At 31.5% G+C, this 57,671-nt stretch carries 53 protein-coding genes and 1 pseudogene (1 of these 54 only partly in view); 40 read left to right on the top strand and 14 right to left on the bottom strand.

The genetic code is table 11. From position 1 onward, the window contains the following. The first annotated feature begins 141 nt into the window (after window positions 1-141). Window positions 142-1,191, top strand: coding sequence for an adenylate/guanylate cyclase domain-containing protein (locus tag U0D62_RS07830; protein WP_322195214.1), 1,050 nt, complete (start codon window positions 142-144; stop codon window positions 1,189-1,191). Window positions 1,192-1,576: 385 nt separating this feature from the next. Here the strand turns inward: U0D62_RS07830 and U0D62_RS07825 are convergent, their stop codons facing one another. From U0D62_RS07825 to holA, 3 genes and pseudogenes are all read right to left on the bottom strand, one after another. After that, window positions 1,577-3,979: an ABC transporter permease gene (locus U0D62_RS07825; protein ID WP_322195212.1), complete on the bottom strand. Its 2,403-nt coding sequence runs from the start codon at window positions 3,977-3,979 to the stop codon at window positions 1,577-1,579. 31 nt (window positions 3,980-4,010) lie between these two features. Then, a pseudogene (locus tag U0D62_RS25530) lies at window positions 4,011-4,233 on the bottom strand (ABC transporter ATP-binding protein); the annotation flags it as partial. Between the two features lie 413 nt (window positions 4,234-4,646). Further along, entirely contained in the window at window positions 4,647-5,651 is a 1,005-nt protein-coding gene (gene holA, locus U0D62_RS07820) for a DNA polymerase III subunit delta (protein WP_322195210.1), read from the bottom strand. 54 nt (window positions 5,652-5,705) lie between these two features. Here holA and U0D62_RS07815 point away from each other — a divergent pair, with 54 nt between their 5' ends. The 4 genes from U0D62_RS07815 to U0D62_RS07800 all read left to right on the top strand — a co-directional run bounded on the left by U0D62_RS07815 (window position 5,706) and on the right by U0D62_RS07800 (window position 8,701). Then, the gene (locus U0D62_RS07815) at window positions 5,706-6,149 is read left to right on the top strand and encodes a type I restriction enzyme HsdR N-terminal domain-containing protein (RefSeq protein WP_322195208.1); all 444 of its coding nucleotides are present in this window, start codon (window positions 5,706-5,708) and stop codon (window positions 6,147-6,149) included. Window positions 6,150-6,212: 63 nt separating this feature from the next. Continuing rightward, on the top strand, window positions 6,213-7,205 hold the full coding sequence (locus U0D62_RS07810) for a glycosyltransferase family 2 protein (RefSeq protein WP_322195206.1): 993 nt from the start codon (window positions 6,213-6,215) through the stop codon (window positions 7,203-7,205). Between the two features lie 101 nt (window positions 7,206-7,306). Further along, entirely contained in the window at window positions 7,307-8,173 is an 867-nt protein-coding gene (locus U0D62_RS07805; protein ID WP_322195204.1) for an OmpA/MotB family protein, read from the top strand. A 141-nt stretch (window positions 8,174-8,314) separates the two neighbouring features. Then, a complete protein-coding gene (locus U0D62_RS07800) occupies window positions 8,315-8,701 on the top strand; it encodes a hypothetical protein (RefSeq protein ID WP_322195202.1) in 387 nt (128 codons plus the stop codon). Window positions 8,702-8,718: 17 nt separating this feature from the next. Here U0D62_RS07800 and U0D62_RS07795 read toward each other — a convergent pair whose 3' ends face one another. Then, window positions 8,719-9,420, bottom strand: a complete 702-nt coding sequence (locus tag U0D62_RS07795) for a LytR/AlgR family response regulator transcription factor (protein ID WP_322195200.1) — start codon at window positions 9,418-9,420, stop codon at window positions 8,719-8,721. Beyond that, window positions 9,417-10,538, bottom strand: coding sequence for a sensor histidine kinase (locus U0D62_RS07790; protein WP_322195197.1), 1,122 nt, complete (start codon window positions 10,536-10,538; stop codon window positions 9,417-9,419). Before U0D62_RS07790 ends, U0D62_RS07795 begins: the two co-directional genes overlap by 4 nt. Window positions 10,539-10,756: 218 nt before the next feature. Here U0D62_RS07790 and U0D62_RS07785 point away from each other — a divergent pair, with 218 nt between their 5' ends. Further along, window positions 10,757-11,758, top strand: a complete 1,002-nt coding sequence (locus tag U0D62_RS07785) for an alpha/beta fold hydrolase (RefSeq protein ID WP_322195195.1) — start codon at window positions 10,757-10,759, stop codon at window positions 11,756-11,758. A gap of 143 nt (window positions 11,759-11,901) precedes the next feature. On the opposite strand, the gene U0D62_RS07780 is transcribed toward U0D62_RS07785, so the two are convergent. Continuing rightward, window positions 11,902-12,483: a hypothetical protein gene (locus tag U0D62_RS07780; RefSeq protein ID WP_322195193.1), complete on the bottom strand. Its 582-nt coding sequence runs from the start codon at window positions 12,481-12,483 to the stop codon at window positions 11,902-11,904. A gap of 222 nt (window positions 12,484-12,705) precedes the next feature. Here U0D62_RS07780 and U0D62_RS07775 point away from each other — a divergent pair, with 222 nt between their 5' ends. Then, window positions 12,706-13,578, top strand: a complete 873-nt coding sequence (locus tag U0D62_RS07775) for an AraC family transcriptional regulator (RefSeq protein ID WP_322195191.1) — start codon at window positions 12,706-12,708, stop codon at window positions 13,576-13,578. Window positions 13,579-13,611: 33 nt separating this feature from the next. On the opposite strand, the gene U0D62_RS07770 is transcribed toward U0D62_RS07775, so the two are convergent. From U0D62_RS07770 to U0D62_RS07755, 4 genes are all read right to left on the bottom strand, one after another. Continuing rightward, on the bottom strand, window positions 13,612-14,232 hold the full coding sequence (locus U0D62_RS07770; protein WP_322195189.1) for an L-threonylcarbamoyladenylate synthase: 621 nt from the start codon (window positions 14,230-14,232) through the stop codon (window positions 13,612-13,614). A 167-nt stretch (window positions 14,233-14,399) separates the two neighbouring features. Next, a complete protein-coding gene (locus tag U0D62_RS07765) occupies window positions 14,400-15,293 on the bottom strand; it encodes a Cif family virulence factor (RefSeq protein ID WP_322195187.1) in 894 nt (297 codons plus the stop codon). Window positions 15,294-15,377: 84 nt separating this feature from the next. Then, window positions 15,378-16,001 carry a Crp/Fnr family transcriptional regulator gene (locus tag U0D62_RS07760; RefSeq protein WP_322195185.1) on the bottom strand — a complete coding sequence of 208 codons (624 nt, stop codon included), beginning with the start codon at window positions 15,999-16,001 and terminating at the stop codon, window positions 15,378-15,380. A gap of 66 nt (window positions 16,002-16,067) precedes the next feature. Continuing rightward, a complete protein-coding gene (locus U0D62_RS07755) occupies window positions 16,068-18,401 on the bottom strand; it encodes an ATP-dependent helicase (protein ID WP_322195184.1) in 2,334 nt (777 codons plus the stop codon). A 190-nt stretch (window positions 18,402-18,591) separates the two neighbouring features. Between U0D62_RS07755 and U0D62_RS07750 the strand changes: the two genes are divergently transcribed. From U0D62_RS07750 to U0D62_RS07715, 8 genes are all read left to right on the top strand, one after another. Then, complete coding sequence (locus U0D62_RS07750; RefSeq protein ID WP_322195182.1) at window positions 18,592-22,356, top strand: DUF3857 domain-containing protein; 3,765 nt, start codon at window positions 18,592-18,594, stop codon at window positions 22,354-22,356. A gap of 174 nt (window positions 22,357-22,530) precedes the next feature. Further along, window positions 22,531-22,818 carry a hypothetical protein gene (locus U0D62_RS07745; protein WP_322195179.1) on the top strand — a complete coding sequence of 96 codons (288 nt, stop codon included), beginning with the start codon at window positions 22,531-22,533 and terminating at the stop codon, window positions 22,816-22,818. 135 nt (window positions 22,819-22,953) lie between these two features. Further along, entirely contained in the window at window positions 22,954-25,335 is a 2,382-nt protein-coding gene (locus U0D62_RS07740) for an Ig-like domain-containing protein (protein ID WP_322195177.1), read from the top strand. A 143-nt stretch (window positions 25,336-25,478) separates the two neighbouring features. Then, window positions 25,479-26,018, top strand: a complete 540-nt coding sequence (locus tag U0D62_RS07735) for a DsrE family protein (RefSeq protein ID WP_322195175.1) — start codon at window positions 25,479-25,481, stop codon at window positions 26,016-26,018. Window positions 26,019-26,022: 4 nt separating this feature from the next. Further along, window positions 26,023-27,315 carry an amidohydrolase gene (locus U0D62_RS07730; RefSeq protein ID WP_322195173.1) on the top strand — a complete coding sequence of 431 codons (1,293 nt, stop codon included), beginning with the start codon at window positions 26,023-26,025 and terminating at the stop codon, window positions 27,313-27,315. 5 nt (window positions 27,316-27,320) lie between these two features. Then, window positions 27,321-28,880 (top strand): FMN-binding glutamate synthase family protein, encoded by a 1,560-nt coding sequence (locus U0D62_RS07725; RefSeq protein WP_322195171.1) that lies wholly within the window; start codon window positions 27,321-27,323, stop codon window positions 28,878-28,880. Window positions 28,881-28,947: 67 nt separating this feature from the next. Next, window positions 28,948-29,466: a DUF7935 family protein gene (locus U0D62_RS07720; RefSeq protein ID WP_322195169.1), complete on the top strand. Its 519-nt coding sequence runs from the start codon at window positions 28,948-28,950 to the stop codon at window positions 29,464-29,466. A 392-nt stretch (window positions 29,467-29,858) separates the two neighbouring features. Continuing rightward, complete coding sequence (locus tag U0D62_RS07715; protein ID WP_322195167.1) at window positions 29,859-32,720, top strand: PKD domain-containing protein; 2,862 nt, start codon at window positions 29,859-29,861, stop codon at window positions 32,718-32,720. Window positions 32,721-32,802: 82 nt separating this feature from the next. On the opposite strand, the gene U0D62_RS07710 is transcribed toward U0D62_RS07715, so the two are convergent. The 3 genes from U0D62_RS07710 to U0D62_RS07700 are packed head-to-tail and all read right to left on the bottom strand — an operon-like array spanning window position 32,803 to window position 36,715. Then, window positions 32,803-33,726 (bottom strand): patatin-like phospholipase family protein, encoded by a 924-nt coding sequence (locus U0D62_RS07710; RefSeq protein ID WP_322195165.1) that lies wholly within the window; start codon window positions 33,724-33,726, stop codon window positions 32,803-32,805. A 1-nt stretch (window position 33,727) separates the two neighbouring features. Beyond that, window positions 33,728-34,621 carry a patatin-like phospholipase family protein gene (locus tag U0D62_RS07705; RefSeq protein ID WP_322195163.1) on the bottom strand — a complete coding sequence of 298 codons (894 nt, stop codon included), beginning with the start codon at window positions 34,619-34,621 and terminating at the stop codon, window positions 33,728-33,730. Between the two features lie 9 nt (window positions 34,622-34,630). Then, on the bottom strand, window positions 34,631-36,715 hold the full coding sequence (locus U0D62_RS07700; RefSeq protein WP_322195161.1) for a M1 family metallopeptidase: 2,085 nt from the start codon (window positions 36,713-36,715) through the stop codon (window positions 34,631-34,633). Between the two features lie 154 nt (window positions 36,716-36,869). Here U0D62_RS07700 and recG point away from each other — a divergent pair, with 154 nt between their 5' ends. From recG to U0D62_RS07675, 5 genes are all read left to right on the top strand, one after another. Beyond that, entirely contained in the window at window positions 36,870-38,972 is a 2,103-nt protein-coding gene (gene recG / locus U0D62_RS07695; protein ID WP_322195159.1) for an ATP-dependent DNA helicase RecG, read from the top strand. A 204-nt stretch (window positions 38,973-39,176) separates the two neighbouring features. Further along, window positions 39,177-39,716, top strand: a complete 540-nt coding sequence (locus tag U0D62_RS07690) for an RNA polymerase sigma factor (RefSeq protein WP_322195158.1) — start codon at window positions 39,177-39,179, stop codon at window positions 39,714-39,716. Window positions 39,717-39,722: 6 nt separating this feature from the next. Then, window positions 39,723-40,148, top strand: a complete 426-nt coding sequence (locus U0D62_RS07685; RefSeq protein WP_322195156.1) for a hypothetical protein — start codon at window positions 39,723-39,725, stop codon at window positions 40,146-40,148. A 25-nt stretch (window positions 40,149-40,173) separates the two neighbouring features. After that, entirely contained in the window at window positions 40,174-40,392 is a 219-nt protein-coding gene (locus tag U0D62_RS07680) for a hypothetical protein (protein WP_322195154.1), read from the top strand. 58 nt (window positions 40,393-40,450) lie between these two features. Continuing rightward, window positions 40,451-41,155 (top strand): FAD-binding oxidoreductase, encoded by a 705-nt coding sequence (locus tag U0D62_RS07675; RefSeq protein ID WP_322195152.1) that lies wholly within the window; start codon window positions 40,451-40,453, stop codon window positions 41,153-41,155. Between the two features lie 27 nt (window positions 41,156-41,182). On the opposite strand, the gene U0D62_RS07670 is transcribed toward U0D62_RS07675, so the two are convergent. Beyond that, a complete protein-coding gene (locus tag U0D62_RS07670) occupies window positions 41,183-41,554 on the bottom strand; it encodes a hypothetical protein (protein WP_322195150.1) in 372 nt (123 codons plus the stop codon). A 124-nt stretch (window positions 41,555-41,678) separates the two neighbouring features. On the opposite strand from U0D62_RS07670, the gene xerA reads away from it, so the two are divergent. The 20 genes from xerA to U0D62_RS07570 form a co-directional block, all read left to right on the top strand. Beyond that, a complete protein-coding gene (gene xerA, locus U0D62_RS07665) occupies window positions 41,679-42,812 on the top strand; it encodes a site-specific tyrosine recombinase/integron integrase (protein WP_322195148.1) in 1,134 nt (377 codons plus the stop codon). Between the two features lie 216 nt (window positions 42,813-43,028). Beyond that, on the top strand, window positions 43,029-43,454 hold the full coding sequence (locus U0D62_RS07660; RefSeq protein ID WP_322195146.1) for a hypothetical protein: 426 nt from the start codon (window positions 43,029-43,031) through the stop codon (window positions 43,452-43,454). 216 nt (window positions 43,455-43,670) lie between these two features. Next, window positions 43,671-44,162 (top strand): hypothetical protein, encoded by a 492-nt coding sequence (locus U0D62_RS07655; protein ID WP_322195144.1) that lies wholly within the window; start codon window positions 43,671-43,673, stop codon window positions 44,160-44,162. 6 nt (window positions 44,163-44,168) lie between these two features. After that, window positions 44,169-44,585 carry a hypothetical protein gene (locus U0D62_RS07650; protein ID WP_322195142.1) on the top strand — a complete coding sequence of 139 codons (417 nt, stop codon included), beginning with the start codon at window positions 44,169-44,171 and terminating at the stop codon, window positions 44,583-44,585. A 755-nt stretch (window positions 44,586-45,340) separates the two neighbouring features. After that, complete coding sequence (locus tag U0D62_RS07645; RefSeq protein ID WP_322195140.1) at window positions 45,341-45,787, top strand: hypothetical protein; 447 nt, start codon at window positions 45,341-45,343, stop codon at window positions 45,785-45,787. Window positions 45,788-45,940: 153 nt separating this feature from the next. After that, complete coding sequence (locus U0D62_RS07640; protein ID WP_322195138.1) at window positions 45,941-46,432, top strand: hypothetical protein; 492 nt, start codon at window positions 45,941-45,943, stop codon at window positions 46,430-46,432. Between the two features lie 236 nt (window positions 46,433-46,668). Next, window positions 46,669-47,481, top strand: a complete 813-nt coding sequence (locus U0D62_RS07635) for a DUF6896 domain-containing protein (protein ID WP_322195136.1) — start codon at window positions 46,669-46,671, stop codon at window positions 47,479-47,481. Window positions 47,482-47,531: 50 nt separating this feature from the next. Continuing rightward, entirely contained in the window at window positions 47,532-47,876 is a 345-nt protein-coding gene (locus tag U0D62_RS07630) for a hypothetical protein (RefSeq protein ID WP_322195134.1), read from the top strand. Window positions 47,877-48,066: 190 nt separating this feature from the next. Further along, window positions 48,067-48,609: a hypothetical protein gene (locus U0D62_RS07625; protein WP_322195132.1), complete on the top strand. Its 543-nt coding sequence runs from the start codon at window positions 48,067-48,069 to the stop codon at window positions 48,607-48,609. Between the two features lie 256 nt (window positions 48,610-48,865). Further along, window positions 48,866-49,597, top strand: a complete 732-nt coding sequence (locus U0D62_RS07620) for a hypothetical protein (protein WP_322195130.1) — start codon at window positions 48,866-48,868, stop codon at window positions 49,595-49,597. A 74-nt stretch (window positions 49,598-49,671) separates the two neighbouring features. Next, complete coding sequence (locus U0D62_RS07615; protein ID WP_322195128.1) at window positions 49,672-50,070, top strand: hypothetical protein; 399 nt, start codon at window positions 49,672-49,674, stop codon at window positions 50,068-50,070. 203 nt (window positions 50,071-50,273) lie between these two features. Then, window positions 50,274-50,750 (top strand): hypothetical protein, encoded by a 477-nt coding sequence (locus tag U0D62_RS07610; protein ID WP_322195127.1) that lies wholly within the window; start codon window positions 50,274-50,276, stop codon window positions 50,748-50,750. Window positions 50,751-51,061: 311 nt separating this feature from the next. Continuing rightward, window positions 51,062-51,559 (top strand): hypothetical protein, encoded by a 498-nt coding sequence (locus U0D62_RS07605; RefSeq protein ID WP_322195125.1) that lies wholly within the window; start codon window positions 51,062-51,064, stop codon window positions 51,557-51,559. Between the two features lie 196 nt (window positions 51,560-51,755). Continuing rightward, the gene (locus U0D62_RS07600; protein WP_322195123.1) at window positions 51,756-52,400 is read left to right on the top strand and encodes a hypothetical protein; all 645 of its coding nucleotides are present in this window, start codon (window positions 51,756-51,758) and stop codon (window positions 52,398-52,400) included. Window positions 52,401-52,591: 191 nt separating this feature from the next. Further along, entirely contained in the window at window positions 52,592-53,056 is a 465-nt protein-coding gene (locus U0D62_RS07595) for a hypothetical protein (protein ID WP_322195121.1), read from the top strand. A 22-nt stretch (window positions 53,057-53,078) separates the two neighbouring features. Then, a complete protein-coding gene (locus U0D62_RS07590) occupies window positions 53,079-53,636 on the top strand; it encodes an RDD family protein (protein ID WP_322287599.1) in 558 nt (185 codons plus the stop codon). A 182-nt stretch (window positions 53,637-53,818) separates the two neighbouring features. Beyond that, window positions 53,819-54,322, top strand: a complete 504-nt coding sequence (locus tag U0D62_RS07585; protein ID WP_322195119.1) for a hypothetical protein — start codon at window positions 53,819-53,821, stop codon at window positions 54,320-54,322. Between the two features lie 264 nt (window positions 54,323-54,586). After that, window positions 54,587-56,218 (top strand): glycosyl hydrolase family 28-related protein, encoded by a 1,632-nt coding sequence (locus U0D62_RS07580; protein WP_322195117.1) that lies wholly within the window; start codon window positions 54,587-54,589, stop codon window positions 56,216-56,218. A 91-nt stretch (window positions 56,219-56,309) separates the two neighbouring features. Then, entirely contained in the window at window positions 56,310-56,900 is a 591-nt protein-coding gene (locus tag U0D62_RS07575; protein ID WP_322195115.1) for a Crp/Fnr family transcriptional regulator, read from the top strand. Window positions 56,901-56,975: 75 nt separating this feature from the next. Then, a protein-coding gene (locus tag U0D62_RS07570) for a M20 metallopeptidase family protein (protein ID WP_322195113.1) crosses the window boundary here: on the top strand, window positions 56,976-57,671 show its 5' portion. 609 nt of this gene lie beyond the right edge of the window; 696 of the gene's 1,305 nt are visible here — the first part of the coding sequence; its start codon is at window positions 56,976-56,978; the stop codon falls past the right edge of the window.

The following is a 57,671-nucleotide window of genomic DNA, read 5'->3' as shown; positions in this document are numbered from 1 at the left end:
GCTGCAAATAATTTTAAGTTCCTTAAAAATCCTCTAGATTTGTGTAATTCAATTAAGGATAAACATATTACAATATTACATATCTTGTACATTAGCTGTTATGGGATATAAACAATTGCTCACCAGAAAATTAGTAATTCAATGAATTTTAAACACAAGCAAAGGTGGAAAATCATACTAAATTACATTGTTGGTTGGGCCATGGCAATTGTATTTTTGAGTATTGTTCGTGGAGAAGGCACAAAAGAACTAGGGTCTGTTGAAATTGAATTTTGGAATTGGAATACAATTCTTTCAATATTCATTTTCGCACCGGTATTTGGGTTTATCTCTGGTTTTATACAAATATTCATTGAAGAACATGGATACAAACGGACTTCGTTTCGGAATCTCTTAATACTAAGAGCTATTTTTCTAATCCTTTTCTTGCTTACCATCATTGGATTAACGTATCCTATGTTCGGATCCAATACCGGGTTTATTGAATATGCTTTTGAGCCTGGAAGTTTTGCCCTTTATTTTTATATTGTTTGGGTTGATATTACTATGTTCATAATAAGGCAAATAAACCTTTTTCTTGGTAGTAACAATTTTTGGAATATTTTGAATGGAAAGTTTTATACCCCAAGGGAGGAAGAACGAATATTTATGTTTTTAGATCTTCAAGCTTCCACAAAGCATGCCGAACAATTAGGTCATGTTACCTACAGTAAAATGATTCAAGACTGTTTTAATGATTTAGGTATTGTAAGTAAAAATGAATCAGAAATATACCAATATGTTGGAGATGAAATTGTTTTATCATGGGATTTTGCGAAAGGAGTAAAAAATCAAAATTGCCTTATGGCTTATTTTAATTTTCAAATGCAACTGGACAAAAAGCAAGAATATTATATGAAAAATTATAATTGTAAACCCTTTTTTAAAGCTGGGTTAAATGCTGGTAAAGTTACAGTTACAGAAATAGGAAAGTATAAAAAAGAAATCGCTTATCATGGGGATGTCATTAATACCGCTGCAAGGATTCAAGGAAAATGTAACGAGTATAAGCAACAACTTTTAATATCAAAAAACTTAAAGGACATATTAGGAGAAAACCACAGTTTTCTGTTTAATAAAATTGGAAATGTTGAAATAAGAGGCAAGAAGAAAACAGTATCGATTTATTCTGTGAACCAAAAAAACAGCTAACACTGTATAATATACTTAGTCGTAGCTCCACTAGTCAGGAAACCAGCAATAACTAGGGATTTATTAATCTTTATGTTCTTACTCTTCCCACAACAAAATCAGAGACATTCTCAGAATATCACTCTTTTAAATACCTATAATACTAAAATAGTGTACCTAGGTATAACAAAAAAACCAGTTACATTGTTGTAACTGGCTTTTGTTATTTATTTGTGACAAACCTACGAGTCATCCAACCGAAACACAAACTTAACATTTGGAGACTCGTCTCAGAGAATTAAACCCCACAATATGATTAAAATGGATTATTTTATGTAAAAAAACTAAAAATGTATAATTTTATGTTTACCGATATTTAATCATAACTATTCCTTTTTTTATAGACCTATTCTGATCGCAATGAATTTACGGGGTTTATTATTGCTGCCTTTATAGCCTGAAAGCTTACAGTAATTAAGGCAATCACTAATGCACTAAAACAAGCTATTGCAAATACTTCAAAAGTAACTGAGGTACGATAACTAAATTTTTGAAGCCATTGATTCATAATAAAATAAGCTATTGGTAATGCTGCTACTAATGCGATGATAACAAGTGTTAAAAAATCTTTTGATAACAATAGCCACAATTGACTAATTGAAGCTCCTAATACTTTTCTAACTCCTATTTCTTTATTACGCTGTTCTGCTACAAAAGCTGCTAACCCAAACAAGCCTAAACAACTAATAAAAATGGCTAATACTGTAAATACTTTGGCTAGATTAGCAATACGTTCTTCCGTTTTGAATTTTGCTCCATATTCTTGATCTACAAACTGAAAATCAAAAGGGGTATTGGGGAAATTCTTTTTAAAAACATCTTTTATAATCTTTAAATTTGCACTGATACTTCGTTCTGGGTTTAATCTCAAATTATAAAAACTAAGACTTTGGTTTTTATCAAAAACATATAACGCTTGTTTTACTGGATCATAAGGTGATTGAACTATTATGTCTTCTACAACTCCAATAATTCTGAGCGGCGGTTCGGGCTTTGGATCATTAATATCCGAATCATTGATGTATTTTCCTATAGGATTTTGAATTCCCATATATTTTACTGCAGTTTTATTAAGAATAACAGCATTAGAATCTGTTGCAAATTCACGAGAAAACCCTCTTCCTTCGATGAGTTTTAAACCAAAAGTTTTTACAAAATCATAATTAACTGATGTATACGCAAAATCTTCTTGAAAATTTTCTGGTTTTCCATCCCAGGTATAACCACTTCGATTCGACCATACTTCAGTAGTAGGGCTGCTCATTGTTGTCATACTTAATACAGCTCCCGAAGCAATGAATTGATTTCGCATAGTTTCGTGCTTTCCAATAAATTGATTACCTATTACTGGTAATTGAATTAAGCCTTCTTTATCATAACCTGTTGGTCTGTTCTTGCTGAACTGTATTTGATTCATTACTATTAACGTACCAATAATCAAAGTCACAGATATTGTAAACTGTGTCACTACTAATATTTTTCGTGGTAAAGACGCATATCTTCCTGCTTTAAAAGTTCCTTTTAAAACTTTTACAGGTTTAAACGATGACAAATATAAAGCTGGGTAGCTACCAGCAAAAAATGCTGTAATGACAATAAAAATTATTGATAAAACCCAAAATATAATATTTGACCAAGGAAAGACAACAGTTTTATTTGCTATCGTATTAAAACTATTTATAGATAAAAGTACAATACTTATTGCCAAAATAAACGATAGCAAAACAATCAAAAAAGATTCTGTCAAAAATTGAAATACTAATTGCTGTCGTCGCGATCCAATAGATTTTCTAATTCCTACTTCCACTGTACGTTTTTCTGAACGTGCAGTGCTTAAGTTTACAAAATTGATACAAGCCAATATCAGCACAAAGAGGCCTATAATTCCAAATAACCATATATTTTCAATACGTCCTCCCTCTGGAATTCCATTTTCAAAATCACTTTTTAAATACCAATCCTTCATTGGAAACAAAAACAATTCTGGATTAAATTGAGCTTCATTAGGGTCTCTAATTTTCTTAACATCAATTATTTTTGATGTTACGGCTTTCATAGTAGTATTTTCATTGATCTGCACAAACAATTGAAATGAACTATTTCCCCATTGAGTTGCCGCCGCTTTAGTCCATTTTCTGTCAACGTATTGTTCCCAAGATATCAAATAACCCATTGAACTGAATGAATTATTTGCAGGAATATCTTGATATATGGCAGTGACAATTAAGTTATCTTTATTATTGACTTTTATAATTTTTCCTATCGCAGAATTGTCTCCAAACAATGCTTTTGCTGTAGATGAAGACAACATAATTGAGTTTTTCTCTTTTAACCCATCTCTAATGCCTCTAACAATTTGAAGGTTTAACATTTCTGGTGCTCCTTGTTGCATGGCATACCCCAATCTATTGATACTTTTATCTTCATAGCTTAAGTATCTTGGGTCCTCCCACGATGACATGATGATATGTTTAAAATAATCATTAAACTCCTGCCTTAACACAAATTCTAGAGGTCTTGGAATTGCTGGACTAGTACCTATATCGTCATTGCTTGTTTCATTCTGATATACTTGAGCTATAGTAGATTTGTTTTCAAAATAAGCATTGTAATTCAGTTCATCACTAATCCAAAGTCCAATAAGTAATGTGGCTGCCATACCAATTGCTAAACCAAAAATGTTTATAAATGAATATATTCTATTCTTAAGTAGGTTTCTCCAAGCTATTTTTATATAATTTTTTAACATAACTATTCGTTTTTTGATAAAGTAGGTAGTATTAAATCAATATATTTTCGGATACTTTTTGTTCGTCTAACATTCTAATAATACCAGAACTGTACTTAGCATCGTACTCATTATGCGTATCATAATAATAGTAGTATTGACTTCATTTAAATAAATCTATAACTTCATTACCATATGATACTATTTAGATTTCCTATTTGGTCATCGGCCAAGATCAATTTAGGGTTGTTTCCCAAGATTCCAGCTACAGCGACACTTAACTATATTTGTTATGAGTACTATTTTTTGAATTGATTTTCTTTTGAGTCGGTATATTCATGAGTTCTTTTTTATTATACTTAATATATGATAAAAATGATGCCAAAATCCTAATACTGCGTAAATCAAAAGTTTACAGTTTTAACTATAATAAAAAGTGTTCGGTTTTGATACAGCTTATGTTCAAAAATGTACACTTTATAGACTCTTATATTTTTAGTTTTGTTTTTTTATACTGAATTAATATTGAAAGTAGTATTAAAACACAAACATTTTAATTATAGAGAATGATGTTGACGTGCTCGCGACATTATAATTATCGTTAAAACCGTCGGTAAGGGGAATTGTTACAGAAAAGAATCTCAATAATAGTGCTTTCTAAATTGAAATGATTTTAAAATACAGAAAATCATCCCATAATTTTTACTAAAAGCTCTTTTAAAATATCGCCTTGAGGTAGGTTGGCTGCTCCTACTCCTTTACTCTTAACATCTGCATCTCTTAATAAAGCTATAATACGAGATACTTTTTTCATAGGGTAATTATGAGCAGCTTCTGTATAATCTTTTACAAAATAAGGATTGATTTTTAACGCGCTAGCAACATTGCGTTGCGATTTATCTGATAACCCATGATATTGTAATACTTGTGAGAAAAAGCTATATAGTAAAGAGATTGTAACGACTAGTGGATTATCTTTAGGATTTTGAGCAAAATAATTGATAATTCGATGAGCTTTAATCACATTTCTGGTACCAATAGCTTTACGTAGTTCAAAATTATTAAATTCTTTACTGATTCCTATATTTTGTTCTATCTCATCTGCGGTGATTTGAGATCCTTTAGGAATAATAAGTTTAAGTTTTTCAAGCTCATTATTGATTTTACCAAGATCCGTTCCTAAAAACTCTACCAGCATCTGTGCTGCTTTGGGTTCTATATTATATTTTGCTCCTGCGAGGACTCTTCTGATCCAATCTGCAACCTGATTCTCGTATAACTTTTTTCCTTCAAAAATAACTCCATTCTTAGCTACTACCTTATAGAGTTTTTTTCGTTTATCGATCTTTTTGTATTTATAACAAACAACCAAAACAGTAGACGGTTGTGGATTTTCTGCATAATCTACCAGTTTCTCAATAGTTCTAGAAAGATCTTGAGCTTCTTTAACTATAACTACTTGTCGCTCTGCCATCATAGGATATCGCTTAGCATTAGAGACAATGTCATCTATGCTCACGTCTCTTCCGTAAAGTGTCATTTGATTAAATCCCTTCTCCTCTTCTGCCAGAACGTTTTTATCAATATATTCAGAAATACGGTCAATATAATAAGGTTCCTCTCCCATCAAAAAGTAGATAGGCTTAATATTTCCGTTCTTTATATCACTTACAATTTGTTTTACTTCGTCCATTCAGAAAAAATCATCAAATTTGCTGGAATCCTTATTGGTTGTTACATGAGTTTTATGCAAAAGCTTCACTTTCCCTCATATCAATTCAGGTTCAAAAGTAGCGAAAATAAAGTTTCTATTTTTGACAGAATTCGTAAAAAATTTATCATTCTCACTCCCGAGGAATGGGTAAGGCAACATACTTTACATTATCTAATAGAAGAAAAAAAATATCCCGAAAGCCTTATCAATGTAGAAAAACTCATTAAAGTTAACGACCTTAACAAGCGTTATGACATTATTATATTCAATCCTGATGGTAGTATACGCTTGATTGTAGAATGTAAATCTCATACAGTAAAGATTACTCAGGATGTTTTTGATCAAATCGCTAGATATAACCTGGCACTTAATGCAGAATATCTAATGATTACCAATGGATTAGATCATTACTATTGTCAGATGGATTATGCTGAGCAACAGTATTCTTTTCTAAAAGATATTCCCGATTATAAATAACTCTTTCTATCATTCAACAATAGAGGTTTTGAATCTCTAAATTAAACTCATTACTTTGCACCCGTGAAAACAGCAATTGTCATACTTAACTGGAACGGACGTTCATTATTAGAGCAATTTTTACCTTCTGTTATAGCTCATTCTAAAGAAGCCGATATTTATCTGGCTGATAATGCTTCTACAGATGAGTCTATTCAATATGTAAAAGCTACATTTCCCGAAATTCAAATTGTAAAAAATGAAGTTAATGGAGGATATGCTAAAGGTTATAATGATGCATTGACAAAAATTGATGCAGATCTTTATTGTTTACTCAATAGTGATGTAGAAGTAACCAAAGATTGGCTGGTTCCAGTAATTGAAGCATTTGAAAATTTTAGTGATGTTGCGGCAATACAACCTAAAATTCTGGATTATAAAAAGAAAACTCACTTTGAATATGCAGGAGCTGGTGGTGGTTTTATTGATGGTTTTGGATATCCGTATTGTAGAGGAAGGATCTTCGATACATTAGAAGAAGATCATGGACAGTATAACGATACCATCCCAATATTTTGGGCTAGTGGTGCTTGCTTGTTTGTAAGGAAATCTGTTTTTGAAGAAGTAGGTAAGCTCGATGAAGATTTCTTTGCTCATCAGGAAGAAATTGATCTATGTTGGCGTATTCTTAATCGTGGTTATAAAATTATATATGTAGGAGCTTCTACTGTATATCATCTTGGAGGAGCTACTCTTACTAATATGAACCCCAAAAAGACATTTTACAATTTCAGGAATAGTCTATACCTTACTGTTAAAAATGTCAAAGGTTCTCGAATATGGTGGATCATATTTACGCGTTTAATCCTTGACGGAATCGCAGGTGTCAAATTTTTGCTAGAAGGCAAATTATCACATACAATAGCTATTATCAAAGCACATTTTAGTTTTTATCGTAATTTACCAAAAATTGTTAAAAAGCGTAAAAAACATGCCAGTCAAAAGAAATATTATTCGGTTTCTTTCGTTGTATGGCAGTATTATATTTTAAAGAGAAAGCTATTTAATCAATTATAAGGTTATATTCATTAAATTATTGTTAACACCGCAACATTGCGTCACATTTTTAATAATTTTGAGTTTATATAACCAGAACAAGACTAAAAACACATTTTCTAATGAAAAAAGCAATGATTATTGGAGCCTCTATGGCGGTATTATTATCTTCTTGTGTACCACAAAAGAAATTTGCCGAACTAGAAGCCAAACAAAAAGAAACTCAAGATCTGCTAAATACGGCTACTGTTAAATTAAATAGCTGCCTTGAAGAGAAAGCAAGTGCTTCTTCAGAATTAAAAATACTTCAAGATCAAGTTAGCAATCTTAAAAATACGAATGCTGCCCTATTAAATAACGTTGGTAACTTAGCTACACTTTCAACCAAAGAAGCTGAAAACCTGGAAAGATCACTAGAAAGCATTAAAGAAAAAGATCTTCAGATCAAAACAATGAACGATGCTCTTAACAAAAAAGATTCTGTAACTCTTGCCCTTGTAACTAGCTTAAAAGGTGCTTTAGGAAATCTTGCTGATGAAGACATCGAAGTGAATGTAGAAAAAGGAGTGGTATACGTTTCTATCTCAGATAAATTATTATTTAAGAGCGGTAGTTACAATGTATCTTCTAGAGCTCGCGAAGTATTAGGTAAAGTTGCTAAAGTAGTAAACGATAAGCCAGATATCGAGTTTCTTGTAGAAGGTCACACCGATAATGTACCTATTAAAAACAAAGTTTTATTAGATAACTGGGATCTTAGTGTAAAAAGAGCTACTTCTGTAGTACGTGTTTTACAAAACGATTTTAAAGTAGATCCAAAACGTATGACAGCTGCAGGACGTAGTTACTATATTCCTGTTGCAGATAATAGTAATGCTGGTAATCGTGCAAAAAACAGACGTACTCGTATTGTAGTATTACCTAAACTTGATCAATTCTATAATATGATCGAAGACGGAATGAAAAAAGCTTCTCAAGGAGGCAATTAAAAAAAATAATATATATTTAAAAAGGGCTAATTTAATTATTAGCCCTTTTTTATTTATTACTGTTCTATATCCATCTCATTGTTCTACAAAGTTAGAAGCAACCAAAATGAAATTTGAGCATCTTACATGTAAAGTAGAATTATGAAGGAATTAAAATTTTTTGGGATCTTATTCTTGATTGGAATATGTTTTTCTTGTGATGATGATGATGCATTAATTCAAGAACAGGAAGCTCAGAATTTAAATCAATTGTTTTTCGAAATTGAAAGCTTAGCAACTAGTGAAAACTGTAATGATTCTGCAGAATGGACTTTTACCAGTTATGGAAGTAAAGCTTGCGGAGGACCAGTCGGTTTTATAGCCTATTCAACAAATATTGATACAGAACTTTTTATTAAAAAAATACAAGAACATAGAACTGCTCAGCAAAAGTTTAATCAAAAATGGGGAGTAATCAGTGATTGCTCTCTTCCTTTACAGCCCAGTGGAGTATTATGTGAAAATGGAATTCCTGTTTTTGAATATTAAACAAAAAATACAATTTATTACTTTCCACTTATTAGGTTGCTAATTTTACTTCTATAGGTCTGACCAATAGGTATTTTATGATCCTGAATATAAATTTGATTCCCCTGAATGGTATCGATTCTGTCAATTGCTACGATAAAAGATTTATGAACTCGCAAAAATTTTTCTTTCATAAGCGATGTCTCTAAAGCAGAAATTTTTTCATGAGTAAGAATCATTTTTTCAGTAAAATAGACTTTAGAGTAATTGCCAAAAGCTTCTACAAAAAGAACATCTTGCATTTGAATTTGGTGGTACATTTTATCTCCTTTAAGAAAGAAACGATCATTTTTTATTTCATCAATCTTATTAGACTCAAAGGTTTTTACCTCCTCTCCTACTTTAATTTTATGTATTGCTTTCAAGAAGCGTTGAAGTGAGAAAGGTTTGAGTAAATAATCAACAATATCCAATTCATAACCCTCCAAAGCATATTCTTTATAAGCAGTTGTCACGATAATTTTAGGAGGTTTGGATAATGTTTTTAGTAATTCAAACCCCATAATCTTGGGCATATTGAGGTCTAGAAAAATTAAATCTACGTTTTGCTTGGATATTATTGCGGAAGCCTCCAGTGCATTGTATGCATTGCCAACTTTTTTTAATAATGGTAGTTCTGCACAATAACCCTCTATGATACGATGTGCTATCGGCTCGTCATCTACAATTAGATAATTCATGTTGTTTCTATTGATAAGCTTAGTTCGTAAATACCTTCAGGTTTGGTAATCTCTAATTTATGTTTATTAGGATAAATCATCATAAGTCTCTTCTGCAAATTATCTAATCCGATCCCGTTATTTTTTAGTCCTGTGAATTCATAATTGTTTCTAATTTTAAAAAATATACTAGAATTGGTTGTAGAAATTTCGATTCTGATAAAAGCATTTTCCATCAAACTTTCTACTCCATGCTTAAAAGCATTTTCCAAAGGAACTACCAATAATACCGGTGCTATTTTATGAGAATGAGAAATATCTTTTTTGAAGGTTATTTCTACTTTTTTCTGATATCGTATTTTGTGTAGTTCAATATAATCTTCTATATAAGAGATCTCATCTTTTAGATGAACATAATCAGCCTTACCGTCATATATGGTATAGCGCATTATATCTGAGAGTTTAAGAATCATAGCAGGGGCTTCTTCGGATTTTTCTACCACTAGTCCATATAAGTTATTCAAAGTATTAAAGAAAAAATGAGGATTGATCTGATTCTTTAGTAACATCAGTTCTGCTTTAGCTTTATCTGCTCTTAAGGTAGTTAACCATTTCCATCGATCATAAGCCCACAAAATAATCATCATTGATATTGAAATGATAAGAAAGTTTGTAACAACCGGACGGTAATCTTCAGCATAATTTGGTCTTCCTCTAAAAATAAAAAAATAGGTGATCACAGTTCCATAAGTAAAGAGAATAGCAATCTGATGTCTTTTAAAAAACCTAGGGATTACAAAATAACTGATTCCCATCCAAAATAAAATTAACAACGGTATGGTAATCGGGTTATCAGGAATATTCATATAATACTCTACAACTGCTCCCAAAAAAAGCAATCCAAATACTCCTAAAATTTTATAAATCGGAAATTTGGAAATTATAAGAGTAAGAGTTAGCCAGCAAAACAAAAAACTGAAAACATTTATAACTATATAGAGAGGCAGAATAACAGCATCAGGGCGAACTACAAAACCACCAGAAAGACTTCCTACTATGAAAATTGAGCTGGTAAGAATTCCTCCTATAATTAACTTCTTATAGCTACTCTTAATCAAGCTGGCCATATGGGTTTTCATAATTACATTGATTTATCTTATATAAAAATAATCATTCATATAAGGATGACAAATAAACGTGACAAACACGATCATTTTTAAGTCAAATCACGCCATTTTCTTATTAAACAATTATTCAATTCGCAATAGCAATGGTGTAAACGTATTTCTAGTCTGTTGGTAATAATAAATAGGTACTCAAAAAAAGGTCGTATAAGTTTGATTAAAATTTTAGTATTATGAAAATCATTAAGAAAATCTTTAAAAGAATCTTTTTATCTATTGGAGTATTAATAGCTCTTGTAATTTTAGCAGGTCTGGTTTTTCGTTTATTTGCTCCTGAACCTCATAAACCAATGGGAAGTCTTATTAATGTTGACGATGTTAAATTTCATATAAATACTACAGGTAAAAAAAGTAACAAACCTACTGTAGTTGTTGAAGCTGGTTCGGGTTTATCAACTGAGTACTATCATTGGTTAAGTGAAGGACTTAAAGATAGTGTACGAGTAGTTCGTTATGATCGTGCTGGTCTTGGTTATAGTGAACCAAGTAATACCATTCGAGATGCTGAAACAATTGCTAAAGAATTACATAATTTACTTAAAAACGCTGGAGAATCGCCACCTTACATTTTGACTGGTCATTCATTAGGCGGTCCTTATTTACGGGTATTCACACAACTTTATCCCGATGAAGTTGCTGCTTTAGTATTAATTGATGCTACTCATCCAGAACAGGTAGAGAAGTTTAATGCTGCACCTAAATCTTCCTTTAGATATAAATCTGTATTGTGGGGATTAAATTTAGCAATCATTTCTGCGGATTTAGGTATCATAGGCTTATTTGAAAATTTCTCAGGACCTATATTTGCTGGTGAAGGACTACCCGATGAAATTAACAAGCGAACTAAAGACCTTTTATTAGACGGAAAGTGTTTAAGAACTTATAAATCAGAGATAGAAAGCTACCATTCTGTATTACAACGGGCTAAAGAAACCAAAAAATTTGGTTCATTACCTGTTCGGGTTTTTACAGCTGTAGAGATAGATAAAAATCTACTTAAAGAAAAAGGAATAACCGTTGAGGACTATAAAAAAGAACACAGCAAGGGTCAAAAAGAATATTTGAAACTATCCAGAAATGCTCAACAATTTATTATAAATGGAAACCACCAAACTATATTTACAAAAAAAGAAAATGCAGATATTATTTGTAAAGAAATCCTCCAGCTATTGTAGAAGTTAAAAAGTCAACTCTTAAAAACTAACATCATACAATAATGGATATAAGTAATTACTACTTATCTTAAGTAGAATTCTTTTTATAAAAAAAAGCATCATTATAATGATGCTTTTGATTTGTGGTTGGTCAATAAAACAATTTAAATACTAACCTCTTTTATAAAGGTTCTCTCCTTTTGCTTAAAGAGAATTCTATACGTTTCTGATGGCATTGTAGAAAAATCGAATACTCGTTTTAAAACTTCATCTGTACTACTTTCTTCAATCAACAGGATATCTTCTTTATCGTATATTTGAATGGTTACTGATGATTTTTCTGGATTACTAAGCATAATTTTAACCAGCTTGTTTTTACTTTTTACCACTGGCTTAAATACTGTTACTGCAGAGTTTTTAATTAATGAAATCCCTTTTTTATTTTTTAATACCGGTGTTACCTTTATTTCATAAACGGTTTCTGTCTCTACAAAATAGACTCCATCAGGCACATTGCTTAAGTTAAAATATTTTTGATACGCTGGCATCGCATCCAAAGTAGCATTAAACAATATTTCTCCATTATAATCTTTTAGATACAACTTTTCTCCTTTGGTTATATTAGATAAAGAAACGTTGATCATAGAAGAATTTAGTATCTCTACAGAAAGTACTTCAGAAGCTTTAGCCAGATTACTAAATACAATCGCAACAATCAGTAGGCTTAGGTTAATAACTCTTCTCATAATTTTAAGTTTTAGTTGTTAAAGTTTTACAATGCAAATGTAAATTGAGTTTAAAAGATGAAATACATATATATTTGCATAAATATGTTCAATTTTAACCTTGTATAATATCCTAAAATCACTTCAGAGTTAATTTAACATATCATTTAAAATGATTTTACATCTTATTAACAATCAAATTGAGTAATTCATTTTAAAATTGAACCATCAAAATTGGTGATCATGAAAAATGTAAAACCCTCTTTAGAGAAAATTGTACCAGAGTTCGGAAGTTCTTTCTATTATGAGAATTTTTCTAAAGAGAAAATGAATCGAGCTCCTATATGGCACTATCATCCCGAAATAGAGATTGTTTATGTAAATGGAGGTACTGGAAAAAGACAAATAGGAAGTCACATGTCATATTATAGAAATGGTACTTTGATTTTAATTGGTTCTAATTTGCCACATTGTGGTTTTACAGATAGCCTTACAGGTAATAGCAGCGAGACTATTATACAAATGTTGCCAGATTTTTTAGGGCATTCATTTTTTGCTATACCAGAAATGAATAGCATTGGTCATCTTCTGGAAAGAGCAAGGAAAGGAATTGTTTTTCATGGCGATACCAAAAGAAATATCGGATCCCAAATAGAAAATCTTAAAAACCTGGATGCTTTTGATAAATTATTGGGAATTCTTCATATTCTCAAAGAAATGGAACAAACTAATGAATATACTATCCTTAATGCAGAAGGGTTTGTGATAGAAACGGCTTTACAGGATAACAATCGAATTAATAAAGTGTTCAATTTTGTGAGAGAAGAGTTTATGCGTCCAATTCCTTTAGAAGAAATTGCAGATAAAGTAAGTATGAGTATTCCTGGTTTCTGTAGGTACTTTAAAAAAATAACCGGAAAAACTTTTATTCAGTTTGTGAATGAGTATCGATTGGTACATGCGGCCAAATTACTTCATGAAAAACAAACAAGTATTACCGATATCTGTTATGAAAGTGGTTTTAGTAATTTTTCTCATTTTAATAAGTTATTCAAGAAATTTACTGGAAAAACACCTAGCGAATATAGAAATGAACTAAAATATGCAGTGTCTTAATTTTTTTACTCTGTATTTTATATCAGAAAACAATTAAATAATATCAACACTTCCTTTTCCTTCTCTAACCAAAATAGGCTCTCTGGTCGTTAAATCGATTACAGTAGAAGGAATATTATCACCATAACCTCCGTCAATTACTATGTCTACGAGATTATCCCATTTTTCTAGTATTAACTCTGGATCAGTAGTATACTCTATTACTTCATCCTCATCATAAATAGAGGTAGAAACGATTGGATTACCTAACTCTTCAACAATAGCCAGGCATATATTATTCTCAGGAACCCGGATTCCTACAGTTTTCTTCTTCTTAAAAACGGTTGGTAAATTATTACTCCCAGGAAGAATAAAAGTATACGGCCCTGGCAGCGATCTTTTTAATAGTTTAAAAGTCGAATTATCTATTTGCTTGACATAATCAGACAAATTACTAAGATCTTTACAAATAAATGAGAAGTTGGCCTTTGCTAATTTCACTCCTTTTATATGTGCTATCTTTTCTAATGCACGTGTATTGGTAATATCGCATCCTAATCCATAAACGGTATCTGTAGGATAAATAATTAACCCTCCATTTCGCAAACAATCTACTACCTGCTTAATTTCTTTTGGGTTTGGATTTTCTTCATACAATTTTATGAAATCTGCCATATCTATTTTCTTAGGATAAAGATACTTCTTATTACTAATATTTCAATTTAAAAATACTTGTATTTCATCTGATTCGATCTGTTTCATGATATTTTTAATAATAAAAACATGTAATAAATATGTTCGGGTTTAAATATAATTATCTAAACCCAAACACATCATCTAGTTTAGTGATTATATTGTTTTAAAACCTCAAATTCATCGTAATCCAATAACCAGGTGTCATTTTCCTTAACCCATTTTTCCTGATATATTTTCCCTTCGCCAATATTCATAGACCAATCAGAACTCAATTTGATTACAGTAGTATTAATAACTTCAAATTTAGGGTTGTTATATATCAAATTAGAAGCTCCATCATTCATGAGTGTATTCCAAAAACTTTGTATATCTGTTTTGCTATGTAGATTAGTAAAAGGAATTGCATTCATGGTAGCATTTTTTGTATAACCTTCTCCACAAATATCGCCATTACCTGCATTAAAACCTTCTATCCATTTGATAGAGCTGTTAATTACATCTTCAAGTAATAGGTGACTTCCTATTGGGTTTGTAGGATTTTCTTTTGGTGTCTCATATTGTTCTTTTACCTCAAAATCATCATATACCAAAACCCATTTATTATTTTCTTTGATCCATTTTTCCTGATATATTACTCCTCTACCAATATTCATACTCCAATTAGCCGATAACAATGCTGTTGTTTTATTGATTACCTCTATTGCTACATTGGTATAAATTAAATTAGATGCTCCGGATTCTATAAACGGTTTCCAAAATGCCTCAATCTCTGTTTCTCCTTGTTTCAGTCCAAAAGGAGTAGCACGCATAACTGCATCTTTTTTATATCCAGCTATACAAGTACTGACATTACCTTGGTTAAAAGCATTAATCCAATCTTTACTGGCTTGCAAAACCTCTAAAGCTATAGAATGATGCGCTGTAGATTCTTGATTCGTATAGGATTGCTTTTCTATTTCTGTTTTTTCTTTGGGAGTTGTTGTGCACGAAAACAAGATACACACCAATACAAAACTTATTAACTTACTAATTACTTTCATTTTAATACTATTTTAATTTTATACAGACAAAATAAATAGTATTACGAGTAGTAAACCTGTGCCTTTTGGCACAAGTCTGAAAATTTATTTTAAAATTTCTACAGATTTTTGACCAAGACGTATTAACTCTTCTTTTTCTAATTTCTTTAATAACCTTGAAACTACTTCTCTTGTAGTACCCAGTTCATTGGCTATTTGTTGGTGAGATCTTTGTAATATTTTTTGATTTAGATTCTGGCTTTCTTCTAATAAGTATTCTAAAAGTCTTTCTCTTAAAGGTTTAAAAGCTAATCTCGCATAACTTTCCATCAAAACTTGATAACTTTCTCTAAAAGTATTGATGTTAAAGTTATTCCAGGATTTGTACTTAAAACACCAATCTTTAACAAACCGAACCGGTATATTTAATACGATAGAAGGTTCTTCGACAATTGCTTTTACATTACTTTTACAATCATCAAAACAGGCAGATAATGAGAGCGTACAGGTTTCCATATCTCCTAAATAGTAGATAAGCACTTCTCTATCTTCGCTTTCCTGAAAAACCCGAACTTTACCTTTAAGTACAATTTTTAGTACCTGAATATATTCATTAGTCTTTATCAGTAAATCTCCTTTTGCATGTTCGGTAATATAGGATTGTTGCTTAATTTCCTTTTTAAGCTCTTCTTCATGAATATGCAATTGTTTGAAAAACAGGTCCAACATAATAAACAAGTTGTCTTTTATATTAGTTATTACACCAAGATAACGGGTTAATTAATACTTAAAAAATTATCCTATCACTTTTAATTTAGCAAAACGGAGTAATAATTTTTTTATTCCTCCTTTATCAAATTGAATTTCTGCTTTTTTATCCTGGCCAACTCCTTCTATTTTTAATATTTTCCCAATACCAAATCTCATGTGTTCAACTGCGGTCCCTGGAGCGAGATCTCCATCAAAAAGGTCAGTTTTAGATTCAGAAGCACTAGTATTATCAGATATAGGTCTAAGTTTTCTCAATTTCTGAAGTTGTTCTTCAGAAGGTTTATGTGCTAAAGGAGGAGAACTCGATACAGGTTTTTTAAGCCTTAGTTTGCTTTTATCTACTTCTCCAAAAATATCAGAATCCACTAATGGCTTATAACGATAGCCTTCTATTGGTGTAATATATTCTAAGAATTTCTCATCTATTTCTTCTATAAATCGACTAGGTTCTGCATCTACTAATTTACCCCAACGATAACGAGATTGTGTATAAGTAAGATATGCCTGTATTTCTGCTCTGGTTAATGCTACATAAAACAATCGTCGTTCTTCTTCCAACTCACTTCTGGTATTCATACTCATTCCCGAAGGAAACAGATCTTCTTCCATTCCTACGATATATACATACGGAAATTCAAGTCCTTTTGCCAGGTGAATTGTCATAAGTGCTACTCTATCATCATCTCCAGTATCCTGATCCAAGTCTGTTGCCAAAGCTACATCTTCAAGAAATTCTGCCAGTGATCCCGTTGCATCTGCTAATTCTCTTTGACCCTCTACAAAATCACGAATACCATTTAACAATTCTTCAATATTCTCAATACGGGCAATACCTTCTGGAGTGCCATCCTTTTTAAGTTCTTGTATTAACCCTGTTTTTTTGGCTATGGTTTCTGCAAGAACAAACGCATCAGAAGTCTGGTTGGTGATCTGAAAATTTTTGATCATATTCATAAAATTCTCCAACCTAGTTTTTGTACCACTATTAATCTTTAAATTAATGCGATCTAAATTTTCAATTACCTCAAAAATTGAGCGATCATAATGATTGGCAGCTACCACCAGTTTATCAACAGTAGTAGATCCAATACCTCTTGCAGGGTAATTAATAACTCGTTTTAGAGCTTCTTCATCTTTGGGATTGATCACCAATCTTAAATATGCAAGTACATCTTTAATTTCCTTACGTTGATAAAATGATAAACCTCCATATATTCTATACTTAATATCTCGTTTTCGCAATGCATCTTCTATAGCTCTTGATTGTGCATTGGTTCGATATAAAACTGCAAATTGACCGTTATTAAGTTGATGCTGCATTTGATTCTCAAAAATAGAACTTGCAACATATCTTCCTTCATCTCCATCAGTAATTAAACGATTAACAATGATTTTAGGACCTGGATCATTTGCTGTCCAAACTACTTTATCAAGTTTGGTTTTGTTTTTATCTATGATTGAGTTTGCAGCTTCAACAATATTCTTTGTAGATCTGTAATTTTGCTCTAAACGATATTGTTGAACATTGTCATAATCACGCTGAAAATTGAGAATATTATTAATATTCGCTCCTCTAAATGCATAAATACTCTGCGCATCATCTCCTACCACACAGATATTTTGAAATTTATCTGATAATGCTCTAACTATAAGGTACTGTGAATGATTCGTATCTTGATACTCATCTACCAGTATATATCTAAATCGATTTTGATACTTTGCTAAAACTTCTGGAAAACGATTTAAGAGTTCATTTGTTTTTAACAATAGATCATCAAAATCCATAGCTCCCGCTTTAAAACATCGTTCTACGTATTGCTCATAAATCTCTCCTAAACGAGGTCTTTTGGCCATTGCATCAGCTTCGACTAATTCAGAGTTTTGAAAATAAGCTTTAACCGTTATCAAACTATTTTTATAAGAAGAGATACGAGAATACACTTGTTTATACTTGTATATATCTTTATCTAATCCCATCTCCTTGATAATAGAGGCAACTAATCGTTGAGAATCCTGAGTATCGTAAATAGTAAAATTAGATGGATATCCCAGTTTATCTGCTTCAAACCTAAGTATTTTTGCAAAAATTGAATGAAAAGTACCCATCCATAAGTTTTTTGCTTCGGTTGATCCTACAATCTGTGCAATACGCTTTTTCATTTCACGCGCTGCCTTATTAGTAAATGTCAAAGACAATATATTAAAAGAATCAACTCCTTGATGCATTAAATATGCAATACGATAAGTCAAAACCCTTGTTTTTCCAGAACCTGCTCCAGCAATTACTATCATAGGACCATCTTTCTGAAGTACAGGAGCCCGTTGCGCGTCATTTAATTCTGCTAAATATTCTTCCAAATCTGCAATTGTTTTTTAAAACTCGAAATTTAAGTAAAGAATGACGGTTATGGAAGTTAATATGACTTTACTTTTACACAAAAAATTAACTAATTTGATTCTTGACAATCATCTGATCCTAAAGATTTACTATATTGCATCTTCAAGATACCCCCACTTTTCTAGTAATCGGAATATAACCTACAGAATCATGAAGAAATATTACTTCTTTACAGTGCTTTCTGCACTTATTTTTTGCAATACGTTTGCTCAATCTTTTGATAATTATTGGAACGAAGTTTTACTCAATAACAGAAAAAAAGCTATTGAATTATTTCAAGAAAAACCTTCAAAAGAGAATAATCTTGAACACTTACTTACAGAACAAATCTTAAGAGCTGAGGATGGTATTTTTAATCCTCCTAAAGATTTTATAGGCAATTTAACCTCTTTCAAAGATTATCAATATTATGTATATGCTCTATGGAACAAAGAGTTTTTATTCAATGATTACTTAAAATCAGGATTCAACCTTAGTAATATTAATGCAGTTGAGCAATTATCTTCTAAAAAAGTAGAAAATCAAACAATACAAGAAGCGCTTATCTATCTAAATTCTGTAGTTGCACGATTTCAAAATGATTGGGATAAATATTATGAAAACCAACAAAAATTAACTGCCATAAGAGAATGGCAATTCTGTGGTGTTTTTGAAAATTTAAATAATAGCGGATTAGATATTATTTATGCTCCAGAAAAGAATGCGATAAGTACAGAAGATTTTAATGCCAATAGCAATGGTTTTGTTAACTGGTATACACCTACTGAGCTTAAAAAAGAAGCATATCAATTCTTTACTAATCATTCTGAATATGGGTATGGTGTAAATTATGCTCAGACTTTTATTAAGTCTTCAAATGACCAAAGAGTTTTTTTAAGATTAGGAAATTCTGGAAACTTCAAAGTTTGGCTAAATGATATTGTTATTTATGAAAACACTAAAGATGTAATAACAGATTTAGACGCCTATAATGTTGAAATTAATATTCCTAAAGGCAATAACAGATTACTTATCAAAAATGCTGAAGGTAATAGTGCTAGTTATTTTATTGCCAGAATTACAGATAAAAAAGGGTATCCTATTCAAGACTTAAACTATAGCGATACTTATAGCGAGTATAACAAGAGTACTATCAAGGATATCAATCCTGTAAAAATAACCCATACTGTTGAGGAGTTTTTTTTAAACAAAGTAAAAGAATCACCTGACAATTTCTTTTATACCTATTGTTTGATTCATACATACATCCGAAACGCGAGGTACGAAGAAGCCAAAAAGTATCTAACTCCAATATTAAAGAACTACCCAAAAAGTTCGATCATAAGAAAACTAATGATTATCAATTATGAGTTTGAAGAAGATCGAACCTCGCTACAAGAGTTGGTAAAAAATCTAGAACTGGACGATGAAGAATACTATTTATCATTGCTTTACCAGTTTAGAGATCGATCTAAACTTTCTAGAATGGATATTGAAAGTCTTGAGAAGTTCTTTAATAAGTTATCCAATGCGACCGATTATAAAATAATGTCTCATTCTACCAATATCATTCTGGCAGTTAGAAAATCAGATAAAACACAAATTAAAAAGGAGCTTGACGATCTAATCAAAATAGCCAAAAAAGAAAAATGGATAAAAATATTGAATGCATACACAGCTTTATATTCTAAAGTTTTGGGAGATAATGACAAAGAATTAGAAGTTTTGGAATACATAACGAATAATTACTTTGATTACTCTTCTAAAAAGAAATTAGCTCGAATTTACAATAAACAAAATAAGCAGGATAAGGCATTATCAATACTCAAAAAAATGTATCAACCTCTGATAAACGATAACTATTTAGCAGAAGACCTTATCAGACAACTCCATAAATATGAAAAATATAAAGAGTCTTTACCTTATATAGAAAAAGCTTTAAAGAACTATCCATACTCCTATAAAATGTATAAATATAAAGGAGATGCATTGTTACAATTAAAAAGAAAAGATGAAGCTTTAGCTGCATATCAAAAATCATTATCGCATAACAGTAACAATTCTTCTCTAAGAAAAAAGATTCAGGATCTACTTAACAAAAAAGATATTATTGAATCCTATACTACAAAAGATGGATATCAATATATTAATACAACAAGAGGAAAAGAATTAAATAACAGCTATGGCTTTAATATCCTGTTAGACGAAATTGTTATGCTACTATATCCCGAAAGTGGAGGTAAATCTAATAGTTCTTTTATTTACGAAATCACATCAACAACAGGAGTAGAACGTTTTAAAGAATATGATCTTGGGCTTTCAGGAAGTTATTCTATCATAAAATCCGAAATTATAAAGTCTGATGGATCTATTATCCCAGCAGAAAAAAGTGGTTCCAAATTTGTTTTTAACGGCCTGGAAATTGGTGACGTAATTTATATTAATTATGAAACTCGATTTAGAGGTAGCGGTAGGTTTTATAGAGATTTTATAGACTATTACCAATTTGATTCTTACCATCCTTGTGTAGAGACCAAGTATATTTTGCTTGCTCCTAAAGGAAGAAAAATACAATACCAGGTAATGAATGGAGATGTAGTATATACCAAAGAGACCAAAGATGATTATGACATCTACAACTGGAGTCTTAAAAACAATACCCCTTTAAGTCAAAGTGAGTATTATATGCCCAGTGATGTAGATGTAGCCAGGTATTTACACCTTAGTACAATCTCCAGTTGGAATGATATTGCCTTTTGGTATTCGGATTTGGTAAGATCACAAATGATTTTTAACCCACAAGTAGAAAAAACATTTAATACTATTTTCCCTAAAGGAACTGCATCTTTAACTCAAGAAGAAATTGCCAAAAGGATTTATGAATATATCATGAAAACTATGAATTATAGTCACGTGAGTTTTAGACAAAGTGGATACATCCCACAAAAACCTTCTAAAACTATCCTAACAAAACTAGGTGATTGTAAAGATTTCTCTACCCTATTTGTTACACTTGCAGAAAAAGCCGGGCTGGCTTCTAATCTGGTTCTTATACTTACTTCTGACTATGGACAAAATGCAATGGTGCTTCCTAATCAAAATTTTAATCATTGTATTGTAAAAGTTATGATAGACGGTAAAGAACAATTTCTTGAACTAACCGATAAACATCTTCCTTTTAAATCTTTACCTATCTCATTACAAAATGCTACGGCTCTAGAAATTCCTTTTATCACCACAGGTAACACAAAAAAATATGATCTATTTAAATTAAAGAATGTATCCAGAACCTCATCTGTATTCACAAACAGAATTGATGTGAACATAAAAGAGAATTTACAAAGTTTCAAAATTCAATCATCCCTTAAAGGTTCAGTTTCTTCTTATTACAAAGGTTTATTTAAAGAACCAAGCTATGAAACACTCAAGAAAAGTGTGCAAGAAACTTTTGGGTCTACATTAGGTACTAATATTAAGATTGATACTGTTTATCAAGTACAATCTAATTCTAAAAAAGATGATCTCAATTTTGATTTATTAGTAACTTCTAAAGAAAAGATTAATAAAATAGGAGAAACCAAAATTATTCAACTTCCTAAAATAACCAATGCATATAGTAGTGATATCATAAATACTGAAAATAGAAAATATCCGATTGAATATATCCAATATGAAACTATTGATCATTATATTACTCATTATAATGTGCATATTGAACCCAATCAAAAATTTACAGAAATACCCAAAAATCAATCTTATACATATAAGAACCATTCATTTAAAATAGATTATACCTTAATAAAGTCAAATCATTTAAAAGTCAGTATTGAATCCAAAACAGATTTAAAAAACATACCAATTAAAGAATATGATGAATTTAAAAAGTATGTAACAGCTGTTTTAGAAGCAAAAGATACATTTATTGGCTATAAATAAATTAGAATAATTTATTCTTTATCAGAAGAAGCTTTTTCTTACTTTGTTGATAAGTTTTATCAAAAAATATCGTTGAAATACATAATTATAAGTTAAAATACACTATATTTGATAAAATCAAAATCCTAAAAACATATCAACTCAGGAGAAAAACACTAACATAATTCTGATACTATGGCCCCAAACACAAACGTACAACCAATTGAAAAAGAACAAATTAGATTTTTAAACTTCCCAAAAGAAGATGTTTTGAATAAAAGAAAAGATCAGATTGATCGTTTTTTTGAATTACAACGAGCTCTTTCTCTTGGTAATCTTGAACATCAAAAAGTAAGAATCATCTTTGTAGATGATCAAGGTTTCAAAAGAGTAGAAACTACCATTTGGGGAATTACTGATAAAGAGGTAATTCTTAAAAAATCTACAATAATCCCCTTAGAAAGAATCCTAAGTATTTCATAATAAAATCAAAAATTCCTTTGCCGAAAACTCTCAGTGTTATCTTAAAAAGATAGCGTCTGAGAGTTTTTACGTTAAAAAAATACTTAACTTTACCTCCTCCCAATTTTTGAACCACAAAACTTAACCTTATATCAAATGAATAATATTAAATTATTAAAGCATTTGCTATTGGTCATTGTCATGATTAATAGCACCTTTGTTTGTAGTCAATCAAACACTTCTCAATTAATTTCAGAAAATCAAGACACATTTGTTAATAGTTTGTTGGCTTCAAAAAAATCAGAAGCCCTCACTCTTACATTTCAGGATCAAATTTCTTTAAACTTAAAACTTAACATACATGTTCAGAAAAATGAGAGCCAAACATTTATAGGAACTGTTAATCAACAAAAATTATCAAGCTTCACTATTACTAAAGACAAAAACACATTAGAAGGAACCATTATTTTAAAAGGTTTAAAACAAGCTTTTAAAATTTTTACCGATGTAGATAACAAAGTATATCTCAAGGAAACTGATATTCATGATGTTTTATGTATAGATTTTGAAGACGTTACAAATACAGAAGAAGAAAAGTCTGGAGCTACATTTTCAAAAATGCCCCCACAGTTAGAAAGTCTTCCCGGAGCACCAGGTATTATCTATTTGGATTTTGATGGAGAAGTTGTATCTGGAACCAGTTGGCTTGGAGGAGCTACAATTAATGCACAATCACCTAACTTCTCTGATCAAAAGATCACAGAGATATGGAAAATAATGGCCGAGGATTTTCGACCTTTTAATCTCAATATAACAACCAGAAGAGATCTTTTTGATGCTGCTCCAAAAAACCGTAGAATGATGTGTATCTTCACACCTACCACAGATGCTGCTCCTGGTTCTGGTGGAGTTGCTTATTTATGGTCTTTTAGAGCAAATAACGATAATCCTTGCTGGGTATATAACCTATCAACGAGAGCAGCTGGTGAAACTGGATCTCATGAAGTAGGTCATACATTAGGATTATCTCACGATGGTGTACCAGGAACCACTTATTATGCAGGACACGGACAATGGAGTCCTATAATGGGTTGGAGTGCCAGTAAACCTATTGGTCATTGGAGTAAAGGAGAATACACAAATGCAAATCAAACTCAGGATGACATTGCAATTATTGCAGGAACATCAAATAACGTCGGTTTTCAAGATGATGATCACGGAGATGTTATTACAGAAGCAACCCCAATAGTGGTAGAAACAAATGGAAACGTTTCTTCAACTCAAAACTCTGGACTTATTAGTATGAGTAGTGATAAAGATATTTTCTCTTTTGTGGCCGAAACAGGAAATGTATCTTTCTCCTTTAATCCGGATCCTGATTATCCTAATCTAAACATACAAGCAAGACTATTAAATGCTCTTGGAGAAGAAGTAGAAATCTCTGATCCAGCTGGATTAAATGCTTCTTTTGATCTTAATCTTACAGGAGGTACTTATTTTATAGAAATTGATGGTGTTGGAGAAGGAACACTTGCTAATGGATATTCAGATTATTCATCTTTAGGTAATTATTTCATTTCCGGAAATTATACTCCCGGAAATAATAATCAACCACCAGTTTCTAATTTTGAAGCTCAAACAGATTGCTCTACAGTAGCTTTTACCAGTACAACAATAAACAATGTAGATACGTATCTATGGAATTTTGGTGATGGGGTCACTTCTAATGAACAAAATCCTACACATCAATACAATGCAAGTGGTGTTTTTACAGTATCACTTACCACTTCTAATACTGCCGGACAAAACACCAATGAAAAAGTAGACTTTATCACTATCAACCTTCCTGGACAACCGATTGCTGAAGATCAAAATATTTGTACAGGAGAATCCGCTTCTATTACTATGTCAGGAAGTAATGAATATCAATGGTATGATTCACCTACAGGTGGTAATCTATTGGCTACAGGAGCCACTTATCAAACTCCGGAGTTAAATCAAACACAAACGTACTATGTTACTGGAGCTATTGGTAACTGTTTAACAACTTCAAGAACTGCTGTACAAGCCATAGTTTCTGAAAATCCTGCGCAACCAGTAGTTTCTATTAACTCTGATCAAAACTTATCTATTGACACTCAACACGCCTCATATCAATGGTATCTAGATGGCATCGCTATTACAGATGCTAATCAATCAGAATATCTACCAGAAGATGTTGGTGATTATACCATTGAAGTTTTTAACGAAGTAGGTTGCAACAGTGTTTCTGAGGTTTTTAATATTGACCTTTCTCAATTAAACTTAAGTCAGGGAACAAGTGTCTTCAGATACTATCCTAACCCGAACAATGATGATAATATTTTACATATCGATGGACTTACAGTAAATCAACATACTTTGAGAATTGTAAATTCTTATGGACAAATTATATTAGAAACTACTCCAAATTCAGAAATGGATGTTTCTGCTTTATCACAAGGATTGTATATGGTTCTTATTAATAATAAACCTATAGGAAAATATATAAAAAGGTAATTTTTAAATTATTTATTTTAAAATACTTAAAGCATATTTCCCTCTTTGGAAATATGCTTTAAGTATTTTAAACCGGATTCAAAATCTAATTTAACTTTCCTTTAATAGATTTTTGAATATCTTTAGGAGCCAAAAATTAAAACTTGAAACACACAAACTCTTTTTTAGTTGTAATTTTATTACCACTATTTGCACTTGGTCAATCAAAACCTATACCTGGTAAAATAATATCAGAATATGGAAAAACCTACCAGGTACAAGCCCCTGATTTTAAAACGGATATTCATAGTGATCTAAAAGCTGTATTTGATATTGGTCGTTCTTTTAACGATAGTACAAAAGTAAATCCATTGATAAATACTGCTGCCAGATATCTTAATATGCATACAGAATCGGGAGTGCCTTTTAAAAATTTAAAAGTGGCTTTAGTTATACATGGTTCAGCAGCATTTGATATTTTAAATAATCAAATGTATAAGAAGAAGTACGGTATTGATAACCCCAACGCTCCTTTGATAAAAGCTCTATCAGAAAAAGGTGTTCAAATTATTTTATGTGGCCAAACTGCGGCTTACCGTAAGATTATAAAAAAAGATGTTTTACCCGAAATACAATTTGCGTTATCGGCAATGACAGCTTTAGTGCAACTACAAAACAATAACTATAGACTCATTAATTTTTAACCCAATGAAAAGACGTACGCAATTTACCCTATTCATAATCTCCCTTATTTTCTGTGGTGTACAAGCTCAGAAAATTGACCCTAAAGTCAAAACAATCGCAGAAGGATTAGAAAATAAAGTAATCGAATGGAGAAGAGATTTTCATCAAAATCCTGAACTCTCTAATCGCGAATTTGAAACTGCAAAAAAAATAGCAAAACATCTTAAAGATCTTGGGATGGAGGTTACAGAAAATGTTGCTAAAACTGGAGTTGTTGGAATCTTAAAAGGTGAACAAGAAGGAAAAACAGTAGCTTTAAGAGCAGATATTGATGCCTTACCGGTAACAGAACGTACTGATGTTCCTTTCAAATCCGTAGTAAAAACGACATTTCTTGATACCGAAGTAGGAGTTAGTCACGCTTGTGGGCATGATACTCATACGGCTATATTAATGGGGGTTGCAGAAGTTCTCAGTAAGAATAAAGATAAAATCAAAGGTACAGTTAAGTTCATTTTTCAACCTGCAGAAGAAGGTCCACCACCAGGAGAAGAAGGTGGTGCAAAATTAATGATTAAAGAAGGGGTGCTTAAAAATCCTGATGTAGATGCAATTTTTGGTTTACATATTAACTCAGGAACTCCTGTAGGAATGATTCGTTATAAACCAGGAGGAACGATGGCAGCGGTAGAGCGTTTTGTTATCAATGTTAAAGGAAAACAAACACACGGTTCTGCTCCTTGGACAGGAGTAGATCCTATATTAATATCTGCTAAAATTATTGATGGCCTTCAAACAATTATCAGTAGAGAATCTCCTTTAGTAGATGAAGCAGCTGTAATTACCGTAGGTAAAATAACTAGTGGCGTACGGTTTAATATTATTCCTGAAAGTGCAGAGATGATAGGAACCGTAAGGACTTTAGATCCTAAAATGAGAGAATTAATTATTCGAAGAATGAATGAGATGGTTCCTGCAATTGCAAAAGCTTATGGCGGTGAAGCCAAAATAGAGTTTCAGAATAACACCTCTATTACTTATAATGATCCCGATCTGGTTCAAAAAATGTTACCTACCATAAAAGGTGTCGCCGGAAAAGAAAATGTACTATTATCAAAGGCAACTACAGGTGGTGAAGATTTTTCATATTTTCAAGAAGTAGTGCCTGGTTTTTATTTCTTCCTTGGAGGTAAATCTCAAGGTACCAAAAAAGCAGCTGCTCATCATACCCCAGATTTTTATATTGATGAAAGTGGTCTGTTATTAGGAGTAAAAGTAATGTCTCAAATAGCTATTGATTATCTTAATGCACAATAAATAAAATGGAAAGTATTCTTGATTTTTTAGGCTCTGTTTCATGGTGGATATGGATTCTTATAGTCCTTGTTTTGATTGCTTTAAGAGATATCTTTTTTAATCGTAAACATACTATAAGTCATAATTTTCCTATTATTGGTCACCTAAGATATATGTTAGAAAGTATAGGGCCAGAAATACGTCAATATTTTGTAGCAAATAATAGAGAAGAACTTCCATTTAATAGAATTGAAAGAAGTTGGGTATATGCCTCTTCTAAAAACGAAAATAACTATGAAGGTTTTGGAACCGATAGAGATATTTACCTTCATCAACATATTTTTGTAAAAAACTGTATGATTCCGTTTAAAATGGATAAGAAACATCCTAATAAAACGGATAAAACGTTTTTACCCTGCGCAAAGGTTATGGGATTACACAATCAACGTAAAAAACCTTATCGACCTGGTTCTATAATTAATGTTTCTGCTATGAGTTTTGGGTCACTATCAGCAAAGGCTATAGAATCTCTTAATATTGGTGTTCAAAAAGCTAATGCTTATCATAACACGGGAGAAGGTGGTCTCTCTCCTTATCATAGCAATGGCGGTGATGTCGTTTTTCATTTCGGAACAGGGTATTTTGGAGTTCGTGATGAAAATGGAAATTTCTCTATGAAAAAGATAAAGGAACTGGTACAGAACAACCCATTTATCAGAGCAATAGAAATAAAACTTTCACAAGGAGCTAAACCTGGAAAAGGAGGCGTACTTCCGGGAGCTAAGATAACTCCCGAAATTGCAAAAATTAGAGGTGTACAAGTTGGAAAAGATGTACTTTCTCCATCAGCGCACACCGCTTTTACAAGCGTTCCTGAACTATTACAATTTATAGAAGATATTGCCGAAGAAACCGGGTTACCAGTTGGTATTAAAGCAGCAATCGGTAAAACTGAACAATGGGAGTTATTAGCAGAATTAATGGCAAAAAGTAATAGAGGACCTGATTTTATTGCCATAGATGGTGGTGAAGGAGGAACAGGAGCTGCACCTCCAAGTTTTGCTGATCATGTATCCTTGCCATGGGTATATGGATTTACAGCAATTTATAAAATCTTTCAAAAACACAATCTCACAGAACGTGTTGTATTTATAGGTAGTGGTAAACTAGGTTTTCCTGCCAAAGCTGCAATGGCTTTTGCTATGGGAGTAGATTGTATTAATGTTGCAAGAGAAGCCATGATGAGTATTGGTTGTATTCAGGCACAGATTTGTCATACCAATCGATGCCCTAGTGGAATTGCGACTCAAAGTAAATGGTTACAAAACGGAATCAATATTCCTCTAAAATCTGATAGGTTATCTCAGTATTTTAAAACATTTAGAAAAGAATTTGTTGAAATAACCCATGCTGCCGGATATGAACATCCTTGTCAATTTAAGATGAGTGATGTAGATCTTAATGTAGATGATGGCGAACTTACAAAGACGCTTGAAGACTCTTTTAAATATTCAAAAACTCCTGTTGAATATACATGCAATCAAGATTTAAAAGATTGTACGTATCTTGGTGGTCAATACAAATAATTATCTTAAAATTGCTCTATTCTAAGTTAGTCATAAACTCTAAGTATTAAAACAATAAAATAAACGAATGGAAATAGAAATCATTCCCTTAATATTATCTCTAATACCTGCATTATTTGTTGCAGTTTTATCTTTTGCCTTCTTTAAATTGCACACCTCAAATGAAGAAAGAAGACGAAGGTTTTTATTACATAGAGAGAACCAAAAGCAATCTCTCCCATTAAGGCTTCAGGCATATGAACGTATGGCATTATTTATGGAACGAATTTCTCCAGGAAAATTGCTTACTAGAATTGCTCCCATTGATCAAGAAAAAAAGAGTTATGAATCCTTATTAATAAGTACTATTGAGCAAGAGTTTGAACATAACTTGGCGCAACAGATTTATATTACTGATGAATGTTGGAATATCATCAAAGCTTCAAAAAATGGAGCTATCGCTATGATTCGAAAATCTGGCTTGAATGATGACATAGATTCTGCTGATAAAATGAGAGAATCAATTCTTACCGAATTAATAGAAAAAGGTGCTCCTACTGATACTGCACTAGTTTTTATCAGAAATGAAGTCTCTGATCTATTGTAAAATTATATCACGTAGTTTATTGTTTTAAATTCTTATTCTAAAGTTTTTCTATACATTATTAAGAAATACTCAAGGATATTATATAAATATTCTTGAATTTGGATCTGGAGAAATCTCAAAAACATCTTCTTCTGATTAAAAAAAGTAGTCTTAAATAATGTTAAAATTAATCTTACAACACCTCCTACAAAGGATTTATCTATTTCCTATTCTACGGGCAATCCGTAGGTATAAAAGAGTAGGAATAGCAAATATTACCATTCATAATTTTATCTTAATTAACTATAACACACTTTTAATCAAGGTAATAAATTAATGTTTTAGTAGTTATACGGTTTTATCAACTAAATTTTTAAACCTAAAAAAAACTTAACTACACACAAACTCAAAAAATGAAACCCTTAAGATTAACTCATCAGCTGTTTTGGGATAAACCAAAAACGGAAAAGATTCACGTTCCCTCATTTTACACAATTATATTTTTATTATTTTTTGTAAATCAAACAATCTTTTCGCAAGAACAAACTTCTTATTCATTAGGAAATGAAAATGATTTTAGTCAAACATTAATGACACTAAAATCTAACGCTATTACACTTAAAATATCAGAAACGGAGACTCTCAAAGGTCTCATCACTTCTAAAAAAGGAGATCCAACGAACTATTCTGTCATAGGATTGATTGGAGACCTAAGTACTTCAACCTTCAGCATATCCAAAAATAAAGGTATCATTGAAGGAGAAATTATATTACTAAATAAGAAAAAAGCATATCGATATTACTCTGGAGACAACAATGATCTTTATATCAAAGAAGTAGACATCAATCAGGTACTATGTCTTGATTTCGACAAAGTAGAAGAGCAAGAAAAAGATACAGGAACTTTTTCAGGAAAAGTTCCTGACTTACAAAGTCTTCCTGGTGCTATCGGAACCGTATACCTTGACTTTGATGGAGAGGTAGTAAGCGGTACGCGATGGGTAGGTGGAGGAACCATCAATGCTCAACCATCAGGATTTAGTGATCAGAAGATTACTGAAATCTGGAGAATTATGGCAGAAGATTTTAGGCCTTTTAATATTAATATCACCACCAATAGGGCAATTTATGAAGCTGCCCCACAAAATCGTAGAATGATGTGTATCTTCACTCCTACTACTGATGCAGCTCCAGGTTCAGGTGGTGTTGCTTATCTCAATTCTTTCTCTTCTAACAACTATGATGATCCTTGTTGGACCTATAATTCTGGAACTCGATCTGCCGGAGAAACAGGTTCTCATGAAGTAGGTCATACTTTAGGATTATCTCACGATGGAGAACCAGGAAATACTTATTACGCAGGACATGGACAATGGAGCCCTATAATGGGTTGGAGTGCAAGTAAACCTATTGGTCACTGGAGTCGTGGTGAATATGCTAATGCTACAGAAAACGAAGATGATATCGGAATTATATCTGGAACCCGTAATGGTGTAGGGTATAATCAGGATGATCATGGTGATGTTATTTCTGAAGCCAGCGAATTACTTGTCGATGCTGATGGTAATGTAAATGCATCTCAAAATTCAGGATTGATTGCTACACGTGAGGACAATGATGTATTTTCTTTTGTGACTGCAGGAGGAGCTGTCAATTTTGATTTTCAGCCAGATCCCCACTACCCTAACCTAAATATTGAAGCCAGGATTCTTAATGCTTTAGGAGAAGAAGTAGCTACTTCTAACCCTTATCAGGATTTAAGTGCAAGCATTTCTACAGATCTAGCTGGCGGTACATATTTTATAGAGATTGATGGTGTTGGTGAAGATGATGTATTCACCGGATATTCTGACTATTCTTCAATAGGTTTTTATTCTATCTCGGGTTCTTATACTCCAGGTAATAATAATCAACCGCCTGTTTCAAATTTTGAAGTAATTATAGAATGTGATATCGCAACTTTTAGAAGTACTTCAATCAATACTGTAAGTTCTTATTTATGGGATTTTGGAGATGGTACGACCTCAACTTCTCAAAACCCAGAACACACCTATGCAGATAGTGGTCAATATACAGTGTCATTGTCTGTTACAAATGATGTAGGTAGCGATACTAATACCAAAAACAATATTGTAGATATAACCATAGCATCCCTACCCGATAGTGTTAATGAAACAGTATGTAGTGGATCATCTGCTTCTCTAACTCTATCTGGAAGTAATGGGTATATCTGGTATGACCAGGCGCAAGATGGTTCTATTATTACTACCGGAAACACCTATGACACTCCTGCATTAACACAGAATCAAACCTATTATGTATCAGGAACTACAAAACCTATTATTAATACCAACGTGGGAATTGAAAATATTGATTCTAATTCTGGAGATATTCATAGTGGAGGATTCTTTCTGGTATTTGATGCTGTAGAATCTATTTTATTAAAAAAAGTAAAAGTTTCTGCTCAAGGAACAAAAGACAGAACATTACAACTAAAAAATGCTAATGGTGATATTTTAAGTACTAAAACTATTAATATCCCTGATGGTGAAAACATTATTGATATTGATTTAACGATCCCTTCAGGAAATAATATGCAAATAGGTTTTACTGAAGGTGCTGACCTATTCAGAAACAATCAAAATATTAACTATCCTTATGAAGTATCTAATGTAGTAAGTATCAAAGAAAGTACTGCTTCTAGTAATCCAAGTGGTTTTTATTATTATCTATATGATTGGCAAATCACTACTCTGGGAGAATGTGAAACTGATAGTCGTACAGAGATTACCGTAACAGTTTCAGAAGCACCAGAAATACCTTCTATTGCTCTTAACGAGGATACTTATGAGATTACAACAACAGGACAGTATTCTGGATATCAATGGTACCTGGATGGGCAAGCTATTTCTGGAGCAACTAATCAAAGTTATTTTGCAGAACAACCTGGATTATACACTCTTGAAGTTTTTAATGCAGCAGGATGTAGTTCTATTTCAGAAGGTCTTCTTATAGAAACACTTTCTATAGATACACCTGATATAGCACAAAATATATCTATTTATCCGAATCCTACTAACAAAACACTTTATATTAATGGATTAGATGAATCTATGGATATTTATAGTGTAAAAATTGTAAATATGCTGGGACAAATTATTACTAAGCATAATACCCTTGTCACATCGGTTGATACAACCAATCTTGAAGAAGGTCTTTATTTTCTAGTGATCAACAATAAAATGTCTAAAAAATTCATGAAATATTCTTTATAAATTTCTGAATAGTTAATAAAAAACCGAATGTTGGCACATTCGGTTTTTTTATACTTTCGATTTTCTAAAACAACTAGTCAAACTAACCAGCCATATCAATATCCTTGATTTTATTCTCTTCGGCTTGTTTTGCTTTTTCTGCAGCATAATCAAACCCTTGCCTCCACCAATTACTCATTAGCTTTTTATTAAAAACCAATGAGTTTTCTGTAAGCTTAGAAGGTGTATAATAAAGGTTTAAAGGAACTTCCTTATTAATAGCTGCTAATTTACCAACTACAGTATCATGTCCTTCTACCTGATCTAACATATAGCTAAACAAATTGACCATTAACGAAAAAGGATTTTTACCCAGGACTTTATTATGTTCCATATTTTCAGATTCCAGAATAATAGCATCTACTTCTGTGGCTCCTCTTCGTATAGCTTCTCTAATTGGTACCATACATCCAAAACCTCCATCAGCATATTCGCACCCATTTTTAGTAACTAAACTCATAAAAGGTACATAATTGCAGGAGATCCATATCCAGTCACAAAAATCCTCATAAGAAAAATCATTTATAGATTTATATTCAGTAGTATTTCTGGTAAGGTTAGATACGGTGACCACAATATCTTTTACATTTTTTTTTGCTGCTTCAAACTCTGCTTCAGAAAAGTTTCTTCTTATGTTTCTTCTAAGATTTTTACTTTCTCCAAAGGTACGTTTACGTTTTAAAAACTGAAGTAAGGTGCTAAAAAAGTTTATAGATACAAATTCTCGATTTCCTTTTTTTCTTAAAACGAAAGGGTTAACATTAAAAATGGTATGTTGATTTACATTGGTATATATATCATATACCTTATCAACATTTCCTAATGCCAATTGTGGAATTAATAGACTTCCTGTAGAGGTTCCCAGAAAAAGGTCATATTTCCTGCCTTCTTCCTGTATCAGGTATTGAGCTACGCCACCAGCGTATGCTCCTTTACTACCTCCTCCAGAAATTACTAGTGCTCGCATATTATAAGGGGTTGGATGTGTTTTTTTCTTTTGCAAATTCGTATCCTCTGGACCACCATTTGGTCATCTTCTCTTTATCAAAAATTAACGAATTTGTCGTCAATACTATTGGTGTGTAATATAAGTCCAAGGTTACGTCTTCTTGTAACGCTTGAAATTTACCTATTCGAATATTTTGAGATTCAATTTGGTCCATCATAAAATTAACCATATTGGTAATCAATGAAAAAGGATTTTTTGTCGGCATACGATTTATATAATTTACTTCTGTCTCCAATACGATCACATCTATCTCTTTTGCTCCTCTTCTAATGGCTTCTTCTATAGGTACCATTGATCCCAATCCGCCATCTACATAATCACAATTGTTTTTTCTCGCAAGACTCATAAACGGTGGATAATTACACGATATCCAAATCCAATCCAGAAAATCTTCATAAGTACAATCTCTAATCGATTTGTATTCTACAACATTTGCAGACAAATTAGTTACAGTAACCACTACATCACTATCTCCAGATTTAATATTTTCAAAATCCTCATTAGATATAGCATTACTTATTAGATCTCTTAAATTTCTACTATCACCAAAAGATTTTCTTCCTTTTAATAAATTACCCAAAACATTAAAATGATTAATGCTGATATTATCATACCCTCTTTTTTTCTTAATTATAAAAGGGCAATTTCTAAATATAGATGATTGATTTACTGAAGTATAGAACTCTTTAATTTCTTTGATTTTGGATAATGCCAAATGAGACACCAGCAAACTTCCTGTTGATGTTCCTAATAAGAGATCATACTTCCTACCTAAGTCTTCAATTAAATGTTGTGCAACACCTCCTGCAAAAGCTCCTTTACTGCCTCCTCCAGAAATTACCAATGCACGCATATTTTAAGACTATGGGGTTAGTTTTTTTTGTAAAAAATCTTGTTGGTTTTGTGGTAAACCTGACATTAAAACTACGTATTTCTTTTTATATTTTTCATTCTTCAGCAAATTATCAAGTATTTTTCTGCAAGAATTCCTGAAACGCCAGTTATGATGTGTTGCACCGTCTACAAGATCCTTTAATGATTGATCAGAAAAAGCCTGTAAACTCTCTAGATATACCAGAGCATTCTCTCTGGTAGTAAAATGATATTTAGGAGAACTATAACTTGACAATTCTCTATAAAACTTTTGATGTTGTGCAGTTTGATAGTCACCTGTACTTAATGCCAGAACCAACCACAGTATTCTTACGTTTTTATCATTAAAACCTATAATATCTTTTGTTTGATCAAGGTATTTTTCTCGATCCTCAGTAAAATTAGCCCACAAATGATATAATGCTGGTTCTATAGTTGCGTAGGACGGGTCATCCAGTAAAGATTCATAAGCTTCTTTTAGATCTCTTGGGATCCTTTGTAAAGTTGTAGCGATCGTCTGACGTACGTATAGATTATTTGTTTCAAAAGCTTTTTCATACAAGGCAATTCCTTCAGGAGATGTTTCTCCTTCTAATTGATATACAACTTCTTGCCCTATATAATCATTTAACGGAAAACCAAGAGCCGATGCTAATGTTCCCCACTTACCAGCCAAAGGTTGTGTGCGTTCTTGTGCCAGATTAAGGTATTTCTTTATAAACGGAGATTTTGTTAGGATATCCAATGCCTTCTGAGAAGGAAACTTTACATTCTCTAACCAGCTTTTTTTATACTCAGAAAGTTGTTTACCACTTACCTCTTCTGCAACGGCTATAAAATCATCTGTCGTTGCATTCTTAAATTTATATTTCTCCAGATAATTATGAACAGTAATCTTAAAACTGGTTTCTCCTATCAAATTACGTAACGCATGAATCGCCCAAGCACCTCTTTGATAAAAGGTCAATGAACTAGCTTTAGGGTTTAAAAGAGATGTAGCATCTGGTGTTTTTGATAACTCAGTTAATTGTTCTGCACTTTCGTATAGCTTATACAAAAAATATTCTTCGCCAAAAATTTCCTTCTCTACAAGTAAGGCGTAATAGGTAGCAAAACCTTCTTGTAACCAATGATGTGTTCCTTCGGCTTCTGTAACCAGATCACCAAACCACTGATGTGCTAATTCGTGAGCATTAACATTTACATAGTTTCTGTCATTAAAAGCTATTTCATCTACTAGAAAAGCATCAGAAAATATAGTCGCACTTGTATTTTCCATTCCTGCATATAAAAAGTCTTTTACAGGGATTTGTTTATAGTTTTGCCACGGAAAAGCATACCCTATTTCTTTTTCAAGAAAATCAAACATACGTTTGCTATGAGCATATGTATATTCATATTTATTTTTCTCAGATGGATAGTAATACATTTCTAATCCTATCCCGCTTTCAGAAGTTTCTACTTCCTTCTCATATTTACCAATAGCTATTGCAACCAGGTAACTACTCATAGGATGTTGCATATCATATTGCCAACTTTGAGTGGTTTCATTTAAAGAAGTAGATTTAACAAGTTTTCCGTTAGAAATCGCCTCATATCCTTTTTCATAGTTGATTGTGAGGTCAAATTCTACTTTTTCTTTCATTTCATCAAAACTGGGTAACCAATTAGATGTATATTTTCCTTGCCCTTGTGTCCATACCTGATCATTACCTTCATAATCTTTTACAAAATAAAGTGCTTTTTTAGGCTTTGCTATGTATTTGATGGTAACCGAATGATTAGAACCTTCAGAAAAACCCGAAGCAATGATGATTTTCTTATTATCATATGTAAACTTCGTCTTTTTTTCATCCAGATGTACTTCTTTAACCTCCATAGATTGTGCATCTATATATATTGAGGCAGTGTTTTGCAATACTTTAAAAGTATAGACCACTTCCCCATCTACAGTTTTTGTTTTAGCATCAATGGTAACGGTTACCTGACCTTTTAAGAAATCTACAGCATCAGTTTGCTGGGCAACACTTCTTAAAGAAACTAAAAAAAGAAATACATAAAAAATAACTCGCATATCTATCTATAATCAAATGTTCTGCCAAAATAACGAAATTAACCTGGTTATGTGGCAAGTTTTATTACGAAGCCTTGCTTCTTCTTTGTTTAAATTGTCTTAAAGCTAAAACCAAAACTTTGAACTTTGCAATACGAAGTATATCTTCGTTTTAATGAACCCGAATATTTTACAAACTCCAATTGATTATCTGAAAGGTGTAGGTCCGTCACGTGCAGATTTATTACGATCAGAATTAGGGATTCATACCTATCAGGATTTAGTGAATTTATTTCCGAATCGATACATTGATAAAACCCAATATTATAAAATCAACCAATTACAACGTACCTCTGCTGAAGTTCAGATTGTTGGAAAAATCGTGAATATCAAAACAGTTGAACAAAAACGAGGTAAACGATTAGTTGCCCGTTTTATTGATGATACCGGAGAGATGGAACTGGTATGGTTTAGAGGACATAAATGGATACGTGAAAACTTAAAACTTAATACCCCTTATGTCATTTTTGGCAAAACCAAATACTATAATGGTTTTAATATGCCTCATCCTGACATGGAGTTATTAACTGAACATGAAAAAAATCTAAGAATTGCGATGCAGCCAGTGTATCCTTCAACAGAAAAACTTTCTAACAAAGGAATCACTAACCGAGTAATGATGAAGATGATGCAGCAGCTATTTACAGAAACAAAAGTTCGGTTTTATGACACGCTTTCCCCTGAAATTCTCGAAGAGCTTAAACTGATATCCAAAAGCGAAGCCGTTTTTAATATCCATTTCCCAAAAAATCAGGAGATACTGGCTAAGGCACAATATCGTCTCAAGTTTGAAGAATTATTCTACATACAACTACAACTCATCACCAAAAAACTAATTCGGAAACAAAAAATCAAAGGATTTCCTTTCACTGAAGTAGGCGCATATTTTACTGATTTTTACAATCATCATTTGCCTTTTGAACTTACAAATGCTCAGAAACGAGTAGTAAAAGAAATCAGAAATGATATCGGTAGTAGTGCACAAATGAATCGTTTATTACAAGGAGATGTAGGTTCAGGAAAAACCATTGTAGGTTTAATGTCTATGTTACTGGCTATTGATAATGGTTTTCAGGCATGTTTAATGGCTCCTACTGCTATTTTGGCCAATCAACATTATTTAGGTATTAAAGGACTTACTCAAGATCTTGATATTAATATAAAACTATTAATGGGAAGTTCTACTGCTAAAGAACGTCGTGAAATTCACCAGCAATTAGAAGAAGGTTCTCTACATATACTAATCGGAACACACGCTATATTAGAAGACAAAGTACAATTTAAAAACCTCGGACTTGCTATTATAGATGAGCAACATCGCTTTGGAGTAGCGCAACGCTCAAAACTATGGCATAAAAACACGTATCCACCGCATATCCTGGTTATGACAGCAACACCTATACCTCGTACTCTGGCTATGAGTCTATATGGTGATCTGGATATATCGGTTATTGATGAGTTACCACCAGGTCGTAAAGCAATAAAAACAGTCCATCGATATGACAGTAATCGTCTTAAAGTATTCAAATTTATCGCTGATGAGATCCAGAAAGGAAGACAGATTTATATCGTGTATCCATTAATTCAAGAATCAGAAGCTATGGATTATAAAGATCTTATGGATGGTTATGAAAGCATTGCTCGCTCCTTCCCCACTCCAGATTATCAGATCTCTATTGTACATGGTCAAATGAAACCGGCAGATAAAGATTATGAGATGGAACGTTTTGTAAAAGGCGAAACACAAATTATGGTTGCTACTACTGTAATAGAAGTTGGTGTAAATGTTCCAAACGCCAGTGTTATGATTATAGAAAGTGCAGAACGATTTGGTTTATCTCAATTACATCAATTGCGCGGGCGTGTAGGACGTGGTGCAGAACAGAGTTTTTGCATTTTAATGACCAGCCATAAACTTTCTTCAGATAGTAAAACCAGGTTAGAAACTATGGTTAGAACCAATGATGGCTTTGAGATTGCAGAAGTGGATTTAAAATTAAGAGGCCCTGGCGATATCATGGGAACTCAACAAAGTGGTGTTTTAAATCTAAAAATAGCTGATATTGTAAGAGATAATGATATTCTTAAAACGGCAAGGTATTATGCTATGAAAATTTTAAAAGAAGACCCTTCTCTTGCCTTAGAAAAGAATAAGGTTATTTTATATACCTATCAACAATTAGCCAAGCACAAAAATATCTGGAATTACATCAGCTAATTTATGATAAAAAAAGTATGTAGACTATATTACATATAACCTTATAAAGATCTATATAACAACTACAAGAACACTTATATTTTTTTATTTTAAATCATTATTCATACTAACTGAAGAAATTGTTTTCGATTTTTTTATAAAAAAATGCAATAGATCTAAAAAGTATCGTCTTTTTAATCAAAGGCCCTTCATAAAAGGTTTTAAATGAACTCGGAATCAGATAACAGTAAAAAACTTAACGATTTTTTTAATAAAGAATATCGATCTCTTAAGATTTACGTGAATACCCGAATAAGGGATTCAGTTAATCGAAATGCAGAAGATATTATACAAGATGTTGCCTTAAAACTATTTACAGGAGCAGACCGGTATGCGCCTATAAATAATGTAGCTGGTTTCGTATACAGATCAATAAAAAATAGAATCATTGATATTATGCGAACAAAACAGGTGAATCCAATCGAAATTGATGATGAATTTTTAGATTTAGCAGAAGTGCTACAACAATCAACAACAGATGGTTATATATCAGAAAAAACGGTTTCTATTTTAAAAAACAGTATCAAACAACTTAATCCAAAATATAGAGATATCATTATTGCTGTAGATTTTGAAGGGTATACATATAAAGAAATTTCTAAGGAAACAGGAATTCCAGAAGGAACATTAATGTCAAGAAGACATAGAGCTATAGGCCTATTATATAAACAAATAGAATCAGAAATAAATAAGCATAAAAAATAAAATATTATGAAAAACTTTTTCACTCATAAACTAAGAAAAAAATCCCCTATCGAAATTGCTGGCATGATCATTTTTGGTATCATAGCCATCACAGGATTAGCCATATTATTTGGTTTTGTTATTATGTGGTTATGGAATTGGTTAATGCCAGAAATTTTTGGACTTACGACACTCTCTTACTGGCAAGCTGTTGGCCTATTTATACTGTTAAAGTTATTACTAGGAGGTATAGGCGGTGGTAGCAAAAAATCATCCAAACATCATGACGAAAAGTGTAAAACAGAATCAAAAAGAAGTGATTTTTCTAAATGGAAGCATTATGACAAGTTTTGGGAAGAAGAAGGAGATGAATACTATAAAAAGTATCTGGAACGTATCAAAAACGAATCTAAGTCAGAATCTGATACTGATACTGAAACAAAATCAGATTAACTCTCACTACCCTAAATATCTAATTATGAAATTATTATTGTTTCGAACAGATATCAAATCAAAGAAAAAGGTTAAATACATAAAATCTATTTTCAAAAAATATTCTGATATTTTGAGATGGTCTGTTGATCTTGAAGATATTGATAATGTGCTCAGAATAGAAGCTACAACTAATATAACAGAGGATGATATTATTAAAATGGTTAGTACCCATGGTTTTTATATTAAAACGTTACCTGATTAGTAAATACTTATAAAATAAGAATGTTTTAAAAATCAATTTTCTTCAAAATATCTCTAGAATGATAGAAAAAATATTAAAAATTGTATTAAATGAAGGTACACTGATAAACAAAAGAGAAATAGCTAACAATGTGTATCATCTTACTATCCAAAGTACTTTTATTCAGAAATTAAAATATACGCCAGGACAACATATTAGAGTGTATGTTGGAGAAAAATCTAATGCTTCTGGTAAAGACAATATAAGAACATATTCTATATGGAATATCGAGCGGGATTTAAATAAAATTCATGTGGCAGCCTGTTGTCATACCTCAGGCCCCGGAAGTACCTGGGTAAAAACAGTCGAGATTGGTGAAAAAGTATTCTTTTCAAACCCTAAAGGAAAATTCATTATTGATGATTCTTTCACTAACTATTACTTCATAGGGGATAATTCTGCTTTAGCACATTTATATGAAATTAGACGAAGCTTGAAAGAAGATAAGAAAATGACAGGTATAATCTATTCGGACAGTTTAGATCAATTATTTCCGGATATTGATAAAACAACTCCTTTTCAATTTTATGAGTTCTCAGAAAATCCGTTCGATACTATTTGTAATTTAATCAATATAGATCAGAATAGTTCTAGTGTTTATTATGTTGGGGGTGATGGTAGACTTTGTATCGAATTAAATAATTATCTAAAAAGAAAAGGATTAAGCAGAAAATCTATAAAGGCAAAACCTTTTTGGATGCCGTATAAAAAGGGTTTAGAGTAATAAACATATCAGGTTACATATGTTTTTTTATTTCATATACTCCTGCCAATGAATTAAAATGTATTTTTCTTTCCCTTTTTCACGTTTATAAAGGAATCCATATTCATAGCAAAATAAATACGTTTGACTATTGTTATTTTTCCAATAGTGAGTAAAATATTTAGGATTAAAACCTTCTTTTATTAATTTTTCTTTTCGTACGGTTGCAAGACCTGCTTTATTATATCTTTTAAGAAGTTTTCTGTTTTTCTTTAGTTGCTTATCGATTTTCTTAAATAGAGTAATTTCATTATCTCTACTTGTTTTATAATGGTACGCTGATTTACAGTAAGATGTACAAAATTTTTTATCCACTCTTCCAACTAGTTTTTCTTTATAATAAAGACACAATCTACCCATCTTATTCTTTATTACACGTGTCTTTTATTTATAAAATGTTACCCGTAGAATTAAACGTTTATTATACGTTTAATTCTACGGGTATTTTTGACATTAGTTTTTTAAGTAGGGATATTTGAAAATAATGAAGTCTCTCAATAAGCATATTACTTTAAAACATCTATTAATCGATCAACAAAAAAAGATCGGATTACAGTATTATCAGGACAAAATCATAGATGCATTATTAAAAAACCTTCCTGACATAAAATGGAGTGAAGAACATAGGATGTCATATGTTGTAAATACTACAGAAAACTTACATCTAATTTTTGACCTATTTAAAGGAGTTGCCTGGGTAAATTGCAATTACTTATTTAAAAACAGGATAATTAACCCTGAAAACGAAAATCCTAATACAAAATGGTTTAAAACCAGAAAGGTATCCAAAGTATATGGATCCTGCCCAGAAGATTATTTACAAAAGTTAGAATTAAAAAGATATGCAGATAATACAATTAGGAATTATGTTGCCGCATTTGAAACATTTATTAATTATTATAGAGATAAAAAATTACTAGAAATCAATGATAAAGAAATTAGTGAATATCTTCAAAAAATCATAAAAAATGGTAAATCAAACTCTTATATAAATTTAACTGTAAACAGTATTAAATTTTACTATGAAATCGTTTTAGACATGCCTAATCGGTTTTATGATATTGAAAGGCCCAGAAAAGAAAAGCGATTGCCAAAAGTATTATCAAAAAAAGAAATCCTAGATATCATAAAACATACTAATAACATCAAGCACAAATGCATTGTTGGTCTTTTATATTCTGCAGGTTTACGAAGAAGTGAATTATTAAACTTAAAACTTACTGACATTGATAGTAAACGTATGTTAATTAGGGTCGAACACGCCAAAGGTAATAAGGATAGATATACTTTACTCTCAGAAACTCTTCTAAAGGATTTAAGATTGTATTATATACAGTGGAAACCCAATCATTTTTTATTTGAAAGTCCAAAAGGTACTAAATACAGCGCCACCAGTATCGAAAAAATTATTATCAAATCTTCTCAAAAGGCAGGGATTTATAAAAGAGTTACTCCACATATGTTGAGACATTCATTTGCCACACATCTTTTAGAAAATGGAACTGATATTCGTTATATACAGGTTTTATTAGGTCATAGTTCTAGTAAAACAACAGAAATATATACTCGTGTAGCCACTAACAATTTGCAATCGATTAAAAATCCCCTAGATTTGTGAATGACATAAAAGAAATATACCACATTGGTATATTCAATTGTTGGCAACAAGCAAAACAAACTGACACTTTGACACGAAAATTAGGTTAAATTTTATATTTGTGTGAATTATCGTTTTGGCACAATTTTTAGACATTTAGTTGTATATATATACAATATTAACAATTTGAATAAAAATACACTAAATATGAAAAGAAAACTTACTGGAAGTGATGGAATGGCAATAATTATCCCAGATGGATATCGTGGACTTCAGGGTTCAGATGGAAGAATGGTTCCAATTCCACCCGGAGGAAGAGGATTACAAGGTAGCGACGGAAGAATGGTTGCAATAAGGTCAGGCGCGAGAGGACTTCAAGGGAGTGATGGAAGAATGGTTGAAATAAAATCAGGCTCAAGAGGACTTCAAGGTAGCGATGGAAGGATGGTTGAAATAAATTCAGGTTCAAGAGGACTTCAAGGAAGTGATGGAAGAATGGTTGAGATAAAATCAGGCTCAAGAGGACTTCAAGGAAGTGATGGAAGAATGGTTGAGATACCATCAGGTTATCGTGGACTACAAGGAAGTGACGGAAGAATGGTTGCAATAGCACCGGGCAAACGAGCGGTTCAAGATGCGAATGGCAGAATGCGAAATAAATAATTTAGTTATACCTCAAAAGTTTGACTTGCCAAAATTAGTGAACTGAAAATAAAACCGAATAAAGCCAGTTGCCAACACCGTGTATAATTAATTGCTTGGTTATAGACTACTTACGAAAGTCCTCGCGGACTTTCTATTTGGTTTTTATTTGCTAAACTACGTTCTTATCACGCAACTAACCATACACAAACACGTTGTAGGTAATTCATCATAACTGTGATAATACGAAAGAAAATAAAAAATGAAAATGAGCTATATCTATATTTCAATGGAAAATTGATTTATAAGAGGTGGTTAGATTTGGGGTATGGAAAAGTTTTTGACACTCATACTTTTGGAAAGTATACTGACTATAGTATTACTGGTTTTGACCTTGAAGATACACCTGAAATGATTCACGTAAAGGCAAATTTAAGCTTATTCCCAACTGACAAGGGTGGACGAAAAACAGGAATAAAAAATGGATATAGACCAAACCACGTTTTTGAATACCAAACAAATGGACAATTCAAGTACACCTACATAGGGGATATTCAATTTGAACAAGAAGAATGGATAATGCCAGGTGATACTCAAGAAGTTTTAGTTCGATTTTTATCAAGACAACCGATTGATCAATATTTAAACATTAACAGAAAATGGTGGATCCACGAAGGACCGAATAAAATTGGAGAAGCGGAAATTATCGAAATTGAATTACCAAAATAAAAACTTATGGAATTAAAATGTCCTCCTGCTCCACCAAATAAAAAAGAATATATCGCTGATATTGGAAAAATATTAGTAGAAGAGCACGGAAAGAAAAAGTATTATAAGCCTGAGGAAGTGAAAAAAGCTTCAAAAAAATCCAAACACTACGATTCTAGTGGAATTGATTGGCACTGCTGGGCAATGTGTACTTTTTCTTCTCATTCGGACTTTGATACATATCACAAAATAACAGGTGAAGTTTGCGACTATGTTGGAATGAAAACAGAAATGCTAAGTGGACTCGCAACAAGTACTTCTGTTGATTGGCTATCCATTCCAGATTTGGATATTGATGCTTCTTGGCTAGACTTTGGAGATATTTTCGATGGACTTTTAGAAGGAATTGGAGAATTTATTAGCGGAATATTTGACGGATTATAATAATAAAAACTACCTACAACAATTTGTATATTGCATATACTCCCTTGGGGAAGTAAACGCAACATACAAGAAACGTTACCAAATATTCTAAAACAAAACTTGAATCTTATAAAAAAACGAAAATTAATACGGTATTTAGGAATCTTTTTAATGTTCTCTTTGATTGGAAATTTTTTGTCTTTTTACTTTTATGACCAATCTTTAAGTCAAATAGAAGATCAAGAAATGATAGGGTTTTACAATGACTTTATAGTTTTAAATTTAGGATTTTCTTTATCTATTGGCTTTCTCCCATTTCTATATCTGACAAGCAAAAAACTTTCATTCTTCAAATCAAAAATTGAACTAATTGCATTTGTTATTCTGACAATCTCCTTGGGCATTTTATTATGGCAATATAGAATTTTAAAAATCAACGAAAGTTTAAGGTTTAATCCCAACCAAAAGCCCATTGATTTTGATGATCTTCAATTGGAATTATATTGGTTTATTGGATTGCTATTAGGAAGTATTTTAGGTTTAATAATCTTTAAATTGATAAATAAAGTTTCTAAACGAACAAAAAACATTTGGTAACACAATATATGTGATCATAGCAGATAGGTGATCAACCGAATAGGTATCGTATTTTTGGTGAAGTGCAATGCTTACAAAAAGTAAAAGTTAATAACCAATACGCAAGAAAAACCGAAAAGTAGGGTAACATTTTGCCTTGCTACGACACATATATTAAACGTTGTAGCAAATTAAAGAAAATGAATAGTTCAATTAATAATGGTGGAAAAACACACGTCAGATATGCTCATATGCATTATCCGAAAACTATTGAACTGAAATGTAAAAAATGTGAATCTAAAATAGTTGCAACTAACCAAAATGTTCCCGACGGAATTGAGCATTTTATGGATATTTCGGAATTTGAAAAAAAGTGGAATCTTGTATGTCTGAATTGTACATTCCGAGCTGAATTAAATTGGGATGAACTGAAAGAATTTGATCTTTGGCTAAAAACGGAAATAAGAAATATAGAATTTTGGTCTTGGAATATTGACCATCTGAATATGATTCTGAAAAAACTCAAAAAGGTGGATTTGAAATCTGACAAATGGGAATTTTTCCAGAGTTACATTCCTAAAGATTGGCTTCTGAAATTTAGTAGCGAAAGAGAAATTCGGAAAATAGAAAAGTTAAAAATAAAATAACTTGCTACAACAACGTGTATAAAAAATTGCGTAGTTTAGTGCTTAACCAAAGGTAGTTGCATTTTTGTTACGTCTGATTTTCCTGCGGAAAATTCTCTCGCACAAAAACGCAACATTTCATACACAAACACGTTGTAAGGCATCAAAAAAAAAATGAAAAACATTATTAAAATATTAATCATTATTCTCATTTCAACATCTTGTAATTCACAGGATAGAACTGCTACAAGAACTAACGAAAATCGTAATCAGATTCCATTGAATAAAAATCAATATGATAAAATTCCCCTTTCTGAAATAAAAGAAATATTCAAATTAGCAATTGATTTACCCGAATTACAACAATATTTCCATACCGACCAATTTCCAGCAAGAGTTCCTTTGAAAATATTGGAATTCGGAGATGTAAATGAAAATAGTTTGAAAGGTCTAATGAAATTCAAACAGCCAATAAACTTAATCACAAAAGAAGAAATAGAGAATAACCAAATTCAAGATTATTTAGGAGTTGGAGACTGGAGCCCTGTAAATGGAAAACTAAGATTACAGTTGTATTACCCTATAGAAGGAATAACCATTAATTATATGTTCGAGAAAGGAAGTAAAAGTTGGAAAATAATTGACTCAGTCATATTCGAAGAATAAAAATAAAAACGCCCTACAACAATATATATGATGTCATAGCAACTACGTGATAAATCCCACGGTTATTGTATTTTTGGCAAGGCGCAATGCTTGCAAAATGGAAAAGTTAGCAACCAATGCGCAGTTTTTATCGAAAATAGGTTAACATTTTGCTCTGCTACGACACATATATTAAACGTTGTGTGTAAACTGAACAAACATTGAAGTTAATATCGAAAATACAAATCTGTAATAGTTTGGAGGAAATTCCAGACTTCAAATCAATCAAATCACTTGAAAGAGGAATTGAGTGGAAAATTGTTTTTGAAAACAAGATTAAATCCAAAAGAGAAGAGATTGGAAATCAATGGAAATTTGAACACCCAGAATTTCAAATAGCTATTCATACTATAGAACCTGAAATTAATATAGTCAAATTAATTGCTGACAAAGAAATTGATGAACACCAAGACTTCTTTGAAAAATGTGCAAAAGATTATCGGAATTTAGCAACTGAACTGATTAACAGATTTGCTAATAAACATAACTTACAAATTGACTCTGATTATCCAATGAATAATTTAAATGCATCAGAACAGTTTGGTTATAAACAGGTTGGGAAAATGGATAATTGGCGTTATGCTTTTCACGGATTTCACTGTGCATTTACTAACCTCAAAAATGGACAACATATCGAAGTTCCTCTTATGTGTGGACTTGAATTTGGAGAATTAGACCCTTACTTTTTTTCGGTATTTATTAAATCAACGGAAGAATATAGACCAATGCAAACTCAAATTTATAATGATTATTCAGACGGTAAGAGAATCTTGGATAGAATGGTGGAATTAGGGAAATTCGAAGAAATACAATCTAATTGGCCAAATCGTAAAGGAATTGTTGTCACAGATAGAGATAAAGTTAAAGTAGAAGTTTATAATCCAGAAAATGAATTGGAAGAAGAAAGCCTACACACAACAAGGTATAAAAATAATGGCGGAAGAAACGACAAAACAAACAATAGTAATAAAAACAAACTATGGTCTAAACTGAAAAGTTTGTGGTCTTAAAACCGCCACTATTCTTATACAATACCGTTGGCAACAATTAAATCATTGAAATGGAAAATGACCCCTTAATTTTTGAATCTAAAGGATATCCATCTATAAAAATTTATGACGATTACTTTGAAATTAAGGCTATTGATTTTTCCAAATTCCGGAAGTTCAATTATTCCAACATAAAGAAAGTTAAACACTACGATCCAAATAACAATTGGTGGACAAAAATATATATTCTTGGATCAATCTCTGGACATATATTTGCGGATGATGATCCATGGGTTTTGAAAATAAAAAAGAAAAATGGTGGAAGTTGGGAATATAAGACTTCCCAAAAAACCAATTCGGAATTTAATCAGGTGATCAAATTAATCAAAATTAAACTGAATAAAGAATCTGAATAAAAAACAATTGCCAACAACATATATGTGATCATAGCAGCTAAGTGATCGATCGAATGGTTCTTGTATTTTTGGTAAGGCGCAATGCTTGCAGAAGTAAAAGTTAGCAACCAATGCGCAGAAAAATCAAAAAGCAGGGTAACATTTTGTGCTGCTACGACACATATATTAAACGTTGTGCCCAATTTCGCTAATGAGAAATATTGAAAAGTTAATATGGGAAATAGTACCACCACCAACTCGCGAGGAAAGGGAAGGCTTTACTAATTATAAAATCATTGCTGGACTGAGTAATGAAGAATTTTTGGCAGTTGAAAAAAGACTGATTAAGGAACTGGATGAAAATGACGATCTCTTAATTGGACAAACACTAGTCGAAATGAAATCCGAAAGTGCTTTGCCAGTTCTTTTAAGAAGACTTGAGAAAAAAGATTCTCATTTTGAAAAAATTACATGGGCAGCACTTATTAATGATTTGAAAAAAGGAGATTCCGAAATGGAAAAAATAGCTTTTAAGGAATTTGAAAAATTGGAGTTCATTTATGCCGTGCAAGGAGTGATATTTATAGACTTAATAAAGTTTGACAGCCCAAGAATAAATAAACGGATTGAAAATTTTGTTGATCACAAATATGACTTGGTTGCTCACCACGCTAAGATGGTTCTGAATTATAATGGTTATGCAGATTCATATGATAACAGTGAGCACAAAAAATGGTGGGAAATTTGGAAATAAAAAACTGGGCACAACAACATATATGTGATCATAGCAGCTAAGTGATCAATCGAATGGTCACTGTATATTTGCAATGGCGCAATGCTTGCATAAAGTAAAAGTTAGCAACCAATGCGCAGAAAAATCGAAAAGCAAGGTAACAATTTACACAGCTACGACACATATATTAAACGTTGTAGCTAATTATATGAAAAAATATTTACTTCAGATAATATTTATATTTTCATTCAGCTTTTACTGTGCTGGACAAACCTCAATGCACACAGAAATAAGCCGAATTGATTTACCCAAAGATTATGTGTTAAAAAATGGCGTAGCCAAAGAAATATTCGTTACTCGGAAAGTGAATCCAGGTCAAGATTTTTCTTATTCTGACAAAACAAATTACACTTTTCCTGAAAAGTCAATTATTCGAACAAAATATTATAAAGATTCCGAAATAGAATCAATGAAAGAATTCTCGGTAGACTCTCTATATAGAGTTTTAAAAAACACTACGAGACTCAAACACAAAGCTCTAGGCTGGAGAACTTCTAAATATGAGACAGTTTATAAAGAAAAAACAAAAGATTTAAAAATTCTGAATCAGGATGGCTCATTGAATTATACGATGAGAATAATCTTAAATGAAAATAATAATCCTGTTGAAATAAGAACTTTGGACATTAATGACCAGTTAATTGGATTATCTACAGCTGATTATAATTATGAGAACAATAGCTTCGTATACAAAGTTTTTAAAGAGGATGGAACCATAGTTTTGAATAAAACAGAATCATTTAAAAAGGACTTTGAGATAAAAAGAAATGAATTTGGAGACCTCATAGAATTTTATTGGCCTACATCAAAATCTAATGTTAAGTATGTTGTTGAATACAAATATGACGACCGAGGTAATTGGACAAAAATGAAGAAAACGCAGATTGACGGGAAGCAGAAAAAAGTCACGGAAATAATTAATCGAAAAATTAAATATTTAAAAAACTAGCTACAACAACGTATATAAACTATTAAAACAGTTTATATACAAAACGTTACCAACAAGCATAAAAAAATAAATAATTGAAAAACATAATTTTAAATTTGTTGTTTATCGTTTGTTTGTCTAATATTTTCGGACAATCCTCTGATCACATATATCTGGCGCATGATCACAATTACGGAACTACTTACTCATATGGAGTTACTGAAATTACAATTCATTCTGACTCAACATACACTTGGAAAAATTGGAATGTGAGCAATAAAAAAGAATGGAAAACCTATAAAAAATACGAACCTGAAGTTAGTAAAGGAAAAATAACTCAAAATGGAGAGTTTTATATACTGATTGAATATAGAAACGGAAACAAAACGGATTTCAATTGGAACGTAAAAATCTCTAACAAACAATTGAATTTTTATTACCCGAATAGAAATGGAAAATTGAAAAAATCTTCTAAATATAAACGGATCGATTAAAAACAAAAGCCAGTTGGTAACACTATATATGTGATCATAGCAGCCAAGTGATCAATTGAAAGGTTGTTGTATATTTATGATGGCGCAATGTTTGCAAAAAGTTAAAGTTAGCAACCAATGCGCAGAAATATCGAAAATCAGGGTAACATTTTGCTCTGCTACGACACATATATTAAACGTTGCCACACATTTAAACCAAATTGATGAGAAAAATTTTATTTACCATTTTAGCCGCTTTAGGAATAAATTTTGGAGCAAAATCGCAAACGGAAAAACTAGACATTGGATTAAAAAACACTCTAAAATCTACAGCTGATAAATTTGAAAATAAAAACCATGCTTTTTTAATAAATTTGGCAAAGGGCAATATAGTAATTATGCAAATCGTTCACGGAGCACTAATTGAACAAACTGCAACGCAAACAAACTCATTCAATTTTTCAATAAATCTGACTTTTGACAATGAAAGAGAAGCGTTAAAGAGGTTTAAAAAATTGAAAATATCGGAAAAATTTAAATATTATGAATATGACGGAATTACTTGCTACGCAATAAATTTTGGAAATGACCAAAAAGTAACTTCTGATGTGACACTGGAAATTCTTAATAAAGTCTATGGATTTGAATATTCAGATATTTTCGAGTTTGAAATATTTGACCAAGGACCAATTAACCGATAAAAACGTGTGGCAACACGGTGTATAAAACATAGCTAATAAGTTCTAAACTGAAAGGTTTGTGTACATTTATGAAGACCGCCAAATTTTTAATTTGGCTTTAAAAACTGAAAAATTAAAACAAAATATAAAAATTCGGCTCTGTGTTAATCTGAAAAGGTCGTGTTTTTGCACGCTACGTTTCATACACAAGTCCGTTGTAAGTAATTGTGAAAAAAAAATTAATCATATTAACTAACTTATTATTTCTGATATTACTTAGCTGTAAATCAACAAGGATTTCGGAATTGAATAAAATGTTTAATGACTCTCAAATGGAGAGCATAAAGAAATCACCATTTAATTCAGCTAAATCTTTGGAATCCGAACTGAAAATGCAAAAAAAATTCAGAGATTTATATATAAACAAACTGAATGAAGTTCAACTTAAATCTCCGAATAATCCAATAATTATCAATGAAAACTATGACTTTATATGTATGGGCTGTCCTGCAGATCATATTTCTTTCTTTAATAACGAAGTTCTGATCACTTTAAATCTTAATAGAAAAACAATGAAATATGATGAAAAAAAAGAAAATAAAAACATTGATGATTTAATATTGGAAGGAGGAATATATAGTGATATTATAGAAATATATGAAAATTTGAATTCCAAAAAGAAATGGAATGTTGAACCGGAAAAATATGGAACGGAGGATTGCTTTGACGGAGGGCATACTTTTTACACTGTTTATTATCCAAACAACCAAATAGAAAGTATGTATATGAGATGCTGGTTACCTAAAGAGGTTAGAAAAGAAATTAAATAAAAACTACTTACAACAACATATATGTGATCATAGCAGCTAAGTGATGAATTGAATGGTTCTTGTATTTTTGGTAAGGCGCAATGCTTGCAAAAAGTAAAAGTTAGCAACCAATGCGCAAAAAGATCGAAAAACAGGGTAACATTTTGCCCTGCTACGACACATATATTAAACGTTGTAAAACATTAAAAAAAAGAATTTGAGATATAAAATAATTTTTCTCCTGTTGCTTATTACTTCATCAATTTATGGGCAAGTTCAAAAAAAATTCTTCGTTAAGGATGTTGAAAGTTTGGAGTATGTGACTGTCAAATTTTGTGTGGATAATGAAGCAAAAATTAGTGAGGTAACAATTGTAGAAGAAAGTACAACTTATAAAAATGATTACAATATTGAACAACTTCGACAATACTTACTTGGAATCCAATATTATGAAGATAGCAAATTAAAAAATAATTGTTACAACTCAACTTTTGAATTCATAAATGAAAAATACGAAAAGAAGCATTTAAATGAAGTTGAATGTAAAGCCTGTGAAAAATTCAAATCTGGACTTTATCGATACAAACATGTATTATACAGGGATACAAAGATTAAAAGGAAAAGAAAAATTCAGAGAGAGATCGGAAAAGAAGACAAACAAATTTACTTCATAAAATGGCTCAATAACTGTACTTATATTTTGACATATAAGAGAATGTCCGAACAACGCCTTAAACATCTATTAGGTAAAGAAATTCATGTGGAAATAATTGATGTTCTGGACAATGGAGATTACTTATATAGATCTAAAGCCAATTTTGAGGATAAAGTTGATTATGGTGTAATTAGGCCGGTAAAATAAAAACGTTTTACAACAACATATATGTGATCATAGCAGCTAAGTGATCAATCAAATGGTTATTGTATTTTTGGTAAGACGCAATGCTTGCAAAAAGTAAAAGTTAGCAAACAATGCGCAGGAATGTCGAAAAACAGGGTAACAATTTGCTCTGCTACGACACATATATAAACCGTTAGCATTAATTAAAAGAAATGATTAAAAATATTTTATTTCTAATTCTGATTTCAGCAATTTACGGCTGTGAAGAAATAAACCGGACGGAAAATCTACTCTATAAAGTTGAGGAATTAAAAGCGGAAAATGATTCTCTGAAAAAAATCGTAGCAGAAGTTAATACTAAATATGTATTTGACAGCATATCGTTTAGAGATAAGCATAGTGCCGAAAATACTTATAAATTAAATTCTGATTTTGAGTTAGAGCTTTTAATTGTTGCATATAGTAAAAACCAAAACTACTTCATAAAATACGATAGTATAGGTAAAAATATGGAAAGACATAACCCCGACACATTGAAACAAAAAAACGGAGGGTTTAAATATAAAATGAAGTTGACGGACAGCATAAATCCCATTTATATAGATATGAATATGGAAAATAAGTATGGAAAATCTAAAAAAGGACTGCTGCACGATAAGATTAAAATAAAAAACTAAATGCTAACAATTTGTATAGTTCATTTACACCCTTCGGGATGCTAACGAACCATACAATAGACGTTATCTCTTATTTAAAAAACTAAAAGATCTGAAAGCAATACTTGAAAATCGAACAAAAGCATTTATTATTGACTATCTGATTATGGGAATAATCGGATTTATAATTTTCTCATTGACTTCTGACCTATTCATTTCAATGATGATTGTGTATCCAATTACAATGAATAAGGATTTTCTAAATGGAAAAAGTATTGGTAAACGAATATTCGGAATTCAAGTACAGAATCTGACTGACCAAAAAGCGGATGAATGGAAAAGCTCGTTGCGGAATTTTTTGCCAATTATACCAATTGATTTGCTTTTCACATTTATTAGTCCTACACAAAGAATAGGAGACAAAATAGCGACCACAAAAATCGGAATTGAAACTGAACGAAATTTAAAAACGATTGGTTCAGAGCTAAAAAACTACGAAATAAAAAAAGAGTTAGTTTTCGGATTATTATTCGGAATTGCCAATATTTATGGGCTTTTATGGTTTTACGGATTTTTATTTACTAATATAATGACAAATTAAAACAAGAGATAACACTATATATGTGGTCATAGCAACTAAGTGATTAATCGAATGGTTATTGTATTTTTGGTTAGGCGCAATGCTTGCAGTAAGTAAAGGTTAGCAACCAATACGCAGAAAAATCGAAAAGCAAGGTAACAATTTACACAGCTACGACACATATATGAAACGTTGTACATCATATGAAAAAAATATTCACTGCCATACTATTACTAATAGAACTATTAACATTTGGACAAGAAAATAATCTTGAACAAATTGATAACGAAGTGAATTCTATAAACTCAAACTCTGAACTGTCTATAAATGAATTTGATTGGGTTGAACTGACAGGAATCGCGACAGACGGTGGCGGAATTTTAAAAATCTGGCGCAATAATAAAGATATTCGTAAAATCGTTCAAGAAATTGGAATTTCATATGGACGAACAAGGACTACTATTTATTTGACAAATGGAATTCCAATAAAAGTTATCGAAACAGAAGAGAACTTTGAACGAACAAATAACGGATTAAATTACTCAAAGCTTGATCAAGTATATAAAGAAGAGTTTTTTGTTTTCAATTGGGAAATCGGAGAAGGAAAAATCAAAAAGACTGGAAAAAGAGTTATTAGCGAAGGTGGTTGTTCCCACTTTGATTATGAACCAATTATAGAACGTGCTCAAAAAGCAATAACGGAATAAAAACGATGTACAACAACATATATATGATCATAGCAGCTAAGTGATCAATCGAATGGTTGTTGTATTTTTGGTAAAGCGCAATGCTTGCAGAAAGTTAAAGTTAGCAACCAATGCGCGAGAAAAATCGAAAAGCAGGGTAACATTTTGCTCTGCTACGACACATATATTAAACGTTATAAGCAATCACAAGAAATTATAATATTAAGTAACACTTCTTAGTGTAAAGACATCCATATAATATCATTAAGACAAACTAAAAACATAATGAAAAAGACAACTCTTATAATTTTACTAAGCTTATTTATTACAAATTCTAATGCTCAATCTGCTTTAGCAACTTCTATCCTTCCTAATATATCCGAACTCCAAAATTTTGCAGGGAATGATAGCTACGTTTATGTAAAAGGTTATTATACTCCTGATGATGATGGTGGTGGGCTTTTCAAAAATGAAACTTCAAATTTAGACGAAAATGGAGGTACGGTTTTTAATGTAAATGGTAATCCTAATAAAAAATGGATTAGAATAAACAAAGGTGGGGACATTAATGTAAAATGGTTTGGAGCAAGGGGAATTAGTAATCAAGACGACACAGATAAAATTCAAAAAGCAATTTATGCTGCTCAATATGAAAACAAATCAGTTTACCTACCAAAAGGACAGTATAGAATTACAAAATCATTAAGAATAGATACTAGCTATGAAATAAATACTTCTGGGGATACTATACCAACAGTAACTAGAAGATTAAATATCAAAGGAGAAGAAAAAACACGCTCAGTTATTAGAGGGGATTTTGAAGGTACAATTTTCAACCTTAAAATGCCTGATAAAAATACAATGAGCAATATGGTAATTAAAAACTTAACGCTTATTGATGATGACCGAACTGATACTAATCTGATAAATGGAATTGAAATAAAACATAATCAAAAGGCTTTAATTGAAAACATAATTTTTAGAGATCTTCGATATGATATTCTTGCGGAATCTTTTTGGTCAAGTGCAATAAAAAATTGTGTTAGTCGACTTGATATAACCAATTCTAATTTCAAAAACAGATATCGCTTTAAAAGACAATGCAATGATCTTTTGATAGAGAAATGTGTACTAAGTAACTCTACAAGACATGATGACTATTTAGTTTCTATACTCGGCGCTTCCTCCAGTATAACTTTCTCAAGTTGTACATTTGAATTTGGAAGAGGTCTTTTAATAGATAATAGAGAAGAAACTCCACTGACAAATATATCTTTTACGGGATGCTATTGGGAATGGTTTCAGTTTGATGCAATTGGTATTCATAATCAAGCGAATGTAAGGGGAATTAATATAACAAATAATTATTTTAATGCTATCACAGAATCAACTACTTGTAAAAACAATATAGTTAGAGAACGTTATGAACCAAATTTTGCGATTGTTTTAGGAGGTGTCAAAGGAATGACTATAACAGATTCTTATTTTGTGAATTGGTGGAAAAATCCAATTTATAATACAGGATTTGCCGAAGGAATAAATGTAAATATGTGTACTTGGAAAACAATGGATAAAATTAGAATTCAGAATTCAAACGTTTGTTCTACTAATCCAAACATAATAAATAATCCAGATTATCCTATTATAAATTCTATTCCATCAAATAGTATAGTTTTTAATCCTAAATCAGAAAGAGGTAATTATGGAGATTTAAATATGAGTTCGTTCAATGTAGAATCCTTGAAAGTAGTTAAATCCTCTGATGATACTAAATTAAAATTTTTAACCCCTCCTTTAAATGGAAATTGGGATCAAGGAGATATTATTTATAATGATAATCCATTACCCGGTAGTTATATTGGCTGGGTATATATAAATGGAAAATGGAATGGATTCGGTTTAATAGAAAACAAATAAAAAGCTTATAACACAAATGTATGAAGTCATAATACCCTAACGGGATATTCCGCCTCATACATCAACCGTTGGCAACAAGCAAAACAGCATAGTGAAAAAAGAGTTTAAAAAATACTTTGATAATTATATTGGGTTGTTTCCAGATTTAAACCCAGAAGAAGTAACTTTTTTAAGATCATATCTTACAATAGACGAATACTCAAAAAAGGATTTTTTATTTAAGAGTGGACAAGTTCAAAAAGAAATCGGATTTGTATGTGAAGGGCTCTTGAGGAGATATTACATAAATGAAAAAGGAAATAAAATAACAACTGGTTTTATAAATGAAAATAAATATGCAACGGACTACCCTGCCTTTATTAGGCAAATTCCTACAAAATATTTTATTGAATGCCTAGAACCATCTATAATTATAAAATTGCCTTACGATAAAATTCAAGAAGGATATAGCAAATTTAAAAGCAGCGAAATGTATGGTAGGTTGATAGCTGAATATGTTTTGACCGTACAAACCGACAGGGTTGAAAGTTTTTTATTCAAAAATGCTGAAGAAAGGTATCTCGACTTTATTATGCATAATAAAGACATTATTAACAGAATTAGTATTTCTCATTTGGCCTCTCTTTTAGGTATAGAAAGGCAATCTTTAAGTAGAATTAGAAGTAAACTTGTCAAAAAATAAATATGTCACAAATGTGACAGGTACATGCAAGTTTAAATCTTCACCTTTGTTTCATATAATTCAAAATATTATTTAATGATTTCTAAGAAAGTAAATAGTCAATTTATTTTAATACTACAATTTCTGTTTTTTACTTTAGTTTCGTGTGGTCAAAGCACTAATACAACTGAGGTTTTTCATAAAAACATTCAGGAGCAAACCAATGCAATTTTTAGTGATTTAGTAAAAATACGTCAAGATTTTCATAATAATCCTGAAGCATCAGAAAAAGAAATAAGAACTTCAAAAAAAATAACTGAATACTTATTATCATTAGGTTTAGACGTAAAAACAGGAGTAGGTGGTTATGGTGTTGTAGGTATTTTAGACACGGGTAAAAAAGGAAAAAATATTGCTTGGAGAGCAGATATGGATGCCGTTTCGGTTCATAATCATGATTCTAAAAACAATACATCAAACCATGGCAACCCACGTCATATTTGCGGACATGATGTTAATATGACCGTTGCCCTTGGTATTGCAAAAGTATTGGTCGCCCAAAAAAAGCAATTGACTGGAAAAGTATACTTTATCTTCCAACCTGCTGAAGAATCATATACAGGAGCAAAGGCAATGGTTGATGATGGCCTTTTTGATATCATTAAACCAGATGAAATTTATGGTTCACATATTGGCCCTATGCCCACTAATGTAATCTCAACAAAACCTGAATGGATGTTTGCTGATTATAAAACTGTTACAATTTCTTTCAAAAACTCAAAGGATAATGAA

The organism is Aquimarina callyspongiae (assembly GCF_034322225.1).
Taxonomy (GTDB): Bacteria; Bacteroidota; Bacteroidia; order Flavobacteriales; family Flavobacteriaceae; genus Aquimarina.
Note: the sequence above shows the minus strand (reverse complement) of the source record. Positions and strands in the feature narration are given on the sequence as shown.

Coding starts and splice junctions, on each gene's coding strand:
- U0D62_RS07795 (WP_322195200.1), bottom strand. CDS start 9,420: ATGAATTATCTAATTGTAGATGACGAGCCGATAGCACATCGTATCATA.
- U0D62_RS07685 (WP_322195156.1), top strand. CDS start 39,723: ATGAAAAACTTTTTCACTCATAAACTAAGAAAAAAATCCCCTATCGAA.
- U0D62_RS07740 (WP_322195177.1), top strand. CDS start 22,954: ATGAATAATATTAAATTATTAAAGCATTTGCTATTGGTCATTGTCATG.
- U0D62_RS07770 (WP_322195189.1), bottom strand. CDS start 14,232: ATGGCAGATTTCATAAAATTGTATGAAGAAAATCCAAACCCAAAAGAA.
- U0D62_RS07670 (WP_322195150.1), bottom strand. CDS start 41,554: ATGGGTAGATTGTGTCTTTATTATAAAGAAAAACTAGTTGGAAGAGTG.
- U0D62_RS07690 (WP_322195158.1), top strand. CDS start 39,177: ATGAACTCGGAATCAGATAACAGTAAAAAACTTAACGATTTTTTTAAT.
- U0D62_RS07640 (WP_322195138.1), top strand. CDS start 45,941: ATGAAAAACATTATTAAAATATTAATCATTATTCTCATTTCAACATCT.
- U0D62_RS07760 (WP_322195185.1), bottom strand. CDS start 16,001: ATGTTGGACCTGTTTTTCAAACAATTGCATATTCATGAAGAAGAGCTT.
- U0D62_RS07645 (WP_322195140.1), top strand. CDS start 45,341: ATGAATAGTTCAATTAATAATGGTGGAAAAACACACGTCAGATATGCT.
- U0D62_RS07710 (WP_322195165.1), bottom strand. CDS start 33,726: ATGCGAGCACTAGTAATTTCTGGAGGAGGTAGTAAAGGAGCATACGCT.
- U0D62_RS07750 (WP_322195182.1), top strand. CDS start 18,592: ATGAAGAAATATTACTTCTTTACAGTGCTTTCTGCACTTATTTTTTGC.
- U0D62_RS07585 (WP_322195119.1), top strand. CDS start 53,819: ATGAAAAAAATATTCACTGCCATACTATTACTAATAGAACTATTAACA.
- U0D62_RS07785 (WP_322195195.1), top strand. CDS start 10,757: ATGAAAATCATTAAGAAAATCTTTAAAAGAATCTTTTTATCTATTGGA.
- holA (WP_322195210.1), bottom strand. CDS start 5,651: ATGGACGAAGTAAAACAAATTGTAAGTGATATAAAGAACGGAAATATT.
- U0D62_RS07765 (WP_322195187.1), bottom strand. CDS start 15,293: ATGAAAGTAATTAGTAAGTTAATAAGTTTTGTATTGGTGTGTATCTTG.
- U0D62_RS07775 (WP_322195191.1), top strand. CDS start 12,706: ATGAAAAATGTAAAACCCTCTTTAGAGAAAATTGTACCAGAGTTCGGA.
- U0D62_RS07790 (WP_322195197.1), bottom strand. CDS start 10,538: ATGAAAACCCATATGGCCAGCTTGATTAAGAGTAGCTATAAGAAGTTA.
- U0D62_RS07605 (WP_322195125.1), top strand. CDS start 51,062: ATGGAGAGCATAAAGAAATCACCATTTAATTCAGCTAAATCTTTGGAA.
- U0D62_RS07825 (WP_322195212.1), bottom strand. CDS start 3,979: ATGTTAAAAAATTATATAAAAATAGCTTGGAGAAACCTACTTAAGAAT.
- U0D62_RS07610 (WP_322195127.1), top strand. CDS start 50,274: ATGAGAAAAATTTTATTTACCATTTTAGCCGCTTTAGGAATAAATTTT.
- U0D62_RS07780 (WP_322195193.1), bottom strand. CDS start 12,483: ATGAGAAGAGTTATTAACCTAAGCCTACTGATTGTTGCGATTGTATTT.
- U0D62_RS07620 (WP_322195130.1), top strand. CDS start 48,866: ATGCACACAGAAATAAGCCGAATTGATTTACCCAAAGATTATGTGTTA.
- U0D62_RS07680 (WP_322195154.1), top strand. CDS start 40,174: ATGAAATTATTATTGTTTCGAACAGATATCAAATCAAAGAAAAAGGTT.
- U0D62_RS07800 (WP_322195202.1), top strand. CDS start 8,315: ATGAAGGAATTAAAATTTTTTGGGATCTTATTCTTGATTGGAATATGT.
- U0D62_RS07730 (WP_322195173.1), top strand. CDS start 26,023: ATGAAAAGACGTACGCAATTTACCCTATTCATAATCTCCCTTATTTTC.
- U0D62_RS07700 (WP_322195161.1), bottom strand. CDS start 36,715: ATGCGAGTTATTTTTTATGTATTTCTTTTTTTAGTTTCTTTAAGAAGT.
- U0D62_RS07675 (WP_322195152.1), top strand. CDS start 40,451: ATGATAGAAAAAATATTAAAAATTGTATTAAATGAAGGTACACTGATA.
- U0D62_RS07815 (WP_322195208.1), top strand. CDS start 5,706: ATGCAAAAGCTTCACTTTCCCTCATATCAATTCAGGTTCAAAAGTAGC.
- U0D62_RS07745 (WP_322195179.1), top strand. CDS start 22,531: ATGGCCCCAAACACAAACGTACAACCAATTGAAAAAGAACAAATTAGA.
- U0D62_RS07725 (WP_322195171.1), top strand. CDS start 27,321: ATGGAAAGTATTCTTGATTTTTTAGGCTCTGTTTCATGGTGGATATGG.
- U0D62_RS07595 (WP_322195121.1), top strand. CDS start 52,592: ATGATTAAAAATATTTTATTTCTAATTCTGATTTCAGCAATTTACGGC.
- U0D62_RS07580 (WP_322195117.1), top strand. CDS start 54,587: ATGAAAAAGACAACTCTTATAATTTTACTAAGCTTATTTATTACAAAT.
- U0D62_RS07830 (WP_322195214.1), top strand. CDS start 142: ATGAATTTTAAACACAAGCAAAGGTGGAAAATCATACTAAATTACATT.
- U0D62_RS07630 (WP_322195134.1), top strand. CDS start 47,532: ATGGAAAATGACCCCTTAATTTTTGAATCTAAAGGATATCCATCTATA.
- U0D62_RS07705 (WP_322195163.1), bottom strand. CDS start 34,621: ATGCGTGCATTGGTAATTTCTGGAGGAGGCAGTAAAGGAGCTTTTGCA.
- U0D62_RS07660 (WP_322195146.1), top strand. CDS start 43,029: ATGGCAATAATTATCCCAGATGGATATCGTGGACTTCAGGGTTCAGAT.
- U0D62_RS07720 (WP_322195169.1), top strand. CDS start 28,948: ATGGAAATAGAAATCATTCCCTTAATATTATCTCTAATACCTGCATTA.
- U0D62_RS07650 (WP_322195142.1), top strand. CDS start 44,169: ATGGAATTAAAATGTCCTCCTGCTCCACCAAATAAAAAAGAATATATC.
- xerA (WP_322195148.1), top strand. CDS start 41,679: ATGAAGTCTCTCAATAAGCATATTACTTTAAAACATCTATTAATCGAT.
- U0D62_RS07805 (WP_322195204.1), top strand. CDS start 7,307: ATGAAAAAAGCAATGATTATTGGAGCCTCTATGGCGGTATTATTATCT.
- recG (WP_322195159.1), top strand. CDS start 36,870: ATGAACCCGAATATTTTACAAACTCCAATTGATTATCTGAAAGGTGTA.
- U0D62_RS07625 (WP_322195132.1), top strand. CDS start 48,067: ATGAGAAATATTGAAAAGTTAATATGGGAAATAGTACCACCACCAACT.
- U0D62_RS07715 (WP_322195167.1), top strand. CDS start 29,859: ATGAAACCCTTAAGATTAACTCATCAGCTGTTTTGGGATAAACCAAAA.